Origin of the sequence: Streptomyces sp. NPDC091416 (genome assembly GCF_044756845.1) — a bacterium.
Lineage (GTDB): Bacteria > Actinomycetota > Actinomycetes > Streptomycetales > Streptomycetaceae > Streptomyces.
Genome location: NZ_JBIVTU010000001.1, coordinates 343,645 through 393,373 on the forward strand (window position 1 = coordinate 343,645; position 49,729 = coordinate 393,373).

The window sequence follows — 49,729 nt, forward strand, 5'->3', positions numbered from 1 at the left end:
CTGCGACCTCTGGGTTATGAGCCCAGCGAGCTACCGAGCTGCTCCACCCCGCGTCGTTGTGAATGCAACATTACGTCACGCCCTGGACCAGCGCAAATCCCTTTCCCCGGTGCGCGGGGCCGGGTGCGGGGCCAAGGTGCGGAGCCAGGGCGCGGGGCCAAGGTGCGGAGCCAGGGCACGGGGCCGAGGCGCTCCGGGCTGCCGGGACGGGGAGCACCGAGAACCTCTTGGCGTGCTCGGAGGCAGGCAGAGGGCGCTGCGGGAACTGGGGGCGCTGCGGGGACTGGGGGCGTCACAGGAGCTCGAGATACGGAGCGCCGAGGCCCCCGGGGGAACACCGGGGACGTCCTGGCCGCGTGACGGGTCCGGGGACGTCCTGGCCGCGCGGCAGGACCGGAAAGATCCTGACCGCGCGGCAGGACCGGGAAGACCCGGGCCGCGCAACGGGTCCGGGGAGACGCCGTTACGCGGTCAGCTCCTGGTGCAGCGCATCGCGCAGCCGCCCCGCGCGCTCCGCGACCTCCGCCGGCCCCAGCTCGACGGCGCGGGCGCACCAGCGCTGCCCTTCGGTGAGCTCACCGCGGCGGGCGGCCAGCAGGGCGAGGCGCAGCGCGGCCCGCCCGTGCCCGTCGCCCGCGGCACGAGTCCACCACAGCGCGGCCTCACGCTCGCTGCCCTCGCGGGCCAGCAGCAGTCCGAGGTTGAAGGCTCCGTTGCGGCTGCCCGCCTCGGCCGCCTCCCGGTACCAGCGGGCGGCGCTCTCCACGTCTCCCCGGGCCGCGGACAACATGCCGACGCGGACCTGGGCCCGGCGGTGTCCCTGCTCGGCGGCGCGCTCGTACCACTCCTCGCACTCGGTCTTGTCCGGCATGGGCTCGCCGAGCGCGGGAGGTCCGGGCGGTGGCTGGCGCGCGTCCAGAAGCCCGGCCAGCCGGAAGGCCGCCTCCGCGCTGCCGCCGCCCGCCGCGCAGCGCAGATGCCGTTCGGCCTCGCGTTCCTGGCCGTGATGGAGCAGCGCCATGCCGACCTGGAGAGCGGCCTCGGTGTGGCCGGCCGCCGCGGCGCGCTCGTACCAGAGCAGGGCCGTACGGTCCTCGTCGCGCCCGGCGTGCAGGATGCCGAGATTGAAGGCCGCGTCGACGCTGCCGGCCTCGGCCGCCTTGGAGAACCAGGGCTCGGCGCCGGTCGCGTCGCCCGCCTGGAGCAGGAGCACGGCCAGGGCGTTGGCCGCCTCGCGGTGGCCCGCGTACGCGGCCCGCCGGTACCACTGCTCGGCCTGCGGCGTGCGGTCCTGGGCCGCGCAGAGCAGCCCGAGGTTGTACGCGCCGTTGACGTCGCCCGCGTCCATCGCCGCGCGGTACCAGCGCTCGGCGGTCTGCTGCTCGCCCCGGGCGGCATGCAGGGCGCCCAGCGCGTTGGCGGCGTTGCCGTCGCCGTCCTGAGCGGCCCGCAGCCACCACACGGCGGCGCTCTCCTGGTCGCCCGCGTCGCGCAGCAGGAAGCCGAGCGCGCAGGCGGCCCGGGCCTCACCGGCCTTGGCGGCGATGAGGTACCAGCGGCCGGCCTCCTTGAGCTCGCCGCGCTGTTCGAGGATGGCTCCGAGGTGAAGGGCCGCACGGCGGTGTCCGCGCGCGGCGGACTGCCGGTACCACTGCTCCGCCTCGCCCACGCGTCCGGCGTCGGGGCCGGCGACCGGGCCGTCGTCCTTGCGCACGACGGCCCGGCGCACTCCGGCGTGCGCCTCGGACTCGGGTCCGGTCCGGGGGCCCAGACCGGAGCGGCCGAACGCGTCGTGCGCGCCTTCCGTCGCGTTGCGCTCCAGCATGCGTGCCAGCCGGTACGCCGCCTCGCGGTGCCCCTGCTCCGCCGCGGCGCGCAGCCAGCGCTCCGCGCCCACGTCGCTGCGGTGTTCCAGCAGGTCGGCCAGGGCGTACGCCCCCAGCGCATGGCCCTGCTCGGCGGACTGGCGCAGCCAGTACTCGGCCCCTGGCTCGTCACCGCGCTCGCGGTAGTGACGGCCGAGGGCGTGCGCCGCCGCGGCGGATCCGGCGACGGCGGCGATCCGCCACCAGCCGGCCGCCTCGTCCGCGTAGCCACGCTGGTGCAGGAGGACACCCAGGTTGTTGGCCGCCGCACGGTCACCGTCCGCGGTGGCCCCGCGCAGGTACGCCTCGGCGCCGCTCAGGTCGCCCCGGCGCAGCAGCAGCGCACCGAGAACGCTCATCGAAGCGGTGTCCCCCGCATCGGCGGCACGGCGGTGGCGTGCCTCACTCTCGGCGTTGTCCGCGCTCGCCGCGGTCTCCGCACTCTCGGCGTTCTCCACGCCGTCGGCGGTCTCTGCGGTCTCTGCACTGTCGACGGTCGCGGCACACTCCGCAGTCTCGGCGGTCTCGATGTGGTCGTTGTACTGCGCGGCAGCAGCGGCGAATGCCACATCCGCTACTTTTTCCGCCGGATGGACGCGCTGCTGCACAAACCGCCCTGTCTCCAACAGAGTTGCCCTGTCCCCCATAAATACCATCGTCGCACCACCTGCAACCCGCGTACACCTGGTAAATCGCGGCCAGTGAGGTCACTACAGCGTTTTGTCGACATGCCCACAGAGAGACAAGTCAAACACGCTCGTGCCCAACTCGCGCCATACGAACCGCACTTCACGCAGACTGCACAGAAAAGTCACCACGACACGACGAAGGCCCGGATCCCCTGGAGGATCCGGGCCTTCGTCTTTCAGTAGCGGGGACAGGATTTGAACCTGCGACCTCTGGGTTATGAGCCCAGCGAGCTACCGAGCTGCTCCACCCCGCGTCGTTGTGTTCAAACCGTATCACGACGCGGGGTGAAGCTTTACCGAGTTACTCAGCCCCCGCTGTCAGCACTCGCCGACGCCGCGGGCTTCTTCGATTCATCCGTTGCGCCCGGCTTCTTCGATTCGTCCGCTGCGCCAGAGCTGCCGGACTTGGACTGGGCGGCGGCGGCCCGCTCCAGGGCGTCCTGCAGATCCTTCTGCGCCTTGCCGTAGGCGGTCCAGTCCTGCTCCTTCAGGGCCGTCTCGCCCGCCGTGTAGGCCTTCTGCGCATCGGCGATCGCCTTCTTCAGCGCGGCGTCACCGGTGGCCGGCGGCTCCGTGGTGTCGCCCGGCGGCTCCGTCGTATCGGCGGGTGGCTCGGTCGTATCGGAGCCGTCCACCCCGAAGACCGCGTTGAGCGCCTCTCCGAGGCTGTTCTCGAAGACGATCTTCGATCCGTACGAAGCGGCGACCTTGCGCAGCAGCGGATAGTTCTGCGTGCCACCGCGCGTGTACACCGGCTCGATGTAGAGGAAGCCCCCTTCGAGCGGCACCGTGAGCAGGTTGCCGTACTCGATGTCGGAGTCCGTGCCCTTGAGGTTTCTCACGAACTCGGCGACGTCGTCGTTGCCGTTGAGCTCACTCTGTACCTGGCCCGGACCCTTCACCGTGGTGGTGACTCTCAGCAGTCTTATCGTGCCGTAGTCCTTGCTGGCCGCATCGGCGTCCACCGCCATGAACGCCCCGAGGTCGGGCCGCCCCTTGGGTGTGAACGTCGTCGTCAGCGAGAACGTCTGAGCCGTCTGGTCCGGCATCTTTATGCTCAGGTAGTACGGCGGAACGGCACCGGACTCCTTGTTGGTCGGATCGTCCGGGACCTGCCAGGCGTCACTGCCGCTGTAGAACTGTGCGGGGCTCGTGACGTGGTAGCGGGTGAGCAGTTCGCGCTGCACCTTGAACAGATCCTGCGGGTAGCGCAGGTGGTCCATGAGGTCCTGCGGAATGTCCGCCTTGGACTTCACGGTTCCGGGGAACGCCTTGCGCCAGGTCTTGAGGACCGGGTCCTCGGTGTCCCACTCGTACAGCGTGACCTTGCCGTCGTACGCGTCGACGGTGGCCTTCACCGAGTTGCGGATGTAGTTGACCTGGTTCTGCTGGGCGACGACCGCACGCTGGTTGGTGGTCAGCGAGTCGGCCGTGGTGTCGCCGAGCGTCGTGCGCGAGGCGTACGGGTAGCCGTTCGTCGTGGTGTACGCGTCGACGACCCACTGGATCTTTCCGCCGACCACGGCCGGGTAGGCGTCGCCGTCGATGGTCAGCCACGGGGCGACCGCCTCGACGCGCTCCTTCGGCGTGCGGTTGTAGAGGATCCGCGAACCGTCGCCGATGGCTCCCGAGTACAGGATCTGCGGCTCGCTGAAGGCCACCGCGTACGCGGCGCGGTTGAAGGCGTTGGAGAGGCTGACGCCGCTCTTGCCCTTGTAGCTGGTGGTCTTCTCGCCGTCGTCCTCGTAGTCGAGCTCCTTCTGGGGCCCGCCGACGATGGAGTACTGCTCGGTCTTCTCGCCGTAGTAGATCTCCTGCTGGTACGTGCCCAGCTCGCCGGTGGTCGGCAGGCCGGACTCCGTGAAGTCGGGAGATCCCTTCGGGTTGGTGCCCGTGGTGGTGCCCCGGGCGGCGATCGCGCCGTATCCGTGGGTGTAGGTGAAGTGGTCGTTGATCCAGTTGCGCTTGGGGATGCCCTGGAGGTTGAGCTCGCGCAGACCGATGACCGTGTCCTGCTCCTTGCCGGCCGCGTCCTTGTAACGGTCGACGTCCAGCGTCTTGGGGAACTGGTAGTAGTTCCTCTTCTGCTGGAGCTGCTGGAAGGCCGGGGAGACGACGTTGGGGTCCATCACCCGGTAGCTGGCCGCGGCGTCCGCGCTGGCGCGGAGCTTGGTGTCGTCGTCCGTGGTCGACTTGCCCGCGTAGTCGGTGACCTGTGCGTCATCGATGTCGTAGGCGTCGCGCGTGGCCTTGATGTTCTTCTGGATGAACGGGGCTTCCTTGGCCTGCTCGTTCGGCTGGACCTGGAACTTCTGCACGATCGCCGGGTAGAGCCCGCCGATCAGGATCGCGGAGAGGACCATCAGCCCGAACCCGATCACCGGAAGCTGCCAGGTGCGGCGCCAGAGCGTCGCGAAGAAGAGCACGGCGCAGATCGCGGCGATGCAGAACAGGATGGTCTTCGCCGGCAGATAGGCGTTCGCGTCGACGTACCGCAGGCCCGTCCAGTTGTCCGTGGCCTTGAAGTCGCTGGACTTCACGGCCAGCCCGTAGCGGTCCAGCCAGTACGCCACGGCCTTCAGCGCGACGAAGATGCCGAGCAGCACCGAGAGATGGCCGGTGGCCGCTCCCGTCGCCCGTGCGCCGGGGCTCGTGATGCGCAGCCCGCCGTACAGGTAGTGGGTCAGCGCGGCGGCGATCAGCGAGAGCACCGTGGCCGCGAAGCCGAAGCCCAGCAGGAAGCGGTACCACGGCAGGTCGAAAGCGTAGAAGGAGACGTCCAGGTGGAACTGGGGGTCCTTCTGACCGAACGACACCCCGTTCACATACATCAGCCAGGTACGCCACTGACCGGAGGCGGATGCTCCGGCGATCAGACCGACGAGCGCGGTGATCGCGAGCAGCACCCACTTCTTGTACGGGGCGAGACTCATCCGGTAGCGGTCCAGGCTCTGCTGTTCCAGCGACATCGCGCTCAGCGGCGGCCGGAGCCGGTGCGCGAGCCAGATGTTCACACCGATGGCGATGGCCATCAGCAGTCCGAAGACGAGGAACAGCCCGATCTTGGTCCACAGGGTGGTGGTGAAGACGGAGGAATACGCGACCGACCTGTACCAGAGCCAGTCCGTCCAGAACCCCGCGAACATGACGAAGGCCATGGCGAGGACCGCCAGGACGCCCAGTGTCATGAGCAGGGTTCGGGCGCGCCGGGACGGGCGGCCGACTCTGATCCTTGGCCCTGTCGGGCCTCCGCCGCGGTCCGGCATCTGGAAAGCCAACGTGCGCACCTCGAAGTTCGCGGTCGTGTGGAGCGGGCCCAGCGATCGTAGAGCCCACCTATGCAACTTACTGAGGCTTTACCTAGTTCCCGTTCCGGGGGCGGAAGGAGGCAGGATGTTGTCCATGCCCAACGTTTCCCCCTCAGGCCCTCCGATGGCCGCGAGCCCCCTCACCGTCGCCGTGCTCGAAATCGACGAGTACATCTCCGGTCTCGGCTGGGACCAGCCCGCCCGGCTCTTCGCCCTCGTCGACACCGCACGGCTGCGGGTCCAGGAGCCCGGACTCGCCGCTCAGCTCGGCCTCGACGACGGCTCGAAGGCCGCCGCACTCACCCCTATCGAGCAGGAGGAGCTTCCCGCAGGTACCGCACTGGACGAGTTCCTCGCCACGATCGCCTGGCCCGACGCGGTCGTCGGGTGCGCGATGACGGTCGAGCGGCTGATGCTGCCGCCGTCCGCCGAGACCTCCGTACCGGAGGGCCTCAACGATGCCCAGCTGACCAAGTGGGTCGCCAAGCACCCCGACCGGCAGGAAGTGCGGATGACCGTGGCGGTCCTGCGGGACGGCGCACGCGAGTCGGCCGTACGCCTGCGGGAGAAGGACTCGCCGAACGAGGTGCTGACCGGCGCCGGCCTGGTGCCGGGGCTGGCCGAGGCGCTGGCCGCGACCTTCGAGTCCTGACCCGGCCGTTCCGCACCGGCGGGGAGGCGGTCAGCCTGTCGAGCAGCTCGGCAGTCCGGCCGCGTCCCCGGTGCGGATCTTCTCCAGCGACTTCTTGGCGTCGTCGATCGTCTTGACCCTGACCAGCGTGAGTCCGTCCGGGGTGTCGCCGGCGGCCGCCTCGCAGTTGTCGTCGGGGGTCAGGAAGTAGCGTGCGCCCGCATTGCGTGCGCCGACGAGCTTCATGTTGATCCCGCCGATCGGTCCGACCTTGCCCTTGTCGTCGATCGTCCCCGTACCGGCGATGAACTTGCCGCCCGTCAGCTGCCCCGGGGTCAGCTTGTCGACGATGCCGAGGGAGAACATCAGACCGGCGCTCGGTCCGCCCACGTCCGCGAGCTTGATGTCGATCTCGAACGGGAAGGTGTGGTCCGTCCCCGCCTGGATGCCGACGATCGCCCGGTTCTCCTTCGGGGCCTTCTCCGTCGTGATGGTGATCTTCTCGGTGCCCTCGGGCTCCTTGCCCGCCTTCTCGGCCGCCGCCGCGGTCTTGGCCGGGATGACCGTGAAGGTGACGTCCTGGCCGGGCTCGTGCTTGGTGACGAGCTTCGCCACGTCCTCGGGCTGCTTGACCACCGTGCCGTCGACGGCCTTGATGACGTCACCGGCGTGCAGCTTGCCCTGTGAGGGGCTGTCCTTGAGAACCGTGGAGACGACGACCCGCGAGGAGACCGGGATGCCCAGCTCGGTGAGGGCGGCGACCTTGGCGCTTTCCTGGGACTGGCTGAACTCCTCGGCGTTCTCCTGCGTCGACTGCTCCTCGGTCTTGCCGTCCGGGTAGAGCGTGTCGTGCGGGACGACCACACTGTCGTGGCCCAGCCATCCGTAGACGGCTTCGACGAGGTTCATGTTGTAGTCGGCGCCGGTGACCCTGACCGTCGTCATGTTGAGGTTGCCGGACGTCTCGTACGTCTTGTGCCCGGTGATCTGAAGAACGGGTTCCCCGCCGACCTTGCCGAGTGTGTTCACGGTCGGCCCGGGGGACATCTCCGAGTACGGCACTTTGATCAGCACGCCTGCGCAGAGCAGCGCGATCAGGATCAGAGTGGAGGCGAGCATCGTCGCGGTGCGGCGTGGCATGGAACGACAGTACGGGAAGGGCCTGTCAGTGCACCGTCGGGGCCGGTCCGTACGAGGACCGCGGCCGGGCGCGGCGAGGACGCCGGGCGGCGGAACCGGAGGCTGCCGGTCAGCGGATTGGCGACTGCGTACGACCGGCGCGGTGTCAGACGTTCGATATCTGCTCGACCGGCTCCGAAGCGGAGTGTGAGCGCTCCATCGCCTCACGGAACCGGGCATAGCCGGCGAGTTCGGTGACATCGCCGATCGTGCGATTACGGGCGGCCCAGCTTCCCCATATCGCAGCACCGAGCGCAGCGAAAAGCGGAATCAACAACCAGGCGAGTGCTGCCATGACGACCTCCCTGCCCCATGAGCGACCGCAACGGAACGATCAGCAGATTAACCATCCGCACGACCAACGCTCATGGCAGGGGTGGGGTTACGCAAATCGGAGTGGATGACCACCCGGACGGTTTGAGTTCCGCAACCGCCTCAGCAGGCGCCGACCCACTCCTCCGTACCGTCGGAGAACTGCTGGTGCTTCCAGATCGGAACCTCGTGCTTGAGGTCGTCGATGAGCTTGCGGCAGGCCTCGAAGGCCTCCGCGCGGTGCGGGCAGGAGACGGCCACCACCACTGCGAGATCGCCCACCACCAGTTCACCCACCCGGTGGACGGCGGCCAGCGCCCGGACCGGGAACCCGGCGACGACCTTCTCCGCCACCCGGCGCATCTCGTCCTGTGCCGAAGGGTGGCACGAATAGCCCAGCGCCCCGACATCCTGGCCGCTGTCGTGATTGCGCACGGTGCCTACGAAGAGCGCGGTGCCGCCCGCCGCCTCGTCGCCGACTGCGCGGAAGACCTCGTCCACGGACAGCGGTGTGTCACGGATCTCCAGCAGCCGGATGGGATCCTGTGCCGCCTGCTCACCGGGGTGGTCGTACATGGGTGCCATGACAGCCATCGTGCCGTACCGGCACGCCATCGCGGAATGCGGCTTTCCCCCGGCGGGCCGCCGTCGCTCTTGGAGTCTCCTACAGGCGCCGCCCCCGCCGCCGTCGTGCGAACGCCGGACACGACCGTTGCCCCTCGGGCGCCGCCCGCCCGCTGATCCTCCGCCCCCTTCCGCTCCGCTGCTCTTCCGCCGCACCTTCCCGGCGCGCGAGGCCGGTCAGGAGCGCTAGAAGCGGCGGCGGGCCTTGCGGGCACGGCGGACCAGGGCCGCGGTGCCGAGCAGCGCCACGGTCGCACCGGCGGCTCCGGCCGCGGTCGCGTCCTTGCGCCCGAGCCGGCGGCCGGCCACGGTGTGGCGTCCCTCGACCTCTTCGAGGAGTGCGGCGAGCACCTCCTCGTTCGTCCAGCTCGGGCGCCAGCCCGCATCGTGGAGCCGGCTCACGCTCACCACCCAGGGATGCATCGTGTACGCCAGGTCGCCCGCCGGGGACGGGGTGAGGCCGATCCGGTGCAACCGCGCTGCGGCGCCGAGCGCGACGGCCGAAGGAAGCTCCATCCGGCGGACTCCGCTGAGCTCCTCGACCTCCGCCTGTTCGAGCCAGCCGTCGCAGCCGACCGCGAACTCTCCGTCGATCTTCTCCAGCGCGGCGTACTCCAGCGCCGTGACCAGGTCGTCGACATGGCAGAACTGCCAGGTGGGACGCGATCCGGCGACCACGAGGAGGCGCGGTGACTCGAAGTAACGGGTCAGGGCCGTGTCCGTACCGCCGACGAGCACGGTGGGACGGACCACGGTGACCTGGAGTCCTGGATGGGCGCGCGGCGCGCGGCGGCCGAGCCGTTCGATCTCCAGCAGGTCGCCGACGCCCGTCGCCTCGGCCGTGGCGCGCAGCTCGGCGTCCTCGGCGAGCGGGACGTCGTTGTCGGGCAGCGCCCCGTAGACCATCGCCGAGGTGCACAGCACCACCCGGTGGACGCCGACGGCCGCGGCCGCGGTGAGCACGGTCTGGGTGCCACGCACGTTGTACGCGGTACGAGCGGCGGGATCGGTCTCCAGGTCGAGATCGAGCGCCAGATGCACCACCACGTCGGCGCCGCGCAGCTTCTCCGCGATCGCCGGGTCGCGCACGTCGAGGACGTGCCACGTCGCCTCGGACACCTCACCGCGGCGCTCGTCGATGGCGATGACCTGCTTGATCTCCTCGGAGGCCGCCAGGCGTGCGGTGAGCAGCTCACCGACGCCCGTCGCGGCTCCGGTGACGGCCACGACGGGACCGCGGCTTCTGGAGCGGCTGCGGACGGTCTTGTTCCCGGCCTCGTCCTCGGGCCTGTTCTCGGCGCGGTTCTCGGGCTTGTTCTCGGACTTGTTCACAGGCTTGTTCTCAGGCGAAGGGTCGGCCAGGTTTCGCGCTGCGCGAACCTGCGGATCTGGGGAACTCACCGGGCGTCTCCAGCGGTTGTCTTCAGTACGTACCCGAATGACGCGTACGTACCAGGTGGCGTCCATCCTGCCGCAGGCCGGGAGCAGGCGGAGCACTGAGGCCCCGAGCGGACTTGGTGTCTACGCTGGATGGTGATGTCGGGCAGTCGCCGTCGGTTCGATCCGGCGGCCCTACGAGCCGAGGAAACCCGTGAGTGACACCCCATTCGGATTCGGCCTTCCGCCGGAGGAGCCGGACGACGGCGACAAGGGCAAGAAGAACGACCCCACCGGAGGTGGGCAGGGTTCGGGCGGTCCGGCGAACCCGTTCGGCTTCGGCCCCGGCGCGGGCGGTGACAACCCCTTCGCCGCCATGTTCGGCTCCATGAACCCGAACGACCTGGGCGCCGCCTTCCAGCAGCTCGGCCAGATGCTGAGCTACGAGGGCGGTCCCGTGAACTGGGACATGGCCAAGCAGATCGCCCGCCAGACGGTCTCGCAGGGCACCTCCGACGGCACCAAGGACGCGAGCGTCGGCCCGTCCGAGCGTGCCGCGGTCGACGAGGCGCTGCGCCTGGCGGACCTCTGGCTGGACGGCGTGACGTCGCTGCCCTCCGGTTCCGTCTCGACCGTGGCGTGGAGCCGTGCCGAATGGGTCGAGGCCTCCCTGCCCGCGTGGCAGAAGCTGGTCGACCCGGTGGCCGAGCGTGTCGGCCTCGCCATGGGTGATGTGCTGCCCGAGGAGATGCAGGCGATGGCGGGCCCGCTGATCGGCATGATGCGGTCGATGGGCGGCGCGATGTTCGGCCAGCAGATCGGACAGGCCGTCGGGGTGCTCGCCGGTGAGGTGGTCGGTTCGACCGACATCGGGCTGCCGCTCGGGCCGGCCGGCAAGGCCGCGCTGCTTCCGCTGAACGTGGAGCGGTTCGGCAAGGACCTGAGCGTGCCGCAGGACGAGGTGCGGCTGTACCTGGCCCTGCGCGAGTCCGCTCACCAGCGGCTCTTCGCCCATGTGCCGTGGCTGCGCTCGCATCTGTTCGGTGCGGTCGAGGGCTATGCGCGCGGGATCAAGGTCGACACCAGCAAGCTGGAGGACGTGGTCGGCCAGTTCGACCCGTCGAACCCGGAGCAGCTGCAGGACGCCCTTCAGCAGGGCATGTTCCAGCCGGAGGACACCCCGGAGCAGAAGGCCGCCCTGGCCCGCCTGGAGACGGCGCTCGCGCTCGTCGAGGGCTGGGTGGACGCCGTGGTCCACGAGGCCGCGAAGTCCCGGCTGACCTCGGCCGACGCGCTGCGCGAGACGATGCGCAGGCGCCGCGCCTCCGGCGGTCCCGCCGAGCAGACCTTCGCCACGCTCATCGGTCTTCAGCTGCGGCCGCGCCGCCTGCGTGACGCCTCGCGGCTGTGGGCCTCGCTCACGGACGCGCGGGGGCTCGACGGGCGCGACGCGCTGTGGGAGCACCCCGACATGCTGCCCACCGCCCACGACCTGGACGATCCGGACGGATTCGTCCACCACGAGCAGCTGGACTTCTCCGAGCTGGACAAGATGCTCGGCGAGGCGGCGAACGGCCCGCAGAAGCCCGCCCCCGGTGCCGACGCTGCCGACGGCAGCAGCGGGACCGAGGGCGACGGTCCCGAGGGCTACGGCAGCAAGGACGACACCGACAAGTGAGCCTGCACGACGACGCCGTCCGCGTACTGAAGGACTACGGCCCCGGGGCCGATTCCGCCCAGGAAGAGCTGCGCCAGGCATACCTGGACCACTTGGCCCTGCATCCCGACGGCATGTGGAAGGCCTGCGGCACCGGACATCTGACGGCCAGCGCCCTGGTCGTCGATCCGGAGCGAGGCAGGGTGCTGCTCACCCTGCACCGGAAGCTGCGGATGTGGTTGCAGATGGGCGGCCACTGCGAGCCCGGCGACGCCACCCTGGCGGCCGCCGCGCTGCGTGAGGCGACGGAGGAGTCCGGCATCGCCGGACTGACCCTGCTGGCGGGCGGCCCGGTGGTCCTGGACCGTCATCCGATCCCCGCACCGTGCCACTGGCACCTGGACGTCCAGTACGCGGCGCTGGCGCCGTCGGGCGCGGCGGAGCGGATCAGCGAGGAGTCACTCGATCTGCGCTGGTTCCGCTACGACGAGGTCGCCGAGGTCGCCGACTCCTCGGTTGTCCGTCTGATGGAACGCACGCGCATCGCGCTGGACGCCGGACGGTAACCGGGAACGGCACGGGTAAGGGGCGGCCTCCTGAGAGGCCGCCCCTTACCCGTCCATGGCACCGCACCCGCCTCACCCCTCGTACACAGGGGCGATCCGTCGTACGCAGGGACGACGGTCCGGCTCAGTTCCAGGCGTTGTTCTGGTTCTGGGCGTGGGACCCGTGCTGCCCCATGCCGTACTGAGCGCCCAGACCCTGGCCGATCTGGGCACTCTGCGGCGGCAGTACCTCGCTGGGCTGCACCAGGGCGAAGCCCTGGCCGAGGAAGCTGAGCTCCCAGCCCTCGCCGGTGTTGCCGCGTCGGCGGAAGACACCCGAGGAGTGCGTCTGGGCCTGCATCTGTACCCGCAGCGAGCTGGACCAGGCGACGATCGCGTCGGCGTCGGCGTTGACGTACTTGTCGGGCGTGACCTGCATCATCAGCGGCTGACCGGAGGTCATCAGCGCGACCTTGCCGGTGCCGGAGATGTTGAGCTGGTACTTGCCGGTGCCCGAGATGCCGTACTGGCTGTCCACCGCGATGACCTCGGTGTGGAGGGACGAGTCGAGCGCCAGGACGTAGGAGCTGTCCACCGTCAGACCGTCGCGGTCGACGTCCACCACGTGGACGTACTGCGCGAGGTTGGCGAGGTAGACCGTGCCCTGCCCGGAGCAGCGCATCAGGTCGAGGCCCTCACCCGTGCTGGCGCGGGCGCGGCGCTGTCCCTGCGACTGGTACTCGCCGTCGAACTCCATCAGGCCCTGGTACGCGACCATGGCCCCCTTACGGGCGAGGACGTCGTCGTGGCCGGTCAGCGAGACCCGCAGAAGCTGCGGGTTCTGGACCGTGTACCGGTCCTGGGACTGCTGTTCCGTATAACTGAAAAGCGGACTCTGCATGGTGTGTGCTCCCTCCCCGTCAGTTCCGGACCCGCAGGCGGTCGGTACTGTCCTCGCTCGGCTGGACGACGACGATCCCCTGGCCGGAGAAGGCCATCTGGAACGCCTCGCCGCTGCCCCGCCCGATGAGCGAGGAGGCCTTGAAGCTGCGCTTGCCCTTCACCTTCAGGTTCGGGGACCACGCCACGAGGGCGTCCGGGTCGACGTACGTCTCGTCCTCGCCGCGTCCGCAGTCGACGACGATCGGCGTGCCGCGCGAGGTGATCGCGACCCAGCCGGTACCGGAGACACAGACGTTCCACAGACCCTGGCCGGCGAACTTGGCGAGCCCCTTGACCCTTTCGACGCCCCACGTGAGGTGGCTGTCGAAGGCGAGGAGGTTGGTGCCGTTGACCGAGAGGGAGTCGTTGTTGAGATTGATGACGACCACGTCGGCGCCGTAGTCGGCGAGGTAGAGCAGGCCGTCTCCGGCACACTTCATCAGGGGCGCGCCCTCGCCGGTGATCCACTGGGAGGCCATCTGACGGACGGCGGGCGGGTTGGGCTCGTACTGGATGAAGCCCTCGTACGCCACCATCGAGCCGGTGCGCGCGTACAGGTCCTGGCCGGTCGCCATGGCGACCTTCAGCATCGAATGGCCGTGGTTCTCCATCCGGGCCGTGACGGGGGTCGGGGCGTAGCCCGCGAGTTGCTGATTCATGACGGGCTCCCTCAGACCTCGTAGGGCTGGACGACGATGAAGTTGCCGGGAGCTCCCCGGAACTGGAGGTTCACGGTCTCCCCGCTGTGCCCGGGATAGGCGTTGCGGCGCAGCCGGACCTGACTGGAGATGATCACCTGGGACGCGGCCGACCACGCCACGACGGCGTTGCAGTCGGCGAAGGTGGTCGGGGTGACCGGCAGGACGACGGGGACACCGTGGGTCTTGACGACGACGGTGCCCGCGCCCTGGAACTGCATGGTGAACAGGGCGCCACCGGGAATGCCGTGGCCCTCGATCCTGCGGACCTCGTACTGCAGCGTCTCGTCGAAGGCGAGGACGCTCTCCGCCGAGACGCAGATGCCGTCGCCCTGGAGCTCGATGGCGTGCAGATGGGAGCCGTCCTCGGCGAGGAAGACCTGCCCCCGGCCGGTACAGCGCATCAGCTGCATTTCCTGACCGGTGGCATTGCCGACCATCCGGCCCGCGAAGCCTGCGCCCTTGTAGCCGAAGTCGACCTTGCCCTGGTACATCACCATGCTGCCCTGCCGGGCCAGCACTCCGCTTCCACCCATGGTGAGGTCGACGCGCATCAGCTGCTGGTTCTGCGAGGTCCAGCGCTGACCGGTGGCGGTCTCCTTGTACGGCTGGAGCGCGGCCTGAAGACCGGCCCCGGCCTGCGGAACCCCCTGGGGCACACCCTGCGGAGCGCCCGGCGGCATGCCCGGCGCCTGCTGCCCGTACGGGGCCGGAGCGGGCTGCCCGTACGGCGCGGGGGCCTGCTGTCCGAACGGCGCGGGCGCCTGCGCCGGGACCTGCCCGAACTGCGGCTGCTGGGGCGGCTGCCCCGGCTGCCCGTACGGAGCGGGCGCGGGCGGCTGCCCCGGCTGGCCATAGGGAGCGGGCGCGGGCGGCGGCACGCTGCCGCCCTGCGGAGCCAGCGGCGCCGCTATGGTCGGCGCGGCGTGCATCTGCTGCTGCGGCGTGGGAGCAGGCGCCTGAGCCGCCGGGGCGCCGAAGGACGGCGCGGGCTGCGGGGCCTGCGGTGCGGCCGGGGCGCCGAAGGACGGCGCGGGGGCCGACGCCTGTGCGGGCGGGGCGAACGACGGGGCTGCGGACTGCGGCTGGGGGGCGGCGGGGGCCTCCTCGGCGACCTCGCCGCCGAAGTTCCTGAGCAGCGCGTCGAGCCCGCCGTCGAAGCCCTGGCCGACGGCGGCGAACCGCCAGACGTCCTTGAGGTAGAAGTCACCCAGCATCACCGCGCGCTCGGTGGTGAACTCCGAGCCCGTGAAGGCGTACCTGACGACTTCCTCGCCACCCGCGACGATCCGGATGTACCCGGGACCGACCTGCGACATCTGTCCGGCACCGTCCAGCGTCGCGGTGAAGGACAGCTTGTGGATGTTCGCCGGAATGCGGTCCAGAGTGACGCGGAACGACTCCGTGTCACCGGCCTGCGCACCGAGGAGCTGAATGGACTCCTCGGGCGATTTCGGCTGATTGAAGAAGATGAAATAACGGTCGTCGGAGAGCTGCTCATTGGCATCGAGGCCGAAGCAGCTGATGTCAAAGGTCAGTCCCGGGCCGGCGATCTGCACACCTACGTACAGGTCCGTCCCCGGCGTGAGATCGCTGATCTTGGCCTTGTGGCCGCGTTGGAATTCCCTGGCCATGCGTAACGACCGTCCCCCATCCGGAAGGTGAATGCGTCGCGTCAGGCTAACCGCAAACTCGGGCATCGGACCAAGCCGGTACAGACCCGGTACAAAATCGCGAACGCCACTCACCGCGTGCGGCAGGGTGTCACTCACCGCGCGCGGCGGACATACAACTCACCGGTTGCACCCCCGTCGCACCGGGCGTCACTCACCGCGCGCGGCAGGCAGGTGCGGCAACCGGTCGGCGGCCACCACCCCTTCGAGATAGCCCCGCGCCCGCTCCGTACGGGGGTAGGCGTCGAGAAGTCTCCAGAACCGCGGCCCGTGGCCGGGTACCAGGAGATGGGCCAACTCGTGGACGAGCACGTAGTCGACGACGTACTCCGGCATGCCCTGCAGACGGTGCGAGAGCCGGATGCTGCCCTCGGCCGGGGTGCACGACCCCCAACGGGTGTTCTGGTTGGTCACCCACCGGACCGAGAGAGGCCGCGCTCTGCCCTCGAAATACTGGGCGGACAGACGCTCCGCCCGCTCCGCGAGCTCGCTGTCGCCGAGGATCCGTTTGTTCTCCTGGGCGGCGAGCTTGTCGAGCATCACACTCACCCAGCGCCGCTCCTCGGCGTCGGACATCCGGGCGGGAATCAGCACGATGGTCCGGTCGCCCTCGCGGTACGCGGAGACCGTTCTGCTGCGACGGTTGCTCCTGCGAACCTCGACCGCGCTCGTCGCCGAGGCACGGGGCGGATGGTCGGCCGCACTGCGCCGGTGGGTTCCGGCGCCGCGCGCGGAAGTCTCCCCGGCGAAGCCGGGTGACGGGTCGGCGGGCACGCCACGACGTTACCCGCTGTCAGTGGGGGAAGTCCCGCCTCCGGGTCGGTTCACACATGATCCACCTCAAGGCTTGCACCATTTGAACGACTAATACCCCCGCCTGTGGATAACTTTTCGCACGGTTCCGCGGCGCGCCTCATTCTGGCAATGGATCTCACAACGCCACACAGACCGGGGGAAGCCGTGCATCCGATGTTGAAGCCCGCACTGCGCCGCGCATGGCGCGGCACCGGCACCGTGCAATTCGGTGTGACGCCCGCACATGCGGTCAAGGTCGGACCGATGGATATCGCGACGGGCTGTTTCCTGGAACTGCTGGACGGAACGCGCGGGATGTCCCTGCTGCGCGCAGAGGCCAGGGCGCTTGACCTGAATGACCATCAAGTGGACACACTCGTGGCGCGGTTGATGGACGCGGGACTCGTCGACGACGTCCGGGCGGGCGGCCCGGAAGCCGACGCGCTACGGAACCGGGTGGACGTGCTGGAGCGTCACCGGCCCGACCTGGCGTCACTCTCCGTCGTCCATCCCGAACCAGGGGGAGGGCTGCGGCGGCTGGCGGCACGCCGCTCCATGCGTGTCCAGGTGCGGGGCGCAGGCCGGGTCGGGGCGGCGATCGCGGCCGTGCTCGCGGGGTCGGGGGTGGGCCGGGTCGAGGTCCTGGACGGCGGATGTGCCGAGTCGGCCGATGTGTCCCCCGGGGGGCTGCCGGCCTCGGCGGTCGGCGAGCGCCGGGACTCGGCGGCGCGGCAGCTGGTCCGCCGCTCCTTCCCCGGTCCCGCGCCCCGGAGCGTGCAGCCGGCGGCCGGACGCGCCGGCGGGGAGCCGGGGCTGTCCCTGATCGTCGTCGCCCCTCGCGACGGCCTGACCGGTTATGTTCCCGATCCGCGCACCGCCGAGCCGTGGATCGCCTCGGGCACACCGCATCTCTATGCCGGGGTCATCGAGGCCACCGGATTCGTCGGACCGCTGGTACTGCCGGGCGGCACGGCCTGTGCGGGTTGCCTCGATCTGAACCGGCGCGACCATGATCAGCAGTGGCCGCGGATGCTGGCTCAGTGGCAGTCCGGGCGGCGTACCGCCGTCCAGGCCTGCGATCTGGGCCTGGCGACAGCGGTGGCGGGACTTGCGGCGTCCCATGCGCTGGCCTTCCTCGACGGCGAGCTGCCGGGCAGCACCGGGGCCCGCTGGGAGGCGGCATTGCCGCTGTTGGACTGGCGGTCGGAGCAGATCGGGGCACACGTCGGCTGTTCCTGCGGAGCGGGTGGGCACACTGAGGGGGTGCGCGCCTCCGGGGCCGGCACGGCGCACGACACAATGGCCGGGTAACCGCCGCACGCAGCGCGGCAGTCTGGGATTTGGAGGGGCATATGTCTGATCTTCCCCGGAAGGCGGTCACCCGAACCGCCAAGCTGGCCGCGCTGCCGTTGGGGTTCGCCGGCCGTGCCACGTGGGGGCTGGGAAAGCGCATCGGCGGAAAGTCCGCGGAACTGGTGGCCCGAGAAGTACAGCAGCGCACCGCCGATCAGCTCTTCAAGGTGCTGGGTGAACTGAAGGGCGGGGCCATGAAGCTCGGGCAGGCCCTGTCCGTCTTCGAGTCCGCTCTCCCCGAAGAGGTCGCAGGCCCCTACCGTGCGGCCCTGACGAAACTCCAGGAGGCCGCTCCTCCCCTGCCGAGCGCCACCGTCCACGCCGTGCTGGCGGAGCGGCTCGGCGAGGACTGGCGGGAGCTGTTCCTGAAGTTCGAGGACAAGCCGTCGGCAGCCGCCTCGATCGGGCAGGTGCACCGGGCGGTGTGGCACGACGGCCGGGCCGTCGCCGTGAAGGTGCAGTACCCGGGCGCGGGCGAGGCCCTGCTCTCCGACCTCACTCAACTCAGCCGGTTCGCCCGGCTGCTCGGCCCGCTGGTTCCCGGCATGGACATCAAGCCGCTCATCACGGAGCTGCGGGACCGGGTGTCGGAGGAACTGGACTACGCACAGGAGGCGCGGTCGCAGCGCCAGCACGCCGAGGAGTTCGCGGACGACCCCGACGTGGTGGTGCCCGGGGTGGTCCATCAGGCCGATCAGGTACTGGTCACCGAATGGATCGACGGCGTGCCGCTGGCCGATGTGATCGCCGACGGAACCCCCGAGCAACGGGACCGGGCCGGGCAGCTGCTGGCCCGGTTCCTCTTCTCCGGACCCGCACGCACCGGGCTGCTGCACGCGGACCCGCACCCCGGCAACTTCCGGCTGCTGCCCGTGGACCCCGCCTCGGCAGCGGATGGCCAGGCCGGTCAGGAGGACGGTGCCGTGGATGCCGGAACGGATCGGTGGCGCCTGGGGGTACTGGACTTCGGCACGGTGGACCGGCTGCCGGGTGGGCTGCCTCAGACCATCGGGGACTCCTTGCGGCTGACGCTCCAGGGAGATGCGGACTCCGTGTACGAACTGCTGCGTGCGGAAGGGTTCGTCAAGGACTCGATCGACCTCGCGCCGGACGCCGTCCTCGACTACCTCCTTCCGATCATCGAACCGGCCGAGGTCGACGAGTTCACCTTCAGCCGCTCCTGGATGCGCAGCCAGGCCGCGCGGATAGCGGACCCGCGTTCGCCCGCTCATCAGCTGGGCAAGCAGCTGAACCTGCCGCCCGCCTACCTGCTGATACACCGGGTGACTCTGAGCACGATCGGGGTGCTGTGCCAGCTCGGCGCCAAGGTCCGGCTGCGGGAGGAACTGGAGTCCTGGCTCCCGGGGTTCCTGCCGGTGGAGGAGGAGGTCTCGCCGGCCGGGGAGACATCCTCCGCGGGCGGGCCGACGAGGTGTGAAGCCGTGGCCGAGGACGAGGCGATGGACGAAGCCACGGCTCCCGCGGACATCACGTAGCCGCTGCCCAGCCGGCCGGGCGGGGCTCCATCGGCGTCACCACCAGGCGGAGTCGAGGCGGCCCTCGATGGCCCGGATGTGGGTACGGGCGCAGTCGTCGCAGAAGTAGCGGCGGCTGCCGTTCTCCACGGAACAGAGCCAGGTCGGCGGTGCGTTCTCGCTCCCGGCGCGGGCTCCGCACAGGGCGCACACGACGTCCGCGGTGCCGCCGGGTCCGGAGCGATGCGTCTCCTCGTCCACCTCGTGACGATATCTCGCGCGCGGGAATCCGGCGCGGCGCCAGTGGCATCGGCGGCACGGGCTCGACCGGCTCGGCACCGTGAGACCGGCTCGGCACCGGCCAGGACACGGCCGCGGGGCCGGTCCGAGTGGACCGGCCCCGCGACAGAGGTACGGATATGGGGTCCTGCTCGCCGGGGGCAGAGAGCGGCTGCCCCCGGCGGAAACTGCCGGCGTGCGGTACTGCTGGGTTCAGTGCATGACCGCCATGGCCAGCGCGCGGCGGGCGCGCATCGAGGCGCGCTCGGCCCGGCGCTGCATCCGCCGCGCGGTGATCAGGCGCACGGCCTGACGCTCCACGGCGGATTCCCGCAGGCGGTCGTGCATATGCGCACGAGCCAGGGCTTCTGGGATGAGTTGCATCTCGCGGGTCCTGTTCTGACGCGAGTCGTTCGCGCCGATGATGGTGACGTTCGGTGTCGCGGAGCCGACGGGCTCCCTCGTGGGGATGGTCATTGGTGCCTGGTTTCGGGGGTCGTGGGTCAGGGGACGGTCGATGGTTCCGATGCGTTTCATGGGCTTGGGGGCCGTGACCCCCAGGTCGGCGGTCACGCCGCGACCGGGTTCTTGCGGGGACGGCCACGCGGCCGCTTGCGAGCGACGACGACGCCCTGGATGAAGAGCTCGCCACCCCAGACACCCCACGGCTCGCGGCGCTCCTTGGCACCGGCGAGGCAGGCCTCGACGAGCGGACAGGTGCGGCAGAGGGACTTGGCGTACTCGACGTCGGCCGGCGACTCGGCGAAGAAGACCTCGGGGTCGTAGGAGCGGCAGGGGACGGGTACGCCGAGGTTCTCGATGGCGTCGTCGAGCGCCGTGAGCGCGGTGAGGGGGATCAAGGTGGAGTCCTCCGTGAGGCCGGGCGGGGGGATCGTTTCGGAAGGCGGTACGGACGGGGCGTGCGCTTCGAGTTGCACGGTGGTGGTGTCCTCGTCTGGTCGTTTCCGGCCTGTTGGCCGGGGGGCGGCTGGTACCAGGTCTTGCTTGTCCCGAGGCTCCTTCGTGCCGTCTCGTCCGTTCGGACAAAACAAAAGGGCCGCGGATCCCGAGTGGGGTTCCGCGGCCCTGAAGGCGCCGGTCCGATCGTCGATCAGACTGGATCACTCCAGGGTTCAGGCCCACGGAAGGCCCACATCGTGTGGTGGTGCGTCGTCTTCTTGGCTCCGGCTTCCGCTCCCGCACCGACGGCCGCAAAGGCATAGGCCTGGGCCTGTCCCTTCGCTACTGCTGCTGCCGGTGCCAGAGCCGGTCGCTCATTGCGCTCCCGCACAGGAAGGCCGGCCAGAGGCAGCGGGCTGACGGCGGAAATGCCGGACATACCGGTGCCACGAAGCGAGGAATCCGAAGAGCAGGCGAGGCCGAGCGAGCAGGCGGAGACGACCGAGAGATCGGTCATTTTGTTGGTCTCGATGATGCTGATCACTTCAATCGCCTCCTCTCGGCGTCTCTGGGGACCGGCAGGGCCGGTCCTACGTATTCGGATAAGTACAGCACAGGGTCAGGGCTTCAGAGAAGTCGCTGTTCCCGTGGTTAAGAACCTATGGTGATGACTGGGGCGGGCGCAAACTATTTTTTCGACGAGTTTTTCTCACATCTCCTCGTCGACCGTCGCGGACTCCTCAACCCCGTCCCCACCTGCGCAGATATCCAGGACGGCGGCTCCGAACCGGCCCAGCTTCCGCGCGCCGACCCCGGAGATCCCGGCCAGTTCGCCCTCGGTGCCGGGCACCGCCTCGGCGATGGCCATCAGCGTCTTGTCGGTGAACACGCAGTACGCGGGCTGGCCGATGTCCTGTGCCCGCCCCGCGCGCCAGTCGCGCAGCCGTTCGTAGAGCGCCTCGTCCATGTCGGACGGGCAGTCGTCGCAGCGCATCAGCTTCATCTCACCGGCATCCGTCAGCGTCTTGCCGCAGACCCTGCACAGTGCGGGTCCGCGCCGCTTGCGCCGGGCCGCGGCCGGGCGCTCGATCCCGCCGCTGCCGCCTGCCGTCACCCGGCCGCCGGGCGCCGCCGAGCCGGGGCGCAGCCCGTTCAGGAACCGGCTCGGCCTGCGGCCGGCCCGGCCACCGGGTGAGCGGGCCAGCGACCACGACAGCGAGAGATGGAAACGGGCCCGGGTGACACCGACGTAGAGCAGCCGGCGCTCCTCCTCGATCTGCTCGTCCGTCTTCGCGTAGGTGATCGGCATCATGCCCTCGGTCAGCCCGACCAGGAACACGGCGTCCCACTCCAGTCCCTTCGCCGAGTGCAGCGAGGCCAGCGTGACCCCCTGGACGGTGGGGGCGTGCTGGGCGGCCGCCCGCTCGTCCAGTTCGGCGACCAGGTCGGACAGTGTCGCCCCCGGCCTGGCCTGTTCGAAGTCCTCGGCCAGCCGGACGAGGGCGGCCAGCGATTCCCAGCGGTCGCGCACCGCTCCCGAGCCGGTGGGCGGTTCGCTGCTCCACCCCTTGGTGGAAAGCACCGCCCGCACCTCGGAGGGCAGTCCCTCCGCATCGTCGAGCAGGGAGTCGTTGCCCCCTGCCCGGGCCGCCCCGCGCAGGGCGACGCCCGCCTCCCGTACCTCCGGGCGGTCGAAGAACCGCTCCGCGCCCCTGAGCTGGTACGGCACGCCTGCGTCCGCGAGGGCCTGCTCGTAGACCTCGGACTGGGAGTTGACCCGGTAGAGCACGGCGATCTCACCGGCCGGGACTCCGGCGGCGATCAGATCCCGGATACGGCGGGCGGTGCCCTCGGCCTCGGCGGGCTCGTCCGCGTACTCCAGGTAGGCGGGTTCGGGGCCGGTCTCGCGCTGCGAGACCAGTTCGAGCCGGTGCTCGGCCGCCCGGCCCCGGGCCTGCGAGAGCAGACCGTTGGCCAGATGGACGACCTGGGGTGTGGAGCGGTAGTCGCGGACGAGTTTGACCACGGTGGCCCGGGGGTGGCGGGTACGGAAGTTGAGCAGGTGGTCGGGGGTGGCTCCGGTGAAGGAGTAGATCGTCTGGCTGGCGTCGCCGACGACACAGAGGTTGTCCCGGTCGCCGAGCCAGAGGTCGAGGAGCCGCTGCTGGAGCGGGCTCACGTCCTGGTACTCGTCGACGACGAAGTGCTGGTACTGACGGCGCACATGGTCGGCGATGTCGTGCCGGTCCTGGAGGATGCCGACGGTGAGGAGCAGCACGTCCTCGAAGTCGATCACCGTGCGGTCGCGCTTCAGCTGTTCGTACATCGCGTAGACCTGCGAGATCTCGGCAGGATCGCGCGGGGCGTCGCGCTGGGACTTGGCGACCACGGCCGGGTAGTCGCCGGGGACGGTCTGGGTGACCTTGGCCCACTCGATCTCGCTCGTGACATCGCGCAGCTCATTGCGGTCGAGCCGGATGCGGCAGCGGGCCGCCGCCTCGGCGACCAGCTGGACCTTGCGCTCCACCAGCCGGGGCAGATCGCCACCGACTGCTTTCGGCCAGAAGTACTGGAGCTGGCGCAGCGCCGCGGAGTGGAAGGTCCGGGCCTGCACCCCGCCCGCGCCGAGCTGGCGCAGGCGCCCGCGCATCTCACCGGCGGCACGGTTGGTGAACGTGACGGCCAGCACACTCGTCGGCTGGAGTATCCCCGCGCGCACCCCGTACGCGATGCGGTGCGTGATGGCCCGCGTCTTGCCCGTACCGGCTCCGGCCAGCACGCATACCGGGCCCTGCAGGGCCTCGGCGACCTCGCGCTGCTCGGGGTCGAGCCCGTCGAGGACGGCGTCGGCGGTGTCGGGGACCTGGGGGAAGAGGGTGGAGTGCGTTGCTGATGTCACCCCGCCATGCTGCCAGGTCGGAAGGGGCGGCCGCGGAAGTTGTCCACAGGGCCGCCCCGTCCGTCGTACTAATCGGGGGCAGGCCCGGGAATGGTGGCCAGGTCACGTGCGTTCTCCTTCCGTGCGGCAACGCATGTCCCCCGATTCACGTGTGACGGACGAGACGTAGACGCGAGGGGCGGGATGTGGCGGGACTGCCGCGACCGATGAGACAGAGGAGCGCGAAGACATGCCGGGCACTGTGACGATGTACAGCACCACGTGGTGCGGCTACTGCCGTCGGCTCAAGGGCCAGATGGACCGCGAGGGCATCGCGTACACCGAGATCAACATCGAGCAGGACCCGGAGTCGGCGGCCTTCGTCGAGAAGGCGAATGGCGGAAACCAGACGGTCCCGACCGTGCTCTTCCCCGACGGCTCGACCCTGACGAACCCGAGCCTCGCGCAGGTGAAGCAGGCGCTGGGCGTCTGAACCCCTGCCGCACACGACCCCCGACCGGCCCGGCGCCGGTTCGGGGGTCTTCGCATGTCCGCCGCCGCGCAACCTGCATGCCCGACCGCGCATGACCGGCATGCCCTCCCCAGTGCAACCGGCATGCCCGGCCACGCATGACCGGGCATGCCCGACCGCACACGACGAGCGCCGGATCGAAGGCCTCGCACGACCGTCCTCGCACGGCGGGCGCCGGATCGGGGAGGCCTCGCACGACCGCCCGCGCACAACCGGCGCCCGGTCGGAAAGGCCTCGCATGCCCGCCCGCGCACAACCGGCGCCCGGTCGGAAAGGCCTCGCATGCCCGCCCCCGCACAACCGGCGCCCGGTCGGAAAGGCCTCGCATGCCCGCCCCCGCGTGACCGGCGCCGGATCAATGGCTCTTCGTATGTCCGCCCGCGCGGGACCGGCCCGGCGATAGCGTGATCGGTATGACGACCGAGGACGAGGCGGCCGGCGAGGCGCTGGCCGGAGGCACGGTGAACGCGGGGGCGGTCGTCCGCCGGGGTACGTGGGTGGAACGGCCGGCGCCGCACCACGTACACGCCCTCCATGCCCATCTCCTCGCGCTGAAGGAGTCCGGCTTCGACGCGGCGCCCACGCCCGTGGGCCTCACCGCCGACGGCCGTGAACGGCTGACGTTCGTTCCCGGTGACGTGGCTCTGCCGCCGTTTCCGGCCTGGGCGATGACGGCACCCGCACTGGAGTCGGTGGGGGTCCTCCTGCGCCGCCTGCACGAGACCGCGGCGGGCATCGCGGTCGACACGGACGTCGAGTGGCCCCCGGACCTCGCCGACCCGGAGGGCGGAACGGTGGTGTGCCACAACGACGTGAGCCCGGACAACGTCGTCTTCCGCGACGGCCGTGCCGCCGCCCTGATCGACTTCGACCTGGCGGCTCCCGGCCGTCCGCTCTGGGACGTCGCCATGACCGCCCGCTACTGGGTACCCATGCTTGATCCGGAATCCGCGGCTTCCCTGTATCCCCCCGGGCTGGACGCGCCCGCACGGCTGCGGATCCTCGCCGACGGCTACGGCCTCTCTCCGGAGGACCGCGCCGCCCTGCCCGGCACGGTCGAACAGGCCACGGAGGTCTGCCGGGCGTTCGTCGCCCGTCGCGTGGCCGGTGGAGATCCCGGCTACCTCCGCATGCTGGCCGAGCGTGGCGGCTGGCAGCGCTGGGACCGTATGCGGGACTGGCTGGCCGCCCACCGCGAGACGTTCACGGCCGCGCTGCTCGGCTGACCCGGCGGGGCCGCCGGGTCCGGGTCAGCTCGCGCGGACCGGCTTCGGGAGCGGCTTGCCGTACCAGATCTCGATCAGGCGGGCGGCGATCGAGATGCCGAACGGCGGCAGGATCTCGCCCGACTCGAAGGCGGCCGTCAGTTCCTCGCGGGAGAACCAGCGGGCCTCCTCGATCTCCTCGCCGTCGACGTTGATGTCGTACGTCGTGGCCCGGGCCATGAAGCCGAGCATCAGGCTGGAGGGGAAGGGCCAGGGCTGGCTGGCGATGTACTCGACTTCGCCGACGGTGATGCCCGCTTCCTCGAACACCTCACGGGCCACGGACTGCTCGATGGACTCGCCCGGCTCGACGAATCCGGCCAGGGTGGAGAACCGGCCCTCGGGCCAGTGGACCTGGCGGCCCAGCAGTGCGCGGTCCTGGTCGTCGGTGACGAGCATGATGACCGCGGGGTCGGTACGCGGGTAGTGCTCGGCGCCGCAGGCCTGGCAACGGCGGATGTGGCCGGCCGCCGCGATGACCGTGCGTTCGCCGCAGCGCGAGCAGAAGCGGTGCAGCCGCTGCCAGTTCTCCAGCGCCACCGCGTGCACCATCAGCCCGGCGTCGCGGGCACCGAGGAGCAGGCCCGCCTCGCGCAGGCCCGCCGGGCGCGCCGACTGGTCCATGCGGCCCGGCAGCGTGTCCTTCTGGAGGGCGAAGTAGCTGACCCCGTCGTCATCGGTGCCGAGGAAGTAGCGGTGGGTCTCGGTGACCGGGGCCTCGAAGGCGGGGGTCATCACGAGTTCGGTGCCGTCGGCGGTGTCGTCGATCAGCACCTGCCCGCCGGAGACGACGAAGACCCGGGTCGTCGGGTGGCTCCACGCGGCGGCCAGCCAGGCCTCGTCGAGGCGGTGGTGCGCCGCGCGGTCGATGCCGCTCGGCGCGGTCAGACCGATGGGCCGGTCCGTGGTGGCGTTGTCGAAGGTGCTCACAGGTGCTTCCTACTCCCCCGGGATGGATCGGGTGTTCAGAGGATTCAGCGGAGTGCGGCTGCCAGTTCGCCCCAGAGGTGGGCGGTGGTCTCCACACCCTTGAACAGCAGGTCGAGTTCGACCTTCTCGTTGGGGGCGTGCCAGCCGTCGGACGGTACGGAGATGCCCAGGAAGAGGACGGGTGCGCCGAGCACGTCCTGCAGGTCGGCGGCGGGTCCCGAGCCTCCTTCGCGGGTGAAGAGGATCTTCTGGCCGAAGGCCCGTCCCATCGCGCGGGCCACGGCCTGCAGCGCGGGGTGGTCCAGGGGCGTGAGACAGGGGCGGGTGGCCGGAAGGAAGGTGATCCGGTGGCGGACGCCGGCCGGGATGCGGTCCTCGGCCCAGGCCTGGACAGCCTTCCTGATGTGGTCCGGGTCCTGGCCGGCGACCAGGCGGAAGCTGATCTTCGCCACAGCGGAGGTCGGGATGATCGTCTTGCTTCCCGCGCCCTGGTAGCCGCCGCCGATGCCGTTGACCTCGGCGGTGGGGCGGGCCCAGATGCGTTCCAGCGTGGAGTAGCCGGCCTCACCGGACGCCGCCTGCGACTTGGCGGTACGCAGCCAGGTGGCCTCGTCGAAGGGCAGTGCGGCGAAGAGTGCGCGCTCGGTGTCGGTGAGCTCGGCCACGCCGTCGTAGAAGCCGGGAACGGCGACCCGGCCGTCGGCGTCGTGGAGCGCCGCGACGAGGCGGGCGATCTCCGTCGCCGGGTTCGGGACGGCGCCGCCGAACGATCCGGAGTGGATGTCCTGGTCAGGTCCGTGCAGTTCGATCTCGCATTCGGCGAGGCCGCGCATGCCGGTGCAGACGGTCGGGGTCCTCTCGTCCCACATGCCGGTGTCGGAGACGATCACGGCGTCCGCCGTGAGGCGGTCGGCCCGCTGCTCCACGAGGGCGCGGAAGTGCGGCGAGCCGGACTCCTCCTCGCCCTCGACGAGGAGCTTGAGGTGGACGGCGGGGGTGGTGCGGCCGGTGGTGGCGAGGTGGGCCCGCACGCCGAGGGTGTGGAAGAACACCTGCCCCTTGTCGTCGGCCGCGCCGCGCCCGTACATCCGGCCGTCACGGATCACGGGCTCGAACGGGTCGGTGTCCCAGCCGTCCTCGCGGGCGGCGGGCTGCACGTCGTGATGTCCGTAGACGAGGACCGTGGGTGCGTCGGGGTCGTCCGAGGGCCACTCGGCGAAGACGGCGGGCGCACCGTCCGTCTCCCAGATCTCGGTGACCGGGAAGCCGGTCTCCTTCAGCTTGGCGGACAGCCACGCGGCACTGCGCCGTACGTCTCCGTCGTGTTCCGGCTGCGCGGATACGGACGGGATGCGCAGCCACTCCGCGAGGTCGTCGAGGAAGGCCGCGCGGTGCTGCTCGGTGTACGTACGGACGGCGCTGTCCGGGGTGTCGCTCATGACCTTCAGCTTATCCGTCCGTGGGAGGTGGCTCGTCCAGGAGGATCCGCTCCAGCTCCGGGCGGCCCGGGAGGCGGGCGGGACGGACGCTCTCGCCGCTGCGTACGAAGAGGAAGGTGGCCGTCACGTCGGTGAGCGGCAGCCCGTGCAGTTCGGCCCAGGCGAGGCGGTAGACGGCGAGCTGGAGGGGGTCGGCGGTGTTGGTGCGGCTGGTCTTCCAGTCGACGATCTCGTACGTGTTCCCCGTGCGGTACACCGCGTCGATGCGGCCCCGGATCACCCGGCCGGCCAGGGTGATCTGGAACGGCGTCTCGACGCGGTAGGGGGTGCGGCGGGCGTACGGGGTGCGCTCGAAGGCCTCCTTGAGCTCGGCTAGATCGCGCTCGTCGGCGATGTCGGCGTCGCTCTCGTCGCCTCCGGGCAGCTCGTCGGGGCCGAGCATGGGCAGCGGCAGCTCCTCGAAGCGGGACTCCACCCAGGCGTGGAAACGGGTGCCCCGGCGGGCGGCGGGCTGCGGGGGGCGGGGCATGGGGCGGGCCAGCTCCTGGGCGAAGCCGTCGGGATCGTCGGCGAGGCGCAGCAGCTGGGTGGCGGAGAGCGAGGCGGGCACGAGGACGTCGCGCACCGTGGCGCGGGCGCGGCGCAGCTCCCCGGCGAGGGCGTCGAGGTCACGGTCCCAGGAGGCGAGGGTGCGGGACTCCTCGGGGGTCAGACGGGCGGGGACGCGCTCGGGGGCTCGGGCGGCGGGGACGTGCGGGGCGGGGGCGTGCGGGGAGGCGGCGTGCCGGGCGGGGGCGTGCGGGGCGGGGGGCGCCGCGAGGTCGCCGTCGGGGAAGGGCGCCTCGTCCAGGAACGGGTCGTCCTCGGGGAAGAGCTCATCGTCCGCGAACAGCGAGTCACCCGGCGAGATCGCGTCGCCCAGGGACGGCAGGTCGCCCGAGATCGGCCGGCCGCCCGGGAAGCTGTCGCCGTCGGCCCGGCTCCCGTTCGCCGCGAACGCCCCGTCCCCCGCCGTGGCCAGCGCCTCCAGGTGGGCCATCACCGTGTCCGCGGCGGCCCGGCGGCGGGTCAGGGCGGCGGTGTCCAGGGGGAGCGGCCAGGCGTGGTCGGCCGTGGCCTCGCCGAGGGCCGGGTTCTCCTCGTCCTCGGCGGGCTCGTCCGCCCACGCCTCGATCTCGCCGTGACCGGCAGCGCAGTGCTCGTACAGCGCCTCCAGGAACGCCGAGGGGCCACGCGGCTTCTTCTGGCTCGGGCCCCACCAGTGGCCGGAGCCGAGCAGCAGGGTGCGGGGCCGGGTGAAGGTGACGTAGCCGAGGCGGAGCTCCTCGGTGTGCTGGTGCTCCTTCATCTCCGCCTTGAAGTCCTTGAGCCCCTTGGCGTCGAAGGAGTGGAGGACCGGCAGCGTGGCCGTGTCGCCGCGCAGGGCGTGCGGGAGGACCTGGGGCTGGGAGGTCCAGGCGTCCCGGGACCGGTCGCCGGGGAACTGTCCGGTGACCAGGCCGGGCACGGCGACGACGTCCCACTCCAGGCCCTTGGACTTGTGGGCGGTGAGGACCTTGACGGTGTTCTCGCCGCCGGGCAGCGCGTTGTCGAGGCCCTTCTCGTACTGCACGGCGGTACGCAGGAAGCCGAGGAAGGCGAGGAGCGTGGCCTCCCCGTCGACGGCGGCGAACCGGGCGGCGACGTCGAGGAAGTTGGCGAGGGTCTCGCGGCGGCGGGCCGCCAGGGCCTGCGGGGAGGCGGAGAGCTCGACCTCCAGGCCGGTGGTGGCGAGGACCCGGTGCAGGACGTCCATCAGCGGGTCGGCCAGCGAGCGGCGCAGGTCGCGCAGCTCGGTGGCGAGGCGGGCGAAGCGGATCCGGGCCTCGGTGGAGAACGGCAGCCGGTCGTCCTGTTCGCCGCCGGAGTCGAGGAAGGTGTCCAGGGCGTCCGCCAGCGAGATCACCTCGGCCGGGTCGATGCCCTCGACGGCCTCGGCGAGGCGGCGGTCGGGGTCGAAGTCGTCGTCGTCCGCGTGGGCCGAGCGGTGGACGAGCAGGCGGGCGCGGCGGCCGAGCAGGGCCAGGTCGCGGGGGCCGATCCGCCAGCGGGGGCCGGTGAGGAGCCGGACCAGGGAGGCGTTGGCCCCCGGGTCCTGGAGGACCTCGCAGACGGCCACGAGGTCGGCGACCTCGGGGAGGTGGAGCAGCCCGGAGAGGCCGACGACCTCGACCGGGATGTCCCGGGCGACGAGCGCGGCCTGGATCTCGGGGAAGTCGCCCGCGGTACGGCACAGGACGGCGATCTCGCCGGGGGCCTTGCCGGTGCGTACGAGGTGGGCGATGGAGTCGGCGAGCCAGTCGAGCTCCTCGGCGTGGGTGCGCAGCAGGGCGCAGCGGACCAGGCCGTCGCGCTCGGCGCCCGGGGCGGGGCGCAGCGCCTCGACGCCCTCGTGCATGGCGCGCAGGGGGGCGGCGAGCCCGTTGGCGAGGTGCAGGAGGCGGCCGCCGCTGCGGCGGTTCTCGCTGAGGGAGTAGCGGGCGGCGGGGGTGCCGTCGGCGTGCGGGAAGTGGCTCGGGAAGTCGTCGAGGTTGGCGACGGAGGCGCCGCGCCAGCCGTAGATGGCCTGGCAGGGGTCGCCGACCGCGGTGACGGCGTGTCCGGAGGCGATGCCGTCGGGGCCGCTGCCGAAGAGGGCGGAGAGCAGGAGGCGCTGGGCGACGGAGGTGTCCTGGTACTCGTCGAGCAGGACGACCCGGTACTCCTCGCGCAGGATCGCGCCGACCTCGGGGCGGGTGAGTGCGAGCTGGGCGGAGAGCGCGATCTGGTCGCCGAAGTCGAGGAGGTCGCGGCTGCGCTTGGCCTCCCGGTAGCGGCGGGTCAGGGAGAGCAGTTCGCGGCGTGCCTCGGCGGTCTCGGGAAGCTTGCGCAGCTCCGCGTTGCTGAGCTTGGCGGTCTCCAGGGTGCGGAGCAGTCCGGTGTCGTACGCCGCGAGCTGCTCGGGACGTACGAGATGTTCGGCGAGTTCCGCGTCCAGCGCCAGCAGATCGCTGACCAGGGTGGGGAACGACCTGGTCAGGGACGGGTAGGGGCCCGGTGCCTCGCGCAGCACACGGGCGGCGAGCTGGTAGCGGGTGGCGTCGGCGAGGAGGCGGGTGGTGGGTTCGAGCCCTATCCGCAGTCCGTGTTCGGTGAGGAGCCGGCCGGCGAAGGCGTGGTACGTGGAGATGCCGGGTTCGCCCGGGGGGTTGTCCGGGTCGATGACGTCCGGGTCGGTGACCCCGGCGGCGATCAGGGCCTTGCGGACGCGCTCGGCGAGCTCGCCGGCCGCCTTGTTGGTGAAGGTGAGCCCGAGGACCTGCTCGGGGGCGACCTGGCCGGTGCCGACCAGCCACACCACGCGGGCCGCCATCACCGTGGTCTTCCCCGACCCGGCTCCGGCGACGATCACCTGCGGGGCGGGCGGCGCGATGATGCACGCCGTCTGCTCCGGGGTGAAGGGGATCCCGAGAAGCTCCTTGAGCTGCTCGGGATCGGTGATACGTGAGGACACTCCACAGAGGCTAACCGGCCGGACCGACAACCCACGAAGTCCGGAAGAGTCCGAGAAGTGCTGCCTCCGGCCATCGCAGCCGGAGCGAAGGCGCCCGCGCCGGAGCGCGCGGACCGGAGCGCGCGGACCGGCTGGACGCCCTGGACCCTGGACCCTGGCGCCTGCCCCCTGGACCGGGGCAGTACGTGAGCATCGCCGAGGCGACGGACCGGGACGACCCCGTCCCCGTCCCCGTCCCCGTCCCCGTCCCGAGCATCACCGAAGCCGCCACCCGGGACATCACCATCCCCGTCCTGAGCGTCACCGAGGCGACCGCCCCGGACGTCACGATCTCCGTCCTGGTGGCGCGCAAGCCGCGAAACACCGTCTAAATTATCCGCTTGTCGCATCAACAGCCTTACGAGGACGGTCATATGAGCGCCGACGCACCCGCCCCTGACGCCGCCGAGCTCCGGGCGCGCATCGACACGACGAAGGCGCACCCGGCACGCGTCTACGACGTCTTCCTCGGCGGCAAGGACAACTACCCGGCCGACCGCGAGGCCGCGGCCATGGCCCTGGCCGCGAATCCCCGCGGATACCTCACCGTGCGGCACAACCGGGACTTCATGCGGCGGGCCGTCACGCTTGCCGCACAGGACGGCATCCGGCAGTTCCTGGACGTGGGAACCGGGCTGCCGACCCAGCAGAACGTGCACCAGATCGCCCAGGCGATCGCCCCCGACGCGCGCGTGGTGTACGCCGACAACGACCCCGTCGTCCTCGTCCACGCGCAGGCCCTGCTCACGAGCGGACCCGAGGGCCGCACCGACTACATCGAGGCGGATCTGCGCGACCCCGCCAAGATCCTCGAAGCGGCCCGCCGCACCCTCGACCTCGACCGGCCCGTCGCTCTCGTCCTCGCCGCCGTCCTCCACTTCATCGAGGACGAGGCGGCCTACCCGATCGTCGAGCAGCTCCTCGACGCCCTCGCTCCCGGCAGCTACCTCGTCCTGAGCAATGTCAGCTCGGACCTCAACCCCGACCAGGTCGGCCGGATCACGAAGTCGTTCAAGGAGCGCGGGTTCGCGATGGTCCGCCGCTCGCACGCGCAGGTCGAGCGTTTCGTGACGGACAACGGGCTGGAGATGCTCGAACCCGGCGTCGTCCCGGTGCACCGCTGGCGGCCCGAGCAGGTCGTCGACCTGCCCGAGTCCCAGGACCCGGATCCGGAGTTCGTGGCGGGTCTGGACGAGCTGGACCGGACGCGCTACCGGCGCATCAACGATGTCACCGACGCCGACGTCAGTGTGTACGGAGTGATGGCCCGCAAGCGCTGACGGCCGCGCCGGCGGGTCCGGCTCACTCCAGAACGTGCCGGCCCTCCGGCTGAGCACTGCACGAGGCCCTGAAGGTGCAGTGGGTGCAGTGCTGTCCGGTCGACGGGGTGAACCGTTCGTCCAGGACCCGGCCCGCGGCGGTCGCCAGGAGACCGGAGACCCAGTCGGAGTCGGGCGGCTCCTGGGCCTGGACCTTGGGGACGGCGTCGCCGCCCTCCTTCTTGGGAGCGGGCTGGCGCAGCTGTACGAGTTCGGCGCCCCCGGACTCGGGGCGCGTGCCGTCGAAGACCTCGTCGACCGCGCCCGCCCGGACCGCCAGCTGGTACACGGCGAGCTGCGGGTGGCGGGCCACCTCGTCCTTGGTCGGGGACTGCTTGCCGGTCTTGAAGTCGACGACGTAGGCGCGGCCGTCGGCATCGCGTTCGACACGGTCCATGGAACCCCGGATGCGCACCTCGTACTCCCCCGCCTCCAGCGTCACGTCGAAGTCGTGCTCGCTGGCGGCCGGGGTGCGGCCGGTGCGGTCCATGACGTGCCAGCGCAGGAAGCGTTCGAGGGCGACGCGGGCCTGCTGCTTCTCCTGCTGCGACTTCCAGGGCGCGTCGAAGACCAGGCCGTCCCAGACCGAGTCGAGCCGCTCCATGAGGACGGCCAGATCGGCGGGCGTCCGCCCGGAGGCCACCTCGTCGGCCAGGACGTGGACGACGTTGCCGAAGCCCTGCGCCGCGGTCGCCGGGGCGTCGGCCTTCACCTCGCGGCCCAGGAACCACTGGAGCGCGCAGGTGTTGGCGAGCTGGTCGAGCGCGCTGCCGGACAGGGCGACGGGCTGGTCCCGGTCGCGCAGCGGGACGGCCGAGCGGGTCGGCTCGTACAGGCCCCACCAGCGGTAGGGGTGGGCCGACGGTACGAGCGGCTGCCCCTCGTCGTCACTCAGGGCCGCGAGGCGGGCGAGGCGGTGGGCGGCCTCTTCGCGCAGCGCGTCGGAGGCGGCGGGGTCGACGGTGGTGGCGCGCAGTTCGGCGACGAGGGCGGCGACGGCGAGGGGCCGGCGCGGGCGGCCGGTGACGTCGCGGGGTTCGACCCCGAGCTCGGTGAGGAAGCGGGACGGCTGGTCGCCGTCGTCGGCGGGCGCCTTGACCGCGGTGACGATCAGCCGTTCGCGGGCGCGGGTCGCCGCCACGTAGAAGAGCCGGCGTTCCTCGGCGAGCAGGGCGCCGGGCGTGAGGGGTTCGGCGAGGCCGTCCCGGCCGATCCGGTCCGCTTCGAGCAGCGAGCCGCGGCGCCGCAGGTCGGGCCAGAGGCCCTCCTGTACTCCGGCGACGACGACCAGGCGCCATTCCAGGCCCTTGGACCGGTGCGCGGTCATCAGCCGTACGGCGTCGGGCCGCACGGAGCGCCGGGAAAGGGTGTCGGCGGCGATGTCCTGGGCGTCGACCTCCTCCAGGAAGTTGAGCGCGCCCCGGCCCCCGGTGCGCTCCTCCGCACGGGCCGCGGTGTCGAAGAGGGCGCAGACGGCGTCCAGGTCGCGGTCGGCGTTACGGCCGCCCGCGCCGCCGCGCAGCGCGGCGCGCTCCAGCCTGGCCGGCCAGGGGGTGCCGGACCACAGCGCCCACAGGGCCTCCTCGGCGGTGCCGCCGGCTTCGAGGAGCTCACGCGCCGTGCGCAGCAGCGCGCCGAGGCGCTGGGCACCACGGGCGTACGCCGGGTCGTGCGTCACCAGCCGTTCGGGTTCGGCGAGCGCGCGGGCGAGGAGGTCGCCGGAGGGCGCGGGCACACGGTTGCCCGCGGCGCGCTCCTCGTCGCGCAGGGCCCGGCCGAGGCGGCGCAGGTCGGCTGCGTCCATGGAGCCGAGGGGTGAGGCGAGGAGGGTGAGCGCCGTCTCGGTGTCGAGCCAGGGGGCCGGGCCCACTGCCGTATCGGCGTCCGCGTCCGTCTCCGTCTCCGCGTCCGTCTCCGCGTCCGTCTCCGTGTCCGCGTCCGTGTCCGTCTCCGTCTCCGCGTCCGTCTCCGCGTCCGTCTCCGCGTCCGTCTCCGTGTCCGCGTCCGCGTCCGCGTCCACCGTCACGTCCACCTCCGCGTCCACCGTGGCGTCCGTGCCCGCAGCCACCGTCACGTCCGTGCCCCGGCGCAGGGCCGCCGTGGCCACCGTGCGCAGGGCCGTCAGCAGCGGGGCCACCGCCGGTTCGTGGCGCAGGGGCAGGTCGTCGCCGTCGACCTCCAACGGCACGCCCGCCGAGGTCAGGGCCCGGCGCACGGCGGGAATGGTGCGGCCACCGGCCCGGACCAGGACGGCCATCTCGTGCCACGGCACGCCGTCCTCCAGATGCGCCCGGCGCAGCAGGTCCGCGATGTTGTCGAGCTCGGTGGACGCGGTCGGGTAGGTGTACGTCTCGACGCCGCCGCCTTCGCGGACCGCACCGAGCTCCCGGTGGGCGCGCACCTTCGCCGACGGCAGCCGGGTGAGCGGCATGCGGCGGGTGAGCAGACGGGTCGCGGCGAGCAGCTGTTCGCCGGAGCGGCGCGAAGTGGTGAGGACGCCGACCGGGGCCGGGTCACCGTCCGCGCGCCGGAACACGTCCGGGAAGTCGAGGATGCCGTTCACATCGGCGCCGCGGAAGGCGTAGATCGACTGGTCCGGATCGCCGAACGCGATCAGGTTCCGGCCACCGCCGCCGCCCGGGGCACTCCCCCGGTTCCCGGCCAGCGCGTGCAGCAGCCGCACCTGAGCCGGGTCCGTGTCCTGGTACTCGTCGACGAACACCGTGTCGTAGCTGCCGGCCAGCAGGCCCCCCACCTCGGGACGCTCCGCGAGCAGCACGGCACGGTGGACGAGCTCCGCGTAGTCCAGCACCCCCTGGGCGTCCAGCACGTCCAGGTACTCGGCGAGGAAGGCCGCGGCCGCGCCCCAGTCGGGCCTGCCGGTGCGCCGGGCGAAGTCGGCGAGGGCGTCCGGGCCGAGGCCCAGCTCACGGCTGCGGGCGAGCACGGCGCGCACCTCGTCGGCGAAGCCGCGCGTGGTCAGGCAGGCCCGCAGTTCGTCGGGCCAGCGGATGTGGTCGTGGCCCTCCTTCTCCAGGTCGAGCTGGCCGGCCAGCAGATCGCGGACGGTGACGTCCTGCTCCGGTCCGGAGAGCAGCCGCAGCGGGTCCGCGAACAGATCGGCGTCCTGATGGGCGCGCACCAGGGCGTAGCAGAAGGAGTGGAAGGTGGTGGCCTGCGGTCCCCGGACGGCGCCGAGCCGGGCGGCCATCCGGTCGCGCAGCTCGACGGCGGCCTTGCGGCTGAAAGTGAGGATCAGCATCCGGGCCGGGTCCGCACCCCGGGCGACACGGGCGGCGACGGCTTCGACGAGCGTGGTGGTCTTGCCGGTCCCGGGCCCCGCGAGGACGAGCAGCGGGCCGCCGGCATGGTCAACCACCGCCCGCTGCGCCGCGTCAAGGAGAGGGGGGTCCACGGAGCCCGGCAGGGTACGCACCAGCCGGTACGCGCCCGCGGCCCGCCGCCGTGCCTGACGGTGCGGGCTGTTCCGGGTGGTGGAGGAGGAACTCACGTGGGGATCGCCGGTCCTGGTGGGTGTGCTGGGGGTGCTGGAGGTGAGGGCGCGGCGCGTACCGCGAACTGACGACGCTACTCCGGCGGGAGCGCCGATTGGGACGGGACGGCTGCGTGGATCGTCACGTTCTGCCGTTCCGGCAGAACCGGACGCCGCCCCGTACCGCCGGAATGAAGGACCGCCCGCCGCCCCGCCACCCCGGAGCGAGGGACCGGATACCGCCCCGCCACCCCGCCGGAACGAAGGACCGGACACCGCCCCGCCCCGCCGAACAGAAGGACCGGACATCACAGACGGACTCGACGCCGACGCCGCCACGCCGTCGCGTCGCGACGGACCGGCGAACCGGACAAGGTCCCGGCCGCACGCTTCCTGTACGTCGTACGGGCCCGGCTCCGCCGGATGTGCCACCGGATGGCCGAAGCTGTCAGGTGTGAGCTCCCCCGCCGTCGCCCGCCGCTCCCACGCCGCCCGCGCCCGCACCGCCGTCCCACCGTGCGCGCCGCATGTCCAGACGCGGGACATGCCCCTCCGCGGACCGCGAGGCCTCGCGCAGCGGGGTGTTCTCCTCGCGGTAGTGATCCAGCGCACGCAGTTCGTGGCCTGGCAGCAGCGCGCCGTCGGCGCGCACCACCCGCCACCACGGCACCGCGGCCCCGTACAGCGCCAGGACGCGGCCGACCTGACGCGGTCCGCCCTCCCCCAGCCACTCCGCGATGTCGCCGTAGGTCATGACGCGGCCGGGCGGGATCAGTTCAGCGACGTCGAGCACGCGCTCCGCGTACTCCGGCAACGCGTCGCTCGTCGGGTGTTCGCTCATCCGGCCCATCCTGCCGTACGCCACCGACAGTCCGGCCCGTTCCGTGTCCGGGCGCGCACGGAGCGTGCGCGGGCGCGGGACGGAGCGTATCTTGCGCATCGCGCGGCGCCGCATCACACCCTGATGCCCCCCTCCGGCCGCAGGCCGTGCCACCATCATGCGGGCGGTGACCGGTGATACGAGAAGACGAAGACCAATCAGAGGCGACGAAGGAGCAGGGCGTGCAGCCACCGAAGGCGGCCGACGCCTCTGATGCCGAGCCGCGCCCCGAGGAGAGCGGACAGGAGCCCGGCACCGGCCCGCGGACGCCCTCGGAGCACCTGGCGGGCTCGACCCTCTCGACCTCCGAGGCGGCCCTGTCCGACCGTGTCTCGGGTGACGAACCCCTGCTCCCCGCCCGGGTGCACCGCCCCTCCGATCTGCTGCGGCTCCTCATCGGGGTCCTCGCGATCGTCGTGCTGTTCGCCGTCGCCGCCTTCGCCCACGGCACGACGGCCGGCCTCGAGGAAGACATCAACAAGGGCACCGGCCAGGCGCCCGATCTGCTCATCAAGCTCGCCGGTCTCGTCTCCAGCATCGCCGTGCTGCTCGTCCCGGTGGCCTTCGCCATCGAGCGGCTGATCAAACGTGACGGGCTGCGGATCGCGGACGGTGTCCTGGCCGCCGTGCTCGCGCACGGGGTGACGCTCGCCACGGATCTGTGGGTGTCCAACTCCGCACCCGGCACCATTCAGGACGCCCTGACCCAGCCGCAGCCCGGTCAGGCGCTCACCGACCCCGTACACGGTTATCTCGCTCCGGTGATCGCCTACATGACGGCGGTCGGCATGGCGAGACGGCCGCGGTGGCGGGTCGTGCTGTGGGTGGTGCTGCTGCTCGACGCCTTCACCATGCTGGTGGGCGGGTACACGACCCCGCTCTCGATCATCCTCACGGTACTGATCGGCTGGACGGTCGCGTACGGCACGCTGTACGCGGTCGGCTCGCCGAACGTCCGGCCGACCGGCCAGCACCTGATGGCCGGTCTCCGTCACGTCGGCTTCCGGCCGGTCACCGCGATGCGGGCCGACGACGCGCCCGACTCGGGCGGCGACCTCAGCGACCGCGGGCGCCGCTACGTGGTCTCCCTGGAGGACGGGCCGCCGCTCGATGTGACGGTCGTCGACCGCGAACAGCAGGCGCAGGGCTTCTTCTACCGGGTGTGGCGCAGGCTCACCCTGCGCGGCATCACCCAGCGGCGTTCGATCCAGTCGCTGCGCCAGGCCCTGGAGCAGGAGGCGCTCCTCGCGTACGCGGCGATCGCCGCCGGTGCCAACGCCCCCAAACTGATCGCCACCTCCGAGCTCGGTCCCGACGCCGTGATGCTGGTGTACGAGCACATCGGCGGGCGCTCCCTGGACGCGCTGGAGGACTCCGAGATCACCGACGAGCTGGTGCGCGGCGCCTGGCGTCAGGTGCGGGCGCTCCAGTCGCGGCGGATCGCGCACCGCAGGCTCACCGGTGACGCCATCCTGGTGGATCGTTCCGGCAAGGTGTTCGTCACGGATCTGCGCGGCGGCGAGATCGCGGCCGGTGATCTGGTCCTGCGGATGGACGTCGCCCAGCTGCTCACCACCACGGGCCTGCGGGTGGGCCCCGAGCGGGCGGTCGCGGCCGCGCTGGAGGTGCTGGGGCCGGACGCCGTCGCGGACTGTCTGCCGCTGCTCCAGCCGATCGCGCTCAGCCGCTCCACCCGCGCCCATCTGCGCCGGCTGGCCCGGGAGCGTTCGCAGCGCGAGCGCGAGGCCGTGCTGGAGGCGTCGGACGCGGCGAAGCGGGCCAGGTCGCAGGAGGCGGAGCCTGTCGAGGAGACCGGGCGCAAGACCGCCCGCAAGTCGCAGCGCACCGAGAAGCAGGCCGAGAAGCGGGCCATGGACGACGCCCTGGACGGGGTCCGCGAGGAGGATCTGCTCTCCCGGATCCGCCAGGAGGTGCTGCTGATCCGGCCGCAGGCGCCGGTCGAGCCGGTCCGTCTGGAGCGCATCAAGCCGCGCACCCTGTTCAGCTTCATCGCCGGTGCCATCGCCGCGTACTTCCTCATCTCCCAGGTCACCGAGGCCGACTTCGGCGCGGTGGTCGAGCAGGCGGAGTGGGGCTGGGTGGCTGCCGCGCTCGGCTTCTCGGCGCTGAGTTACATCGCGGCGGCGATGAGCCTGCTGGGCTTCGTGCCCGAGCGGGTGCCGTTCGGCAAGACGGTGCTTGCGCAGGTCGCCGGCTCGTTCGTGAAGATCGTGGCCCCGGCCGCGGTGGGCGGCGTCGCGCTGAACACCCGGTTCCTCCAGCGGGCCGGTGTGCGGCCGGGGCTGGCGGTCGCGAGCGTCGGCGCCTCGCAGCTGTTCGGGCTGGGGTGCCACATCTTGCTGCTGGCGGCGTTCGGCTACCTGACGGGTACGGAGAAGACGCCGTCCTCGCTCACCCCGTCCAGGACCGTGATCGCGGGGCTGCTGACGGTCGCCGTGCTGGTGCTCGTGGTCACGGCGATCCCGTTCCTGCGCAAGTTCGTCGTGACGCGGGTCCGGTCGCTGTTCGCCGGGGTCGTACCGCGCATGCTCGACGTCGTGCAGCGGCCGCAGAAGCTGTTCACCGGCATCGGCGGGATGCTGCTGCTGACCGGCGTGTTCGTGATGTGTCTGGACGCGTCGGTCCGGGCGTTCAGCGGTCCGGACACGCCACACCTCAGCTACGCGAGCATCGCGGTGGTCTTCCTCGCCGGCAACGCGCTGGGCTCGGCGGCGCCGACCCCGGGCGGCATGGGCGCGGTCGAGGGTGCGCTGACCCTCGGCCTGATCGCGGTCGGCCTGCCCAAGGAGGTCGCGGCGCCGGCGGTGCTGCTGTACCGGCTCCTGACGCTGTGGCTGCCGGTGCTGCCCGGCTGGCTCGCCTTCAACCATCTGACGCGCAAGGGCGAGCTCTAGGAGCACGGCTGGACACGGCGGGACACGGCCCGGGGACCCGCGGCCGTCCACCCGCTTGGACCGGCGCCCCGTGCACCCCTTGGGCAGCCGCCGCACGATGGAGCGATGAGGACCTCCCCTGCCCTGCGCGCCGCGGCCCTCGCCGCCACGGTGACCGTGCTCCTTCCGCTCACCGGTTGTTCGGACGGGGGTGACGCGGACACGGCCGGCCGCTCGGAGAGCACTCCTCGGGCGGCCGGGACCGGCGCGACCACCACTCCCGGCGGCCTCGCCGCCCAACAGCTGAAGTGGACACCCTGCCCGGCTCCTTCCGCGGCCCAGGGCGGCGGTTCCTCACCCTCCCCGCTGCCCGGCGGGGCCGTCTGGGAGTGCTCGTTCATGAAGGTCCCGCTCGACTACGCGGAGCCGGAGGGCGACACCATCGAGCTCGCGCTCATCCGCGCGAAGGCGATCGCCGGGAAGAAGCGGATCGGTTCGCTCATCTTTAACTTCGGCGGCCCCGGCGCCTCCGGGGTCGCCACCCTGCCGGCGTTCGGCACGGAGTACGACAAGCTCCGCACCCGGTACGACCTGGTGAGCTTCGACCCGCGCGGAGTGGGCCGCAGCGCGGGCGTGGAGTGCGAGGACGACGCGCAGCTGGACGCGCGGTACGAGGCCGACGGCACGCCTGACGACACGGCGGAGGAGAAGACCTTCACCGAGGACACGAAGGCGTACGCGGCCGCCTGCGAGAAGAACTCCGGCAAGGAACTCCCCTTCGTGGGGACGACGAACGCGGCCCGCGACATGGACCTGATGCGCCAGGTACTCGGCGACGACAGGCTGTACTACTTCGGCATCTCCTACGGGACCGAACTCGGCGGCGTCTACGCGCACTTGTTCCCCGAGAAGGTGGGCCGGTCCGTCCTGGACGCGGTGGTCGACCCGACCGAGGACGCGGAGCAGTCGTCCCTGGGCCAGGCGCAGGGCTTCCAGCTCGCGCTGGACAACTTCGCCCGGGACTGCGCGGACCGGGGCGACGCCTGCAAACTGCCCGGCGCCACCGCCGAGGAGGTAGAGCAGGGGGTGTCCGGCCTCCTCGACCGGCTGGAGACGAAGCCGGTGCCGGGCATCGGTTCCCGCAAGCTGACCCAGACGCAGGCCACCACCGGCATCGCGGCGGCGCTCTACTCCAAGGAGACCTGGCCCCTTCTGGAACAGGGCGTGGACGAGGCCGACGGCGGCAACGGCGCGCTGCTCCTCGCCCTCGCCGACTCGCTCAACGGGCGCTCCGAGGACGGCCACTACGACAACTCCGCCGCTGCCAACACCGCCATCAACTGCGCCGATTCCAAGGAGCGGTTCACCCTCGACGAGACCAAGGAGAAGCTCCCCGCGTTCCGCGACGCCTCACCGGTCTTCGGCGACTACCTCGGCTGGGGTCTGATGGCGTGCACCGGCTGGCCGGTGGCCGGCGCCTGGGACACCCCGGACGTCAGCGCCGAGGGCGCGGCCCCCGTCCTGGTCATCGGCAACACGGGAGACCCGGCGACCCCGTACGCGGGCGCGAAGGCGATGGCCGAGGAGCTCGGCGAGGGCGTCGGCGTGGAGATGACGTACAGGGGCGAGGGCCACGGCGCGTACAACAGCGGCAACGCCTGTGTGCAGAAGGCGGTGGGCGGATATCTGCTGGACGGCAAGGTGCCGGACGCCGGGACGGTCTGCGATTAGGGGCGGGCCCGCGCGCCTAACATGGGCGAACTGCCGGACGGGCAGGCACGACGGGGAGGACGTACACGTGGTCGCATACGTACGGGCCGGGGCACTGGCCGCCGCCGCTCTGCTGCTGACGGGGGTGCTCGCGGGGTGCGAGGACGGCGGCGCCGACGACAAGCCGGGCATACCGGCGGACGGCACCACGGCTTCGGCCGCCTCGCCGCCCGCCGCCCCCTCGGCCGACGCGAGCGCGAAGCCCCTGCCCGCCGCCCTCACCTCGCAGCACCTGGACTGGAAACGCTGCACGGCACCCGAGGGCGGCAGCGTTCCGGGCTCGTCCTGGCGGTGCACGACGGTCAGGGTTCCGCTGGACTACGCGAAGCCGGACGGCGACACGATCGGGATCGCGCTGATCCGCAAGGAGGCCCGGGACAAGGACCGGCGGCTCGGCTCGATGCTGTTCAACTTCGGCGGGCCGGGCGGTTCGGGGGTCTCCACCCTGCCGCGCGCCGCCGGTTCGTACGGGTCGCTCAACACCCGCTACGACCTGGTGGGTTTCGATCCGCGCGGGGTGGCCGCGAGCGCCGGGGTGCGGTGCCGCACGGACGAGGAGCAGGAGAACTCGTACCGGAAGGTCGACATGACGCCGGACACGGCGGCGGAGGAGGCGGCGTTCCTGAAGGACGGCGCCGGTTTCGGCGCCGGCTGCGAGAGCCGCTCGGGCAAGGTCCTGCCGTTCGTCGGCACGACGAACGCCGCCCGGGACATGGACCTGATCCGCGAGGTGCTCGGCGACAGGAAGCTGACGTACTTCGGCTTCTCGTACGGCACCGAGCTGGGCGGTACGTACGCCCACCTCTTCCCCGAGCACGTCGGGCGAACCGTCTTCGACGCCGTCGTCGACCCGACCGCGGACACCACGGGCCACGCCCGCAACCAGACGACCGGCTTCCAGCGGGCGCTGGAGAACTACCTCAAGGACCGCGGCCAGGACCCGAAGGCGGGCACCCGGCGCATCGCCGCGCTGCTGAAGCGGATCGACGCCAAGCCGCTGCCGACCGGTACGGGACGCGAGCTCAACGAGTCGCTGGCGATCACCGGCATCGTGCTGCCGCTCTACTCCAAGGACAACTGGCCGGTACTCACCCAGGCCCTGGACGAGGCGGAGAGCGGCACCGGTTCCATGCTGCTTCAGCTCGCCGACTCGTACAACGGCCGTGACGAGAACGGCCACTACGACACCCAGAACCACTCGCAGCGGGCCATCTCGTGCGCGGACACCAAGGCCAGGCCGACAGCGGCCGAGGCGAAGGCGCTGCTGCCCGAGTTCAGGAAGCTGTCTCCGGTCTTCGGCCCGTTCCTGGCCTGGGACACCGCGGGCTGGTGCGCCGACTGGCCGGTGGCGGGCGAGCACGACACCCCCGAGGCGAGCGCCCCGGGCGCAGGTCCGATCCTGGTCGTGGGCACGACGGGCGACCCGGCCACGCCGTACGAGGGTGCGCGGAAGATGGCGGACGAGCTGGGCGAGGGCGTCGGCGTCCTGCTCACCAACAAGGGCGAAGGGCACGGCGCGTACGGCGGGAACAGCTGTGTGACGTCGACGGTGGACGCGTACTTCCTCGACGGAAAGGTGCCGGCCGACGGCAAGACCTGCTCGTAGCGCAGGCACGCACACGGCGAAGGGGCCGGTCCGCTCGATGCGGACCGGCCCCTTCGTCGCGTTCAGCCTCTAGTACACCGGCTTCTCGGGCTCGATCTGGTTGACCCAGCCGATCACGCCGCCGCCGACGTGCACCGAGTCGGCGAAGCCCGCCGACTTGAGGACCGCGAGGACCTCGGCGCTGCGGACACCGGTCTTGCAGTGCAGCACGATCCGCCTGTCCTGCGGGAGGTCCTGGAGGGCGTTGCCCATCAGGAACTCGTTCTTCGGGATCAGCTTCGCGCCGGGGATCGAGACGATCTCGTACTCGTTCGGCTCACGGACGTCGATGATCTCGATCTTCTCGTCCGCGTCGATCCACTCCTTGAGCTGCTTGGGAGTGATCGTGGAGCCGAGCGCCGCCTCCTGGGCCTCCTCGGACACGACGCCGCAGAAGGCCTCGTAGTCGATGAGCTCGGTGACGGTCGGGTTCTCGCCGCAGACCGCGCAGTCGGGGTCCTTGCGGACCTTGACCTGGCGGTACTGCATCTCCAGTGCGTCGTAGATCATCAGACGGCCGACGAGCGGGTCGCCGATGCCGGCGAGCAGCTTGATGGCCTCGTTGACCTGGATGGAGCCGATGGACGCGCACAGCACGCCCAGGACACCGCCCTCGGCGCAGGACGGAACCATGCCGGGGGGCGGCGGCTCCGGGTAGAGGCAGCGGTAGCAGGGACCGTGCTCGGACCAGAAGACGGACGCCTGTCCGTCGAACCGGTAGATCGAGCCCCAGACGTACGGCTTGTTCAGCAGGACCGCGGCGTCGTTGACGAGATAGCGGGTGGCGAAGTTGTCCGTGCCGTCCACGATCAGGTCGTACTGCGCGAAGATCTCCATCACGTTCTCGGCTTCGAGCCGTTCTTCGTGAAGGATCACGTTCACCAGGGGGTTGATCCCCTGCACGCTCTCCTTGGCCGACAGGGCCTTGGACTTGCCGATGTCGGCCTGGCTGTGGATGATCTGGCGTTGCAGGTTCGACTCGTCGACCTCGTCGAACTCCACGATGCCGAGCGTTCCGACACCGGCGGCGGCCAGGTACATCAGAGCCGGCGAGCCGAGACCGCCGGCGCCCACACAGAGCACCTTCGCGTTCTTCAGCCGCTTCTGTCCGTCCATCCCGACATCCGGGATGATCAGGTGGCGGGAGTACCTGCGGACCTCGTCGACGGTGAGCTCAGCAGCTGGCTCGACCAGGGGTGGCAGCGACACAGGAACCTCAACAATGCAGGTGGTCGGTTTCTACGTACTTCGGCTACGTACGGTTGTTCTTGCCGTAACACTGCCACGCCCCCTCTCATTCCGAGATAGCAGGTCCGATCCGCGAGACAATTTCGTCCCAGTACCTGGGCAGTGTCGCAAATGGATCGCTTTGCCCACGTCCGTTTCCTGGACCCGCCTCCTTGGTGCGGTCCGTGAAGAAGACCGTCCCGGCGCCCTGCCAGCGGGCGATGCGCATCGCCTCCTCCAGGTGGGTGCGCGGGACACCGTGGACGAAGTGGGCGAACCGGCCGGGCGGGTAGGAGGCGGTCCACTCGGCCACCTGCGACCAGCGGTAGTCGGTCCACGCGCCGCGGAAGGTGACGAGCTGGTCGGCGGCCTCCGCGTAGCCCGGGTGCGGATGGGTGTCGTGGCCGAGCACCAGGTGTCCGCCGTGCTGCGCGCCGTCGCCGTCCGTCAGGAGGGCGGAGAGGGTGGCGGTGAGACGGCGGACGGTGGGGAGGTCCGGGCGCCCGGCCGGGCAGCGGTCGAGGTAGAAGCCGTCGACGCGGTACCAGTCCAGGTAGGACTGCGCGTCGGCGACCAGGTCTCCGAAGGCCCTGCTGCCGTGGACCAAGTCGAGCCGGCCGAGCAGCCGGCCGGCCGAGGCCCGCACGGTGTCGAGCGGGTCCTCGCCGCGCACGGCCCGCTCGCGGGCGTTGCGGAGCCGGCCCGCGGCTTCCAGGCAGTGCGGGTCGGGGCGGATGCCGGGGCCGTCGTCGATGTCGAGGACGGCCCAGTGCAGCGGGGTGCCGGGGCGGGCCAGCTCGGCCCATTCGGCCGGGGCGAGCAGCGGGTGCGCACAGCCGGGCACGCCGAAGCCGAGCTGTTCGGCGCCGCTGGCCCGGCGGGCGGTGCCGGTACTGGTCAGATGCGGCATGCCGCCTCCATCCAGATGTCGGCGAGGGACTCCTCCAGGTTGATCCGGGGGCGCCAGCCGAGCCGGTCCCTGGCGGTGCGGACGTCCGCCTGCTGCCAGGCGCCGCAGCCGTCCGGGTAGGGCGAGGGCGTGACCGAGAGGTGCTCCATGACCGATTCGGCGGAAGTGCGGGGGGCGCCGATGGGCAGGCGCGCGGGAGGCGTGTCCAGCTCGTGGAGCGCGCCCCCGTACCCGGCGACCTTGGCGAGGACGGCCGCGGCGTCGCGCAGCCGCACGGCCCGGCCGGTGCCGATGTTGACGACACCCTGGGCGGCGGAGAGCGAGGCCGCGTGCACGGCGCGCGCGACGTCGCGCACGTCGACGAAGTCGCGCTGTACGCCGAGGCCGCTGAGCTTCAGCTCGCCGTCACCGGACTGCATGGCCCGGCGCATCGCCTCGGCGAGCCGGCCGAGCGGGGAGCCGGCCGGGGTACCGGGGCCGACCGGCGAGAAGACCCGCAGCACGACCGCGTCGAGGCCGGAGCCGAGGACGAGTTCGGTGGCGGCCAGCTTGCTGACGCCGTACGGGCCGCCGGGGCGCGGGATGGCGTCCTCCGCCGTGGACGAACCGGGCTGCGAGGGCCCGTACTCCGAGGAGCAGCCGACCTGGACCAGGCGGGCGGTGCAGCCGCTGCGCCGCATCGCCTCGCAGACGGTGGCGACGGCGACGGTGTTGTGACGGGTCAGGTCGCGGGCGCCGCCCCGGGTGGCACCGGCGCAGTTGACGACGACTCCGGGGTGGACGGCGTCCAGGAAGCGCGTGAGCGCCCCGGGGCTGCCGCCGGCGAGGTCGAACCGTACGTCGGCGTCGTCGCCGCGGCCGAGCGCCGTGAGGTGGACGGCCGGGTCGGCGAGCAGCCGGTCGGCCACGAACCGGCCGAGGAATCCGTTGGCTCCGAGCAGCAGTACCCTCATCGCGCGCCCCCTGAGTGCCGACGGCGGGCTGCCGGTGCGGGGGATCGGTGGGTCATGTCCGGTGTCTCCTTGGGGCAGTTGTGTACGGTGCGGAACGGAACCCGCGGCGTCGGCTCCGCGGGCTGTGGATTACGTCAGGCGGCGGTGTGGGCGGATGCCCGGGAAAGAGCGACGGTGGCGGTGGTCAGCAGGCCGAGCGCGGCCGCGCCGCACGCGACGGCGGGTACGGCCCCGGTGCCGGCTGCCTCGATGAGCGCCTCGACGGGGCGGGCTACGGGGTCGAGGCCGGGCAGCCGGCCGGCCAGGACGAGTGCGGGGGCGGCGACCTCGACGGCGCAGGCGGCGGCGAGGCCGGTGGCGGCCGGTTCGGGGAAGCCGTGGACGGTGAGGAGCCGCGCCAGCAGGAGCAGCACTCCGAGCGCGGCGGCCCCGGCGTGGGAGCCGCCCCCGCCGATCCCCCGTCCGGCGAGGTACAGCAGCCCGCCCAGGACGCAGAGGAAGAAGGCGACGGCGGCGAACAGCAGGGGGCGCACGCCTGCGGCGAACTCCTCCAGTGCGCGACTGCCGTTGAGTTTGCGGTGCGCGTGTACGGAGAAGAGGTGGGCGCACCAGGCCGCCGGAGCGACCGCCACGGCGAGGCCGAGCAGCGGGGCCGGAGTGATGTCCCAGGGGCCTTCGGGCCCGCCGCTGAGGAGCTGGTGGAGCAGCGCGTCTCCGTACAGCACGTAGCCGAGCAGCCAGCAGCCGAACAGTGCGGCGGCGCCGGAGGAGCGGCCGTCGGCGCCGAGGGGGCCGCTGCGCAGGGCGAGCGCGAGCCCGATGAGCGCGAGGAGACCGCCGCCGGAACCGATGGCGAGCCGCGCCCCGCCGTCGAGCACGCCTTCGGTGAGCCGCAGTGCGACGAAGGTCGAGAGGCAGGCGGCGCCCGGCAGCAGGGCCCGCAGCGACCAGGCGGCGCGCGTCTCGATGTCGCGCGCCGGTGCGAAGGACGCGCCGACGGGCTCCCCGGCGACACCCGGTACCCGGGCGAAGAGTTCCTCGGCGAGCGAGAAGACGTCACGGTGCCGGTAGCGGGCGGCGGTGCGGTCGGTGACTCCGTGGGCCTCCAGTCCGGCGGCGATCTCCAGGGGGTCGACGGCGCGCTCGCAGAGTTCGCGGTGGCGGTGCATCAGGGTCTTGACCGGATCGGCGGGCCCGCGCCGCCCGGTGGAGAGCTTGCGCGCCGGAGCGGTGTGCGCGAGCTCGGGCGCGCGGGGGGCGGCGGCGTGCGGTGCGGGGCCGTCGGGGGCGGTCGGGTCCTCGGCGGCCGGAGGGGTGCCGTCCGCCTCGGGAGGTGTGGTCGGGTCCTCCGCGGCCGGCGGGGCGTCCTCGGCTGCGAGAGGCGCGGACGTTCCGGGGGTGGTGGCGGCCGGAGCGGTGCCGGGCGCGGCGTCGTGGTCCGGCGCGGGGCCGGGTTCCGGGCGCGGGTCGGCTGCGGTCCCGTCGCCCGGTCCGCCCGAAACCCGGTCCGGTGATGCGGCTGACGGCCCCCAGGCCGGTTCGGAGACGTCCGCGAGCAGGGTGCCGGAGGCCGCGCCTCCGGTGCGGTGGTCCCCGTTGCTGCTGGTCGTCGGTGTGCCGAGTGCCTCGGGCACTTCGGTCGGGCGGCCCATCGTCGTTCCTCCGTGCTGATCGCCGGGTGCGGCGGGCGCACCGGCCGGTCCCGGTCGGTTCGTACGGCCCGGCGCGGCCGCTTCCTGGTCACGCATCGCCGTCCCCCGCGCCGCACGCGCCCGCGCCGACTTCCTGCGCGGCCCAACTGGGCGTCCGCCCGGCCGTTCCCGGAGCGGGTTCGTCGCCGGGCTCCGGCCACAGGCCGAGGACGTGGGCCTCCGGCGGAGTGGCGAAGGGGCGCGGTCCGCCGGCGGCCGGCTCCGGCGCCTGCGAGATCAGCTCCAGGTAAATGCCGCGAAATGCCGCGAGGTTCTGTTCGACGGTGAAGAGTTCGAGTGCGCGGGCGCGCGCTGCCGCTCCCAGGCGCGCACGGCGCTCGGGGTCGCGCAGCAGCGCCAGGCAGGCTTCGGCGAGCGCCCGGGGGTTGCGCGGTGGCACCACGAGCCCCGTTCCGCCGATGACCTCGACGACCGCGCCGACGTCCGTGGACACCGTCGCCCGCCCGCAGAACATCGCCTCGACCAGGCTGATCGGGAAGCCCTCGACCACGCTGGAGAGCACCACGACGCCGCCCGCCGCGTACGCCTGGGCAAGGTCGGGGACCTCGGCCCCGCCGATGTCCTCGAAGGAGACGGGGCTGTCGCCGACGGCGTGCGCGTCCGCGGCCTCGTCGGGGAAGAGCTGGTCGGCGAGTGCCCGGCAATGGGCGAGATAGGTGGCGCCCTCCGACCCCTGGGCCGCCGCACCGATGATGCGCAGCCGGGCGTCGGGCTCGGCCCTGCGCACCTCGGCGAAGGCGTGCAGCAGGGCGATCAGGTCCTTGGCCGGCTCGATCCGGCCGACCCAGACCAGCGTGTCGGGGCCGCCGTCGTCCTCGCTCTCACCGAGTACCGCGAAGCGGCCGGACTCCATACCCGGGTAGACCGTGCGCACCTTGGCGGGTTCGGCGCCGCAGCGCTCCTGCCAGCGGCGGGCATGGGTGTTGCCGGGGGTGATGAGCGCGGCCTGCCGGTACACCTCGGTGGCGAGCTGCCCGTGGAAGTTCGCGAGCAGCGCGCGTACCGGCGCACTCACCGGCGTACCGGAACCCGCGAGATAGTGCGCGCGCAGCTGCACGGCGTGCTCGGTGACGAGCAGCGGCACCCCGAAGAAGCGCTTGGCCAGCAGCCCGGGCAGCGCGGCGGCGCCCCCGGACGCGGCGTGGCAGAGGTCGACGGCGCCGAGGCTCTCCTCGTCGTACCAGTCCAGGGAGAGCGGGCGCAGCACCCGGTCGAGCGCCGCGGCGAAGGAGAGGAGGTCGGGGACGGTGGCGGTCTGGACGGTGCGTCCGGTGCCGGGTGCGCGGCAGGCGGCCTCAAGGATCCGCAACGCGGTCTCGGAGCGCAGAGCGGCGGGGAGTCCTCCGTGCTCGCAGGCCAGTTCGGCCAGTCCGTAGAGGCCTTCGGTGAACATCGCGTCCGTGAACTGCGGATCGGCGCACCGCACAGCAGCGCCGCTCCCGCCCCGCTCGCCGCCGGACGCGCCCGTCGCGCACACCGAGGTCGCGAGCGCCGTGAAGTGGGTGATGAAGCGTCGTCGTTCGCGCCGCCCGTACGTCCGCGCGCCCCCACCCGTCAGCAGGCGCGGGATCAGCCCCCGGGGAGCGTGGAGGCCGAGGGTGTCCTCGTCGGCGGTCCACAGCGGCGCGGTCCGCACCCGGCTGACCTGGGGCGGGAGCTGGACCCAGCCCTGCGCCTCCTGCTCGGCGCTGCGGCTGAGCGCGAAGAGATCGAACTCGTGCTGCGCGAGGCCGCGCACCAGACGGTCGCACCAGAGTCTGGACTCACCTGACGCATACGGATAACCACCGTCGGTGAGCAGTCCGATCCGCACGAGCACACCCCCGATCTCCCATGTGAGCGGCAGCCGTCGAATCGGCGACTCGCAGCGGGACGACCGTAAGCGGATACGCCGGTGGTGGGGGGGGGCGGGGGGGGGGGCGGGCCCCCCCCCGGCGGGGCCACCCGGAGATAACACCCCCCCCCGCCGCGGGTGGTCGCTTAGCACGAAAACAAGCACACACACAGGC

Annotated in this window: 37 protein-coding genes and 2 tRNA genes (1 of these 39 cut by a window edge); 12 read left to right on the forward strand and 27 right to left on the reverse strand. The window is 71.8% G+C overall.

Annotated elements, in window-relative coordinates:
• The 4 genes from ACIQMX_RS01310 to ACIQMX_RS01325 all read right to left on the reverse strand — a co-directional run.
• Positions 1–53: transfer RNA gene (locus ACIQMX_RS01310), tRNA-Met, on the reverse strand (it extends 21 nt beyond the left edge of the window).
• Between the two features lie 410 nt (positions 54–463).
• Positions 464–2,521 (reverse strand): sel1 repeat family protein, encoded by a 2,058-nt coding sequence (locus tag ACIQMX_RS01315; RefSeq protein WP_363066474.1) that lies wholly within the window; start codon positions 2,519–2,521, stop codon positions 464–466.
• A 213-nt stretch (positions 2,522–2,734) separates the two neighbouring features.
• Positions 2,735–2,808, reverse strand: a tRNA-Met gene (locus ACIQMX_RS01320).
• 51 nt (positions 2,809–2,859) lie between these two features.
• Positions 2,860–5,820 carry a UPF0182 family protein gene (locus ACIQMX_RS01325; RefSeq protein WP_363066663.1) on the reverse strand — a complete coding sequence of 987 codons (2,961 nt, stop codon included), beginning with the start codon at positions 5,818–5,820 and terminating at the stop codon, positions 2,860–2,862.
• A 127-nt stretch (positions 5,821–5,947) separates the two neighbouring features.
• Between ACIQMX_RS01325 and ACIQMX_RS01330 the strand changes: the two genes are divergently transcribed.
• Positions 5,948–6,514, forward strand: coding sequence for a PPA1309 family protein (locus tag ACIQMX_RS01330; protein WP_363066476.1), 567 nt, complete (start codon positions 5,948–5,950; stop codon positions 6,512–6,514).
• Positions 6,515–6,544: 30 nt separating this feature from the next.
• Here the strand turns inward: ACIQMX_RS01330 and ACIQMX_RS01335 are convergent, their stop codons facing one another.
• The 4 genes from ACIQMX_RS01335 to ACIQMX_RS01350 all read right to left on the reverse strand — a co-directional run bounded on the left by ACIQMX_RS01335 (position 6,545) and on the right by ACIQMX_RS01350 (position 10,009).
• Entirely contained in the window at positions 6,545–7,633 is a 1,089-nt protein-coding gene (locus ACIQMX_RS01335) for a PDZ domain-containing protein (RefSeq protein WP_402474302.1), read from the reverse strand.
• Between the two features lie 145 nt (positions 7,634–7,778).
• Positions 7,779–7,967 carry a hypothetical protein gene (locus ACIQMX_RS01340; protein ID WP_402474303.1) on the reverse strand — a complete coding sequence of 63 codons (189 nt, stop codon included), beginning with the start codon at positions 7,965–7,967 and terminating at the stop codon, positions 7,779–7,781.
• Between the two features lie 140 nt (positions 7,968–8,107).
• Complete coding sequence (locus ACIQMX_RS01345; RefSeq protein ID WP_402474305.1) at positions 8,108–8,569, reverse strand: molybdenum cofactor biosynthesis protein MoaE; 462 nt, start codon at positions 8,567–8,569, stop codon at positions 8,108–8,110.
• A 225-nt stretch (positions 8,570–8,794) separates the two neighbouring features.
• Entirely contained in the window at positions 8,795–10,009 is a 1,215-nt protein-coding gene (locus ACIQMX_RS01350; RefSeq protein WP_363066482.1) for an SDR family oxidoreductase, read from the reverse strand.
• A 190-nt stretch (positions 10,010–10,199) separates the two neighbouring features.
• Here ACIQMX_RS01350 and ACIQMX_RS01355 point away from each other — a divergent pair, with 190 nt between their 5' ends.
• Complete coding sequence (locus ACIQMX_RS01355; protein ID WP_402474307.1) at positions 10,200–11,663, forward strand: zinc-dependent metalloprotease; 1,464 nt, start codon at positions 10,200–10,202, stop codon at positions 11,661–11,663.
• The gene (locus ACIQMX_RS01360; RefSeq protein ID WP_402474309.1) at positions 11,660–12,208 is read left to right on the forward strand and encodes an NUDIX hydrolase; all 549 of its coding nucleotides are present in this window, start codon (positions 11,660–11,662) and stop codon (positions 12,206–12,208) included. Before ACIQMX_RS01355 ends, ACIQMX_RS01360 begins: the two co-directional genes overlap by 4 nt.
• Before the next feature lie 124 nt (positions 12,209–12,332).
• Here the strand turns inward: ACIQMX_RS01360 and ACIQMX_RS01365 are convergent, their stop codons facing one another.
• The 4 genes from ACIQMX_RS01365 to ACIQMX_RS01380 form a co-directional block, all read right to left on the reverse strand.
• The gene (locus tag ACIQMX_RS01365) at positions 12,333–13,088 is read right to left on the reverse strand and encodes an AIM24 family protein (RefSeq protein WP_363066488.1); all 756 of its coding nucleotides are present in this window, start codon (positions 13,086–13,088) and stop codon (positions 12,333–12,335) included.
• Positions 13,089–13,107: 19 nt separating this feature from the next.
• The gene (locus ACIQMX_RS01370) at positions 13,108–13,788 is read right to left on the reverse strand and encodes an AIM24 family protein (protein ID WP_219567577.1); all 681 of its coding nucleotides are present in this window, start codon (positions 13,786–13,788) and stop codon (positions 13,108–13,110) included.
• Between the two features lie 11 nt (positions 13,789–13,799).
• On the reverse strand, positions 13,800–15,461 hold the full coding sequence (locus ACIQMX_RS01375) for a TerD family protein (protein WP_363066490.1): 1,662 nt from the start codon (positions 15,459–15,461) through the stop codon (positions 13,800–13,802).
• A 189-nt stretch (positions 15,462–15,650) separates the two neighbouring features.
• The gene (locus tag ACIQMX_RS01380) at positions 15,651–16,274 is read right to left on the reverse strand and encodes a M48 family metallopeptidase (RefSeq protein ID WP_363066492.1); all 624 of its coding nucleotides are present in this window, start codon (positions 16,272–16,274) and stop codon (positions 15,651–15,653) included.
• 186 nt (positions 16,275–16,460) lie between these two features.
• On the opposite strand from ACIQMX_RS01380, the gene ACIQMX_RS01385 reads away from it, so the two are divergent.
• Together ACIQMX_RS01385 and ACIQMX_RS01390 are read left to right on the forward strand one after the other, a co-directional pair.
• Positions 16,461–17,606 carry a ThiF family adenylyltransferase gene (locus tag ACIQMX_RS01385; protein WP_363066494.1) on the forward strand — a complete coding sequence of 382 codons (1,146 nt, stop codon included), beginning with the start codon at positions 16,461–16,463 and terminating at the stop codon, positions 17,604–17,606.
• Positions 17,607–17,647: 41 nt separating this feature from the next.
• Complete coding sequence (locus tag ACIQMX_RS01390) at positions 17,648–19,144, forward strand: ABC1 kinase family protein (protein WP_402474312.1); 1,497 nt, start codon at positions 17,648–17,650, stop codon at positions 19,142–19,144.
• A gap of 36 nt (positions 19,145–19,180) precedes the next feature.
• On the opposite strand, the gene ACIQMX_RS01395 is transcribed toward ACIQMX_RS01390, so the two are convergent.
• From ACIQMX_RS01395 to ACIQMX_RS01415, 5 genes are all read right to left on the reverse strand, one after another.
• Positions 19,181–19,384 carry a hypothetical protein gene (locus ACIQMX_RS01395; protein ID WP_363066498.1) on the reverse strand — a complete coding sequence of 68 codons (204 nt, stop codon included), beginning with the start codon at positions 19,382–19,384 and terminating at the stop codon, positions 19,181–19,183.
• Positions 19,385–19,615: 231 nt separating this feature from the next.
• Positions 19,616–19,939, reverse strand: a complete 324-nt coding sequence (locus ACIQMX_RS01400; RefSeq protein ID WP_219572284.1) for a hypothetical protein — start codon at positions 19,937–19,939, stop codon at positions 19,616–19,618.
• Positions 19,940–19,971: 32 nt separating this feature from the next.
• Positions 19,972–20,340, reverse strand: a complete 369-nt coding sequence (locus ACIQMX_RS01405; RefSeq protein ID WP_030915514.1) for a WhiB family transcriptional regulator — start codon at positions 20,338–20,340, stop codon at positions 19,972–19,974.
• Between the two features lie 173 nt (positions 20,341–20,513).
• A complete protein-coding gene (locus ACIQMX_RS01410; protein ID WP_148020610.1) occupies positions 20,514–20,846 on the reverse strand; it encodes a hypothetical protein in 333 nt (110 codons plus the stop codon).
• Between the two features lie 165 nt (positions 20,847–21,011).
• On the reverse strand, positions 21,012–23,201 hold the full coding sequence (locus tag ACIQMX_RS01415; RefSeq protein ID WP_402474315.1) for an ATP-dependent DNA helicase UvrD2: 2,190 nt from the start codon (positions 23,199–23,201) through the stop codon (positions 21,012–21,014).
• A 229-nt stretch (positions 23,202–23,430) separates the two neighbouring features.
• Between ACIQMX_RS01415 and ACIQMX_RS01420 the strand changes: the two genes are divergently transcribed.
• Together ACIQMX_RS01420 and ACIQMX_RS01425 are read left to right on the forward strand one after the other, a co-directional pair.
• Positions 23,431–23,673, forward strand: coding sequence for a mycoredoxin (locus ACIQMX_RS01420; protein WP_363066503.1), 243 nt, complete (start codon positions 23,431–23,433; stop codon positions 23,671–23,673).
• 452 nt (positions 23,674–24,125) lie between these two features.
• A complete protein-coding gene (locus ACIQMX_RS01425) occupies positions 24,126–24,938 on the forward strand; it encodes a phosphotransferase (protein WP_402474317.1) in 813 nt (270 codons plus the stop codon).
• A gap of 24 nt (positions 24,939–24,962) precedes the next feature.
• Here the strand turns inward: ACIQMX_RS01425 and nudC are convergent, their stop codons facing one another.
• The 3 genes from nudC to ACIQMX_RS01440 are packed head-to-tail and all read right to left on the reverse strand — an operon-like array spanning position 24,963 to position 30,878.
• Entirely contained in the window at positions 24,963–25,907 is a 945-nt protein-coding gene (nudC, locus tag ACIQMX_RS01430; protein ID WP_363066507.1) for an NAD(+) diphosphatase, read from the reverse strand.
• A 44-nt stretch (positions 25,908–25,951) separates the two neighbouring features.
• Positions 25,952–27,346, reverse strand: coding sequence for a dipeptidase (locus ACIQMX_RS01435; RefSeq protein ID WP_363066509.1), 1,395 nt, complete (start codon positions 27,344–27,346; stop codon positions 25,952–25,954).
• Between the two features lie 10 nt (positions 27,347–27,356).
• Positions 27,357–30,878: a UvrD-helicase domain-containing protein gene (locus ACIQMX_RS01440; RefSeq protein ID WP_402474318.1), complete on the reverse strand. Its 3,522-nt coding sequence runs from the start codon at positions 30,876–30,878 to the stop codon at positions 27,357–27,359.
• A gap of 185 nt (positions 30,879–31,063) precedes the next feature.
• Between ACIQMX_RS01440 and ACIQMX_RS01445 the strand changes: the two genes are divergently transcribed.
• Together ACIQMX_RS01445 and ACIQMX_RS01450 are read left to right on the forward strand one after the other, a co-directional pair.
• Positions 31,064–31,249: a hypothetical protein gene (locus tag ACIQMX_RS01445; RefSeq protein ID WP_402474320.1), complete on the forward strand. Its 186-nt coding sequence runs from the start codon at positions 31,064–31,066 to the stop codon at positions 31,247–31,249.
• A gap of 42 nt (positions 31,250–31,291) precedes the next feature.
• The gene (locus tag ACIQMX_RS01450) at positions 31,292–32,197 is read left to right on the forward strand and encodes an SAM-dependent methyltransferase (RefSeq protein WP_363066515.1); all 906 of its coding nucleotides are present in this window, start codon (positions 31,292–31,294) and stop codon (positions 32,195–32,197) included.
• A gap of 22 nt (positions 32,198–32,219) precedes the next feature.
• Here ACIQMX_RS01450 and ACIQMX_RS01455 read toward each other — a convergent pair whose 3' ends face one another.
• Both ACIQMX_RS01455 and ACIQMX_RS01460 read right to left on the reverse strand, forming a co-directional pair.
• Positions 32,220–35,747 carry an ATP-dependent helicase gene (locus tag ACIQMX_RS01455; protein ID WP_402474322.1) on the reverse strand — a complete coding sequence of 1,176 codons (3,528 nt, stop codon included), beginning with the start codon at positions 35,745–35,747 and terminating at the stop codon, positions 32,220–32,222.
• A gap of 430 nt (positions 35,748–36,177) precedes the next feature.
• Positions 36,178–36,570, reverse strand: a complete 393-nt coding sequence (locus ACIQMX_RS01460; RefSeq protein WP_402475561.1) for an MGMT family protein — start codon at positions 36,568–36,570, stop codon at positions 36,178–36,180.
• Positions 36,571–36,791: 221 nt separating this feature from the next.
• Between ACIQMX_RS01460 and ACIQMX_RS01465 the strand changes: the two genes are divergently transcribed.
• The 3 genes from ACIQMX_RS01465 to ACIQMX_RS01475 all read left to right on the forward strand — a co-directional run bounded on the left by ACIQMX_RS01465 (position 36,792) and on the right by ACIQMX_RS01475 (position 42,879).
• Entirely contained in the window at positions 36,792–39,524 is a 2,733-nt protein-coding gene (locus tag ACIQMX_RS01465; protein WP_363066519.1) for a lysylphosphatidylglycerol synthase domain-containing protein, read from the forward strand.
• Positions 39,525–39,629: 105 nt separating this feature from the next.
• Positions 39,630–41,234 carry an alpha/beta hydrolase gene (locus ACIQMX_RS01470; protein ID WP_363066521.1) on the forward strand — a complete coding sequence of 535 codons (1,605 nt, stop codon included), beginning with the start codon at positions 39,630–39,632 and terminating at the stop codon, positions 41,232–41,234.
• Between the two features lie 67 nt (positions 41,235–41,301).
• Entirely contained in the window at positions 41,302–42,879 is a 1,578-nt protein-coding gene (locus ACIQMX_RS01475; RefSeq protein WP_402474324.1) for an alpha/beta hydrolase, read from the forward strand.
• A gap of 69 nt (positions 42,880–42,948) precedes the next feature.
• Here the strand turns inward: ACIQMX_RS01475 and moeZ are convergent, their stop codons facing one another.
• The 5 genes from moeZ to ACIQMX_RS01500 form a co-directional block, all read right to left on the reverse strand.
• Complete coding sequence (moeZ, locus tag ACIQMX_RS01480) at positions 42,949–44,127, reverse strand: adenylyltransferase/sulfurtransferase MoeZ (RefSeq protein ID WP_363066525.1); 1,179 nt, start codon at positions 44,125–44,127, stop codon at positions 42,949–42,951.
• Positions 44,128–44,212: 85 nt separating this feature from the next.
• Positions 44,213–45,055: a spherulation-specific family 4 protein gene (locus ACIQMX_RS01485; RefSeq protein ID WP_363066527.1), complete on the reverse strand. Its 843-nt coding sequence runs from the start codon at positions 45,053–45,055 to the stop codon at positions 44,213–44,215.
• The gene (locus ACIQMX_RS01490; RefSeq protein WP_148020598.1) at positions 45,043–46,008 is read right to left on the reverse strand and encodes an NAD(P)-dependent oxidoreductase; all 966 of its coding nucleotides are present in this window, start codon (positions 46,006–46,008) and stop codon (positions 45,043–45,045) included. The genes ACIQMX_RS01485 and ACIQMX_RS01490 overlap by 13 nt, the downstream gene beginning before the upstream one ends.
• Before the next feature lie 134 nt (positions 46,009–46,142).
• Positions 46,143–47,660: a hypothetical protein gene (locus ACIQMX_RS01495; RefSeq protein ID WP_402474326.1), complete on the reverse strand. Its 1,518-nt coding sequence runs from the start codon at positions 47,658–47,660 to the stop codon at positions 46,143–46,145.
• Positions 47,661–47,748: 88 nt separating this feature from the next.
• Entirely contained in the window at positions 47,749–49,533 is a 1,785-nt protein-coding gene (locus ACIQMX_RS01500) for a DUF3492 domain-containing protein (RefSeq protein ID WP_402475562.1), read from the reverse strand.
• Between the last annotated feature and the right edge of the window lie 196 nt (positions 49,534–49,729).

What these genes read in the sequence shown, in the direction of transcription:
- ACIQMX_RS01400 (WP_219572284.1), bottom strand. Translation starts at nt 19,939, where the DNA reads ATGAAACGCATCGGAACCATCGACCGTCCCCTGACCCACGACCCCCGA.
- ACIQMX_RS01315 (WP_363066474.1), bottom strand. Translation starts at nt 2,521, where the DNA reads ATGGTATTTATGGGGGACAGGGCAACTCTGTTGGAGACAGGGCGGTTT.
- ACIQMX_RS01435 (WP_363066509.1), bottom strand. Translation starts at nt 27,346, where the DNA reads ATGAGCGACACCCCGGACAGCGCCGTCCGTACGTACACCGAGCAGCAC.
- ACIQMX_RS01340 (WP_402474303.1), bottom strand. Translation starts at nt 7,967, where the DNA reads ATGGCAGCACTCGCCTGGTTGTTGATTCCGCTTTTCGCTGCGCTCGGT.
- ACIQMX_RS01375 (WP_363066490.1), bottom strand. Translation starts at nt 15,461, where the DNA reads ATGGCCAGGGAATTCCAACGCGGCCACAAGGCCAAGATCAGCGATCTC.
- ACIQMX_RS01330 (WP_363066476.1), top strand. Translation starts at nt 5,948, where the DNA reads ATGTTGTCCATGCCCAACGTTTCCCCCTCAGGCCCTCCGATGGCCGCG.
- ACIQMX_RS01485 (WP_363066527.1), bottom strand. Translation starts at nt 45,055, where the DNA reads ATGCCGCATCTGACCAGTACCGGCACCGCCCGCCGGGCCAGCGGCGCC.
- ACIQMX_RS01365 (WP_363066488.1), bottom strand. Translation starts at nt 13,088, where the DNA reads ATGCAGAGTCCGCTTTTCAGTTATACGGAACAGCAGTCCCAGGACCGG.
- ACIQMX_RS01425 (WP_402474317.1), top strand. Translation starts at nt 24,126, where the DNA reads ATGACGACCGAGGACGAGGCGGCCGGCGAGGCGCTGGCCGGAGGCACG.
- ACIQMX_RS01420 (WP_363066503.1), top strand. Translation starts at nt 23,431, where the DNA reads ATGCCGGGCACTGTGACGATGTACAGCACCACGTGGTGCGGCTACTGC.
- ACIQMX_RS01450 (WP_363066515.1), top strand. Translation starts at nt 31,292, where the DNA reads ATGAGCGCCGACGCACCCGCCCCTGACGCCGCCGAGCTCCGGGCGCGC.
- ACIQMX_RS01335 (WP_402474302.1), bottom strand. Translation starts at nt 7,633, where the DNA reads ATGCCACGCCGCACCGCGACGATGCTCGCCTCCACTCTGATCCTGATC.
- ACIQMX_RS01390 (WP_402474312.1), top strand. Translation starts at nt 17,648, where the DNA reads ATGTCTGATCTTCCCCGGAAGGCGGTCACCCGAACCGCCAAGCTGGCC.
- ACIQMX_RS01490 (WP_148020598.1), bottom strand. Translation starts at nt 46,008, where the DNA reads ATGAGGGTACTGCTGCTCGGAGCCAACGGATTCCTCGGCCGGTTCGTG.
- ACIQMX_RS01345 (WP_402474305.1), bottom strand. Translation starts at nt 8,569, where the DNA reads ATGGCACCCATGTACGACCACCCCGGTGAGCAGGCGGCACAGGATCCC.
- ACIQMX_RS01460 (WP_402475561.1), bottom strand. Translation starts at nt 36,570, where the DNA reads ATGAGCGAACACCCGACGAGCGACGCGTTGCCGGAGTACGCGGAGCGC.
- ACIQMX_RS01495 (WP_402474326.1), bottom strand. Translation starts at nt 47,660, where the DNA reads ATGGGCCGCCCGACCGAAGTGCCCGAGGCACTCGGCACACCGACGACC.
- ACIQMX_RS01325 (WP_363066663.1), bottom strand. Translation starts at nt 5,820, where the DNA reads ATGCCGGACCGCGGCGGAGGCCCGACAGGGCCAAGGATCAGAGTCGGC.
- ACIQMX_RS01370 (WP_219567577.1), bottom strand. Translation starts at nt 13,788, where the DNA reads ATGAATCAGCAACTCGCGGGCTACGCCCCGACCCCCGTCACGGCCCGG.
- ACIQMX_RS01470 (WP_363066521.1), top strand. Translation starts at nt 39,630, where the DNA reads ATGAGGACCTCCCCTGCCCTGCGCGCCGCGGCCCTCGCCGCCACGGTG.